Genomic DNA, 55,875 nt, shown 5'->3' with positions numbered 1-55,875 from the left:
TTGTTGGTGTCGGGGTTGCCGAACTTGTTTTTCCAGAACTGGTACTCGACGCCGACCTTGAAGGTGTTCTTGGCCGCGCCGACGGCGCCGCTCATGTCGTACATGACCTGCATGTCGATGTTGGTCTCGCGCGCGGTGTCGCCGCCGAATTCGTTCTTGCCCTTGGTGCCGATGAAGTTGGCGAAGCCCTCGAACGACAGCGGGATGCCGAGGTTGAACGGGATGCCCCAGGCGGCGGTCAGCATCGGGTGGGTCTTGTAGGCGTAGCGCGGCGTGGCGGCGCCGGTGAAGGTGTTGAACGGCGCGTTGCTCTCCCACAGCGCGAACAGGCTGACGTCGAGGAAGCCCGGCACGTCCAGCATCAGCGTCGGGCCGGCGACGACCATGCGCTTCTTGGAGTTGTAGCCGGCGTCGGTCTTGCTGTTGTAGTCAAAACCGGCGGTGGCGCCGACGCCGCGCACCGGACCGAAGGCCCAGTTGCTGCCGGTGACCTTGCCCAGGTCCAGCGTGTGGCGGTACAGCGCGTACGCTTCATGCGCGCCGCTCTTGGCGCCGGCCGACGACGGGTCCACATCCGACGACATCAGCAAGTCGACGCTGAAGAAGTTCTTGCCGTATTTGTAGCCGGAGACGCTGCTCAGGTTGACGATGTTCTTGGTGATGTCCTGGTTGTTGAACGGCTCGGCGAACTTGGTGCCATAGCGGTAGCTGAGCGAGGTGTCGCTCCAGTCGGCGGCGTGCGCGGCGCAGGCGCAGCAGGTGAGGAGGGCGAAGGCGGTGCGGGAGGCGAGACGGGACATCATGAACTCCATTCAGTGAGATAAGTGGACAGCACGGTTTGTAAGAACTTCTTTTGTATCCAATTCGTTGGGATGATTGGATTCAATCTCATCGACTTCTCTAGCAATTCCCGGGCCACGCCGCTAATACCCGGACAGCGCCTCGGCCAGATTCACTTTCTTGTCCTGCTCATTGAGGTGCAGGCGCGCTTCGATTTCCAGCAGGTGGTGCTCGATCAAATGGGTGGCTTCCTTGATCTTGCCCTGTTCGATCAGCGTGGCCAGGTCCTGGTGCTCGTCGTTCTCGCACATGGTGGCGCCGGGCGCTTCGTACAGGGCGATGATCAGCGAGCAGCGCGACACCAGCTCCGCCATGAAGCGTTGCAGCACCTGGTTGCCGGCCAGTTCCGCCAGCAGGATGTGGAATTCTCCGCCGAGCCGTATCCAGCCGGCGCGGTCGCCGGTGCGGCGGGCCTGGTCCTCCGCATGCAGCGCGGCGCGGATCTGCTTGAGCGAGGCGGGGGTGGCATTGCGTATCACCAGCGGCACGATCTCCCTTTCGATGGCGCGGCGGGCGGCGAAGATGTCGCGCGCTTCCTCCGGCGTGGGCGAGGCGATCACCGCGCCGCGATTGGGCCGCAGCTCGATGATGTGGTCGTGCGCCAGCCGTTGCAGCGCCTTGCGCACGGTGGTGCGGCTGACTTGATACAGCTCGCAGAAATCGGCTTCGCCCAGGTGGGTGCCGGGCGGCAGGCGGTGGCTCATGACGGCGTTGACGACCGCGCGGTAGATGCGCAGGTCGACGGCGGTGGTGCCGCGCTTGGTGGCGGCAGGCGCGCCCACGGCGATGGCCGCCGGTGCGGCCTTGCGAGGTTTGCGTTTGCCTGGTGATGGCATCGATCGATTCTCCGTGAGGGTGGTACTCACACTGCATAAAGCAGGAACCATGCTAACTACATCGTGTACATCTGGCGCTGCGGATCTGTCTTGTATTGTGTACGAAAATACTTTGTTTTGTCCTCATTTTTGAGCGTGGCGCACATTTTTGGTGAGGAAGTGTGTCATATTTAGTGCACTCTTCCGCCCAAAACGGAGCGTTCCGGCGGATTTTGACTGGCATGCTAATTGCGTCTGTTTTTGTATTCAATTTGTATACGATGAGGGAAGCGCTGATGACAGAACCGCGCCTGAAGATGCTGGGCATCTCCAAGATTTACCCTTCCGTGGTGGCCAACGCCGCCGTCGACCTGACCGTGATGCCCGGCGAAATCCACGCCGTGCTGGGCGAGAACGGCGCCGGCAAGAGCACGCTGATGAAGATCATTTACGGCGTGACCAAGCCCGATGAAGGTCAGATCATGTGGGAGGGGAAGCAGGTTCACATCCACTCGCCGCACGACGCGCGCAAGCTGGGCATCGGCATGGTGTTCCAGCACTTCGCGCTGTTCGAGACGCTGACCGTGGCCGAGAACATCGCGCTGGCGCTGGACGAGAAGATCGCGCCGGCCGCGCTGGCGCCGCGCATCCGCGCCGTCTCCGAACAATACGGCTTGCCGCTGGACCCGCAACGGCTGGTGCACAGCATGTCGGTGGGTGAGCGGCAGCGGGTGGAGATCGTGCGCTGCCTGCTGCAGTCGCCGCGCCTGCTGATCATGGACGAGCCGACCTCGGTGTTGACGCCGGACGCGGTGCTCAAGCTGTTCGAATCGCTGCGACGCCTGGCCTCCGAAGGCGTCAGCATCCTGTATATCAGCCACAAACTCGATGAGATCCAGTCCCTGTGCGACAAGGCCACCGTGCTGCGCGCGGGGCGCGTATCCGGCACCGCCAATCCGAAAGAGGAAAGCGCCAAGTCGCTGGCGGAGCTGATGATAGGCCGCGAACTGCCCGTGTGCGTACACCAGCCCCGCGTACCGGGCGAAGTGCTGCTGGCGCTCGACAAGCTGAATGTGCGCAGCGACGATCCGTTCGGCACGCGCCTGAAGGACATCAATCTGGCGCTGCGCAGCGGCGAGATCGTCGGCATCGCCGGCATTTCCGGCAACGGCCAGCAGGAGCTGTTGAAGGCCATCTCCGGCGAGCGCGCGCTGGCCGCGGGCAGCGGCACGATCCGCCTGTGCGGGCAGGACGTGGGCAGGCTGGCTGCGGCGCAACGCCGCCAGCTGGGACTGGGCTTCGTGCCCGAGGAGCGGCTGGGACGTGGCGCCGTGCCCGATCTTTCGCTGGCCGATAACGCGCTGCTGACCGGCTATCTGCCGGCGGCCAACACCGGCATGGTCAAGCGCGGCCTGATACAGCGCGGCGCGGTGCGCGAGTTCGCGCGCAAGGTCATCGAACGCTTCAACGTCAAGTGCGGCGGCGAGCAGTCGGCGGCGGCCAGCCTCTCGGGCGGCAACCTGCAGAAATTCATCGTCGGCCGCGAGATCGCGCTGGCGCCCAAGGTGATGGTGTTCGCGCAGCCGACATGGGGCGTGGACATCGGCGCCGCCATGCTGATACGGCAGGCCATCATCGACATGCGCGACCAGGGCGTGGCGGTGCTGGTGTTGTCGGAGGAGCTGGACGAATTGTTCATGATGAGCGACCGCATCGCCGTGCTGGCCGATGGGCGCTTGTCGCAGGTGGTGCCGGCGGCCGGCACCAGCATCAACCAGATCGGCGTGTGGATGAGCGGCGATTTCGACTACCAGGGAGCAGAACATGTCGCGGCTTGAACGACGTCCCGAACCATCGCGTTCGATGATGCTGGCGTCGCCGCTGATCGCGGCGGTGGCCATGCTGGTGACCGGCTCCGTGCTGTTCTTCTTTTTGGGCCAGGAGCCGCTGAACGCTTTCTACGTCTACTTCATCAAGCCGTGGACCACGCTGTACGGCGTCGGCGAGCTGCTGTTGAAGGCGACACCGCTGATCCTGTGCGGCGTGGGCCTGGCGATCGGCTTTCGCGCCAACGTCGCCAACATCGGTGCCGACGGCCAGCTGACGGTGGGCGCGATCGCCGCCGGCGCGGTGGCGCTGTATTTCGACGAAGTGCAGGCGTGGTGGGTGCTGCCGCTGATGCTGCTGGCGGGCGCGCTGGGCGGCATGCTGTGGGCGGCGATCCCTGCGCTGCTGCGCACGCGCTTCAACACCAGCGAGATTCTCGTGAGCCTGATGCTGGTGTACGTGGCGTATCACTTGCTGAGCTATCTGGTGCACGGGCCGATGCGCGATCCGGCCGGCTTCAACTTCCCGCAGTCGAAGATGTTCAGCGACTCGGCCACCTTGCCGCTGCTGGTGGAAGGCTTGCGCCTGAACGCGGCCTTCATCCTGTCGCTGGTCGCGGCGCTGGCGGCCTGGTTCTTCTGCAAGCACACGTTTGCCGGTTACCGCATGCAGGTCAGCGGCATGGCGCCGGCCGCCGCGCTGTACGCCGGCTTCAGCGAACCGCGCAATGTGTGGCTGGCCTTCATGGTCAGCGGCGCCTTGTCCGGCATCGCCGGCGTGGGCGAAGTGGCGGGGCCGCTGGGACAGATGCAGCCGTCGGTGTCGGCCGGCTACGGCTTCGCGGCCATCATCGTCGCCTACGTCGGACGCCTGCATCCGCTGGGCGTGGTGCTGTCGGCGTTGTTGATGTCGCTGCTGTACATCGGTGGCGAGACGGCGCAGATCGAGCTGCAGGTGCCGTCGGCGATCACCGGCATGTTCCAGGGACTGCTGCTGTTTTACCTGCTGGCGGCCGACCTGTTTATTCACTACCGCTTCAAGCCGCGCAAGCGCCACTTGCCCGTCACCGCCGGAGAAACCGCATGATCAGCACCGAACTGTTAATCGCCTTCCTCGCCAGCACGGCGGGCGCCGCCACGCCGCTGGTGGTGGCCTCGATGGGCGAACTGGTGACCGAGCGCTCCGGCGTGCTCAATCTGGGCATGGAGGGCATGATGCTGGTGGGCGCCGTGGTCGGCTTCGGCGTCACCCTGGGCACGGGGCAGATGTGGCTGGGGCTGTTGGCGGCGATCGCGGCCGGCATGCTGATGTCGCTGATCTTCGGCTTCCTGGTGCTGACCCTGCAGACCAACCAGGTGGCCACCGGATTGGCGCTGACCTTGTTCGGCCTCGGGCTGTCGGCCTTCATGGGGCGCGGGCTGGTGGGGCAGACGGTGGAGCCGATGCCGCACCTGCACTTCCCGCTGCTGTCCGATGTGCCGTTTGTCGGGCCGCTGCTGTTCCGCTTTGACGCGATGGTGTACGGCTCGGTGCTGCTGGTGGTGCTGATCGGCTGGATGCTGGCGCGCACCCATATCGGCCTGGTGATACGCGCGGTGGGCGAGTCGCCGCACAGCGCCCATGCGATCGGCTATCCGGTGATCGGCCTGCGCTACGGCACGGTGCTGTTCGGCGGCGCGATGGCCGGCCTGGGCGGCGCCTACCTGTCGCTGGCGCTGACGCCGATGTGGGTCGAGGGCATGACGGCCGGACGCGGCTGGATCGCGCTGGCGCAGGTGGTGTTCGCGACGTGGAAGCCGCGCGGCGTGATGGTGGGCGCCTATCTGTTCGGCGGCGTGACGGTGCTGCAGTTCCACGGGCAGGGCATGGGGCTGGACATTCCGTCGGAGTTCCTGTCGATGCTGCCCTACCTGGCCACTATCGTGGTGCTAGTCATAATCTGCCGGAATCCGCAAACGATCTTGCTGAATAAGCCCATGTCTTTGGGCCAAAACTTCAAGCCGGATTGACGGCTGTTGCGTTCGCACACGGCAAAATTGATCCAGATCAAAAATCGACAATAAAAACCAGCAGTAAAAATTCCTTGCGACAATTGGTGACTTTGTCGCAGGGATATTCCAATTATTCTGGACTCGTTGGCCACTGGCCGATGGCGCTCCCCAAACCCCGGCACGCCCTTTCCCCAAATACAAAAAGGAACGGCCATGCGCATCAACAGTCCAATCACTCAAAACGAATTCCTGATGGAAGACGGCAAGACGATCGTCTCCAGCACGGATTTACAGGGCAACATCAACTACGCGAATCCCTATTTCATCGAAGTCAGCGGCTTCACGGAGCAGGAGTTGATCGGCGCGCCGCAGAACATCGTGCGCCATCCCGACATGCCGGTCGAAGCGTTTGCCGATTTGTGGCAGACCATCCGCGACGGCATGCCGTGGACCGGCCTGGTGAAGAACCGCTGCAAGAACGGCGACTACTATTGGGTGATGGCGAACGTGACGCCGGTGATCGAGCAGGGCAAGCCGGTCGGCTACCTGTCGGTGCGGACCAAGCCCAGTCGCGAGCAGGTGCGCGAGGCGGACGAGTTGTATCGCCAGTTCAAGGCGGGTAATCCGCGCCGGCTGCGCATCGTCAACGGACGCGTGGTGGCGACCGGCATTGTCGCGCGGCTGGCGGGCATGTTGAAGATGTCGCTGGCGCGCCAGATCGCCACGGCCACGCTGCTGACCGGCGGCGTGCTGGCCTTGCTGGCCTTTGCCTTGCTGGGCCTGGACGATGCGGGCATCAGCGCGGCGCGCAGCTGGATGGGAGCGCTGGCGCTGGGCGCCATGCTGGGCATGGTGTGGTTCGGCCGCAGCCTGTATCTGAACGTGGCGCTGCCGCTGCGCGTGGCGACGCGCGCGGCGCGCATGATGGCGGGCGGCGACCTGACGGCGAGTTTCGCCATCCAGTGCGACGACGAAATGGGACAGTTGCTGGCGGCGTTGCGGCAGTCCAATATCAACCTGCACAGCATCATCGGCGACGTGCGCGCCAACTTCGACGAGATCTCGGTGGCGACCGATGAAATCGCCGACGGCAATATGGATTTGTCGGGGCGCACCGAGTCGCAGGCGTCCAGCCTGCAGCAGACCGCGGCCAGCATGGAGCAGCTGACGTCGACCGTCCAGCAGAGCGCCAGCAACGTGGCCAGCGCCAATGAGCTGGCCGAGCGGGCGTCGGCGGTGGCGGCGCAGGGCGGCAGCATCGTGTCGCAGGTGGTGTCGACGATGGTCGACATCAGCGCCTCGTCGAACAAGGTGCTCGACATCATCGGCCTGATCGACGGCATCGCCTTCCAGACCAATATCCTGGCGTTGAACGCGGCGGTGGAGGCGGCGCGCGCCGGTGAACAAGGACGCGGCTTTGCCGTGGTGGCCAGCGAGGTGCGCAACCTGGCGCAGCGCTCGGCAGCGGCGGCCAAGGAAATCAAGCTGTTGATCGACCAGTCGATCCTGAAGGTGCAGGCCGGCACGGCGCTGACCACCAGCGCCGGCGTGACGATGAGCCAGGTGATCGAATCGGTGGACCGCGTGTCGCGCGTGATGGAAGAGATTTCGAACTCGACCCGCGAGCAGAGCGACGGCATCGTCCAGGTCAACCAGGCGGTGATACAGATCGATGACATCACGCAGCAGAACGCGGCGTTGGTGGAGCAGGCCGCCGCCGCCGCCGGCAACCTGGCGCAGCAGACGCGTTGCGTGTCGCAGGCGATGGCGGTGTTCAAATTGCAGGGTGGGCTGGCGGTTCGGCCTCCCGTCGCGGCGCCGGTGAGCCAGTCCAAGCCGAGGCTGAAGCTGCTGGCGTGAGGGTTTATCATGCTGGTTTGACGCGGCAATTCGGGAACCAGCATGGAGCAAGCGGTACGGGTAACACTGGCGGGGCAGGGATGGACTTTCGACGCGCAAGCGCCGGCGACGGTGCTGCAAAGCGCCGAACGCGCCGGCGTGCGCCTGCCCAGCTCCTGCCGCAACGGCACTTGCCGCACCTGCATTTGCCTGAGCACCAGCGGCACGGTGCGCTACCTGATCGAGTGGCCGGGCCTGAGCCTGGACGAAAAGCGCGAAGGCTACATCCTGCCGTGCGTGGCCATCGCCGAAACCGACCTGCTTATCGTGGCGCCGGCCGCCTCCAAATCCGCTTGACCTGACACACGATGTGCTGTGACCGACAGCAACCGCCCCATCTCGGACGTTCGTAAATATGAGCCTCATCACCCGAAAGGGCCCAGCTGCGCAGTCTTGCAAACTTGAACAAAAGTTCCGGTCATCGTTGACCCGTCGAGGCATATTAAACCGTTGGCGCCAAATATAAGGTAAAGAACTCCAACGGCAGATCTGAGACCAATTGCAACCAGCATGAGTGATCTAGCTGGGCTGGTTGTCTTGCACTCAGTCCTAATGATTTTAGGAACTCAAGTAGCAGCCCAGTGAGCCGTTCAGCCTTACGGTCAAGACAGATTTAATGTGCTTCGAACCAAGGAGTGCGGAATCCATTTGTTGTTGCGCTTTGCAACTGAAGAGCTGCCCCCACAGCCACGAGAGCAAGCCCTAGCAGACGCGCCTAGTTGACGCTGGTAAAAGGTCGCTGCCTAACAGCATCGTGTTTGTTTTTGTTCAAAGGGGTGTTTTCCCCTCCGCCGTAAATTTAAGACATTCCCAATTCTTCTTAGGAGGGCCGGAAATGTCTTACGTTTATCCAAAGGCAGCAGAGCTCAAAGACGAACCTGTCGTAGGCAGTCATCAATGCGTCGCACTTGTCCAGGAATACGCGGGGGCACCGACAACGCCTCATTGGCGGCAAGGAGAGGCCGCAGTGGGTAATACGACATTGCGAGCGGGTACCGCCATCGCCACGTTCGAAAAGGGACGCTACGCGAATCGCAGACACGGAAATCACGCTGCCCTGTACATACGACAGGGCGTCAACGGAATCTATGTTGCGGACCAATGGAAGGCACCCGGGAAGACAAAAATATCGGTGCGGCTTCTAACCTTGGCAAAGACAAGAAGGGCAACTTCAAGCATCCCAGCAATAATGCCGATGCATTCTTTGTTATCGAGTAGTGCTCATGAGCCGCCAGAGAAACCAAGATTTCGTCCGCCACGTAGCATTGGCTGCCAGTTGTGCGATAGCCCTCATGCTCGCGGCGCCGTCGACCTCAGTTGCCGCGCCCCCCGTCCTTGAGTGCCCCGCGTCAATTCCAGAGAAATCAGTTCAACTGGTGGATACGCCGACTGGCTGGAAAACCTTTGTGGGCTCACCGCTGTACCTCCATGGTGCGGCACCAATGAGTAGTCCACCTGAAATGCTCGGCGAACTCGTAGAAGATAGCGAGCGGCATGACAAGAAGGGAATCGTCTATGCCTATAAAATCGACGGAAAATTCCCTAATGGGAAATGGCTGGCGTGCACTTACGGCGAGTCCGACCAAGTGACTTTAGCGCGCCAATTGCCGGATGCCACAGATGTCTGCATTATCACCTCCCGCAAAGGAAAATATGTCGGGCAGAACGACATCAAAATCGACTGTAAATGACGACGTGAGAAACGTTTTCGGTACAAAATGCAGAAACGCAGAATCGTACCGAAAACTCTTTGAAATCATAATGTTGAGCCGAAGGATTTTAAGTTTTAGATGGACGTATCGTCGAAAGTGGGCGACTGACCGTCGAGTGTAGACCGTTAGAAGTAACGAGGGCGGCTGGGCTCGGGTGCGTCTAAAATGAGGTCTGAGACGCCTATAAGTGGGTCCAACCAGTCAGCTTTCGCACGCACCCATGTAAGCCAATTAAGAGGTAATTCGATGTCTGCTGCTGGCCGGAAGCGGCCGACTCCACTTGAGTCACTTGGCTTGCTCTGACAGCTGTTACAGAGCACGTAACGATCGTTTTACTTCAAACATCAAACGAGAGCTGCTTTACGTAGTACGTCTTCAGCCCATTGATTGAGGCTCTTCCCATGCGCGGCGGCGGCAACGGCTGCCGCCTCATGAGTCGCAGGCGCAACCCGCAGCGAGAATTTCCCCGAAAAACTCTTTCGTGGTTCCACGCCGTCTTCGGCGCACGCTTCCAGAAAGACATTTAGCGAAATTCTCCCCTCCCGCTGCAAGCCTTTGACATCCTTCGCGTAAAAATCAGCCCCGCCATTCAGACCGAGAAACTCGCCTCGGAACATTTGAATTTCCGGGTCGAATGTGATCACCGCTTGGTGGCCGTCAATCGTCATTGTGTTCTGCATGCTCATGGCTTAACTCCGTGATCTTCGAACCTCATATGGATCCAAGCGCACCTTTGTCCGCCACAGGTTCGGGATGCGGTCGGTGGAACACGCGCCGCTCGAGTGTGCTTTGGTGTTTGCGCTTCATGAGTTTATGGTAGCAGAAAATGGTATCAGCATGAAGCAATCGTGTACGGCTTAGCCGGGCGGATCGTCGTCGCGTTTGCGCAGGCGGCTCAATAGCGCGTCGGTCGATACACTGAGCGGCACGCCGTGGCGCCGCAGCAGCTGGATGTTCAGCACCATGTTTTCCAGCACCAGCTTGGCCGCCACGGCGAGCAGGGTCAGGTGCTTGTCTTCCTCGCTGAAGTTTTCCATCGCTTCGGCCATCTCGCACAAGTGGTTGGAGATCAGGCCGCGCAGATCGTGCTCGTCGAACGGCAGGTCGGCGAAATCGATCGGGTCTTCCTTCTCCACTTCTTCCATCAGTAGTTCCAGCTCTTGCGGTGTGATCGTCATGCAGCGCTCCGTTAGTTGATGCGTTTTCATTTTAGATGATTCGGCATAGAATCTGAATTCCCGTCGACTAAACCAAGCAATAAAACGATGGCGCAACTTGTTTTCACCCAGCAACTGGGCCGCTTCATGACCGTGCCGCAGGTGGAGACCAGCGCGGCCGATCTGCGCAGCGCCCTCGACGCCGCCTTTGCCGACCACCCACGGCTGCGCGGCTACGTGCTCGACGAGCAGGGCTGTCTGCGCGAGAACGTCGTCATCTTCATCGACGGACAACGCAGCCGCGAGCGAAAAATATTGAACGATGCGCTCGCGCCGCATTCCAAAGTCTATATCTTGCAAGCTCTCTCTGGAGGTTGACATGTCCGACCGCGCCTACATCGGCACCCGCAAAGGATTGTTCGAAATCTACCGCACGCACGAGGCGTGGCATATCGACCAGCAGCATTTCCTGGGCGATCCGGTGTCGATGGTGTTGTCGGACCGGCGCGACGGTACTTTGTATGCGGCCCTGAACCTGGGCCACTTCGGCGCCAAGCTGCACCGGCGCGATGCGGGCAGCGACAGCTGGGTCGAGGTGGCGGCGCCGGCCTTCCCCACCAAGCCGGCCGACTCCGCCGATCCGGTCGAGTGGACGGTGAAGCAGATCTGGTCGCTGGCGGCGGGCGGGCCGGACCAGCCGGGCGTGCTGTGGGCGGGCACCCTGCCGGGCGGCCTGTTCCGCTCGAACGACCGGGGCGCGAGCTGGAAGCTGGTGGATGGGCTGTGGAACGTGCCCGAGCGCGCGCAGTGGATGGGCGGCGGCTATGACGTGCCGGGCATCCACAGCATCTGCGTCGATCCGCGCGACAGCCGTGCGCTGCTGGTGGGCGTCTCCTGCGGCGGCGCCTGGCAGACCACCGACGGCGGCGAGAGCTGGTCGCTGCGGGCCAAGGGCATGGTCGCCAACTACATGCCGCCGGACATGGCCGATGTGCAACAGATACAGGACCCGCACCGCATCGTGCGCTGCCCGGGCGAGCCGGACAAGCTGTGGTGCCAGCATCACAACGGCATCTGGCGCTCGGTGGACAACGGCGCCAACTGGACCGAGGTGCACAGCGCGCCGCTGTCGAATTTCGGTTTCGTGACGGCCGTGCATCCCACGGATGGCGAGACGGCCTGGTTCGTGCCGGCCGAGGCGGACAGCAAGCGCATCGCGGCGCACGCGGCGCTGGCGGTCACGCGCACCACCGACGGCGGCAAGACCTTCACCGCCTGGCGCGGCGGCCTGCCGCAGCAGCATTGCTACGACCTGGTCTACCGGCACGGGCTGGCCGTCAGCGATTGCGGCCAGATACTGCTGATGGGCTCGACCACCGGCGGCGCCTGGCTGTCGGAGGATGGCGGCGGCCAGTGGCAGACCATCTCCACCACCTTGCCGCCGATTTACTCGGTCAGCTTCGCCTAGTTGTGGCGACTCGGAGTAACGGAACGGCACGCTGACTTACGGTCAAACCGGATTGAATCAGCGCCCGATTTCCCTCGCTTTCCTGACCGCCCATCTTTGAGTAGTGTCAACGTAGCCGTGCTCCATCCACGCAAGAATGGCCCCTTGAGCGTTGCTCGGGGCATGCGATGGGAACAGGCGATGCGTGGCGCGTGTGGTGCGACCTCAAGCGCAAAGAAGATGAGCTGAAGTGATGCGGAGAGCCGGCCGGCTTTGGTCCCCACTACGACAGCATGGGCCGCCCGGCTGATGCATCTCATTCCGGCTGGGGTTATGAGCAGATGGGACGAGTGGACCGTGTGCGCCGGGCGCTGGCCGACTCCGGACCGTCGGCGCGGCACATGATAGCCAGCAGACTGTCCGGCATCAACCTGTCATCGATCTGGGGCGTTCTCATGTCGGTATGCGAGGACATTGCCTTGTACTACGGCGGGTCGGTGATCGCGGGCGGGTTGATCGGCGGCGTTGGGGGAGCTTTTCTTGGCGGGGTTGGCGCGGTACCAGGTGCGGCGGCCGGGGCCGCGGCAGGCAGCTATGTTGGCGGCATGGTGCTGTCGATGCTAGGCTTGAAGTCGCTGGTATCTGGTGTGTTCCATTCCGTCCCCGAAGCGCTGAAGTACTACGAAATGGGCCTTCGCGAGGCGTGGGGACCGACTCGGCAGGATCGCTTGTCGCATTTTGGCATGACCGCACAAGGCAGTCCGTCGGCGGCGGCGTTTTACCTGGCCCACGGCCATGTCATCATGGTCAGCACCATCCTTGCCGTATTGCTGGCTTACGTCACCAGGGGTAAGGGCGACAAGGCGGCGGCGCTGCAAGAGATTAGCCAGAGTCCGCGCCTGGGGCCGAAAGTGGCGCAATGGGTCGAGCAGAACGAAGGCAAGCTGAGTCACCAGCCACTGCTGCGGCCACGTGGCGGCGGGGGACCGGCCCTCGACGAACTGCCGCTGCCCCCACGTCGACGCGTCCCCGAGAGAGAACTGGTGCGCCCTCGTCCCAGTGGCATGCCGAAGAAGAGCGTGCCATGCTTCAAGACCAATGGCCTGCCTCAAGGGAAGATTCCAGAGTTTGACCGCCAACTTGCAGGCCAGGAGGCGGGTATCAACAACATGACGGTCGAAGAGTATGTCAAAGGGCGTGAGGCATTTAAGTCCGGTGCTTCAGTGCGTGATTCGAATGTGTCGCGAAATGCCCGAGTGGGCTATCAAAATGTACTGGAAGAAAGTTCGTTTGGTAACCTTCGTGAACAAGGAATGTCTTGGCGCGATGCCAAGGAAAAATCCGTTCAAATAGCGGCGGACAAGATGAAGACGTTGGCCGCATTGCATAACCCCGACATGGTAGTAGCAGGCAAGGACAAGATTAGTGGCTTCGGGGATCGTAATGTTAATTCACGCATCGGTGCTCAATGGAATAAGGGGCAACGCTTGGCTGAACTGGATAAAGCGGCAAGAGCAGTCCCAGAAGGCATGCGTAGTAGCAAAATGAATGCAAAACTTGAACGATGCAAATAGAGGACTAAAAAATGGATGAAGACTTCGCTGGTTTCCTGAGCGACTTTGGCCCGGCATTTGACAAACGTTATGTCCCGCCCTCAAGCATTGATCACTACCGGGGGAAATTGCCAGATCAACTGTTAGCCTATTGGGAAGAGCACGGCTGGTGCGGCTATGCCGATGGCCTGTTTTGGACGGTTAATCCGCAGGAGTACGAGCCAGCGTTGGAGGCGTGGATTGGTGATACCCGCTTCATGGAGCAGGACAGCTATCACCTTATCGCCCGAAGTGCATTTGGCGAGCTCTATTTTTGGGGAGAAAAAACAGGTAATTCCCTCAGAGTTTTTGCACCTGGCTCATACTGCATTCCACGAGAATCGAGATTCGTCGGCGAGAAGGCGGATTTTGGAGTGCGACTGTTTTTTGGCGCACTTTCTCGTAAGGTGAATGATTTTGCAGGCATGTTCGATCCTGTATTAAGAAAACTGGGCCGCCTAAAACATGATGAAATGTTTGGCTTCGTGCCGACGCTAGCTCTCGGCGGCGCCGCCACTGTAGATCACATACAAAAGGTGAAGGCCGTCGAGCATCTGGTAATACTGGCGCAGCTCGCGCCGTTGGAGGTAATCACCTCCCCCGTCCCTTTGATTCGCTGATCGGCCTCGATGAAATAAAGGGCTTTACATCTAGCCGGCGTAAGCCAGGAACATATCGACGGTCGCCTCGACCACTTTCTTCTGCATGGCCGCGTCCAGCGGCGGCTGGTTCAAGGTCACTTGCGGCCAGAAGGCGAAGGTCTTCAACTGGCCCGTCAGCATTTGCGGGGCCAGCACCGGGTCGGCCTTGAGCAGCTTGCCGTCGGCCTGGGCGGCGCGCAGCCAGACCACCGCTTCTTCTTCCTTGCGGGTCAGCCGCGACACCATTTCCTGCGCCCGCTCGGGCGAGTGGATGGATTCGGCGATCGCTACCCGCGCCAGGTCGAGGAAGTAGCTGTCCTGCAGCATGGCCATCTTCTTCCACAGCAAAGCCAGCAATTGCTCGCGCAGCGGCGCGGCCGGATCGTAGGGCTGCTGTTGCTGCGCCATCGAACTATTCCACAACTCATGCAATATCTGCGCGAACAGTTCGTCTTTACTGGGGAAATGGTTGTACACCGTGCGCTTGGACACGCCGGCGGTGGCGGCAATCTTGTCCATGCTGGTCGACTCGAAACCGCTGACGCGAAATTCTGCGATGGCGGCTTCGACGATGGCCTGGCGTTTGCGGTCGGTCAATTTGAGGGGCGTGTTCATCCCTTTATTTTACACCGAGTAGTTTACTTTTCAAAAAATAAGAACTACACTGTGTAGTGTACATTCTCAACCCTGGAGTCGCCCATCATGACTTATCAATCCGCCATCGCCGAATCCGACCTCGACGGCCTGTCCGTGCCCAGCGCGCCGCGTAGCCGCGACGGCAAGTTCCGCAATCCGGTCAAGATGCATCAGATGGGTTTCTTCCAGTCGCTGGGCGTGATGTTGCGCTTTGCCTTCGATAAACCCAAGGATACTGTGCCGCGCCAGGCCATCCCCGTTCATGCGATCACGCAGCAGCAGTTATTGGATGCTCCGGATCGCAGCCTGTTCCGCCTCGGCCACTCGACGGTGCTGCTCAAGCTCAACGGCCATTTCTGGCTGACCGATCCGGTGTTTTCGGAGCGCGCGTCGCCGGTGCAGTGGGCCGGGCCGCAGCGTTTCCACCAGGCGCCGATCAGCATCGAGGAGCTGCCGCCGATCAAGGGCATCATCCTGTCGCACGATCATTACGACCACCTGGACTACGCCGCCGTGATCAAGCTGGCCGCCAAGACCGAGCACTTCATCACGCCGCTGGGCGTGGGCGATCGCCTGGTTGCCTGGGGCATACCCGCCGCCAAGGTGCAGCAGCTGAGCTGGTGGCAATCGACCCATGTTGCCGGTGTGAAGCTGGTGGCGACGCCGGCCCAGCACTTTTCCGGCCGCGGCCTGAGCGACCGCAACAAGACGCTGTGGGCGTCGTTTGTCATCGAAGACCGCGACGTGAAGGTGTTTTTCAGCGGCGATAGCGGCTATTTCGACGGTTTCAAGGAAATCGGCCGCCGTCATGGCCCATTCGACCTGACCATGGTGGAAACCGGCGCCTACGATCCGCAGTGGCCGGATGTGCATATGCAGCCGGAGGAATCGCTGCAGGCCCACATCGATCTGCGCGGCAAGGTGATGCTGCCGATTCATAACGGCACCTTCGACCTGTCGCTGCACGCCTGGCACGATCCGTTCGACCGCATCCACGAGCTGGCGGCGGAACGCCGGCTGCCGCTGGCTACGCCTGAAATCGGCAAGGCGCTCGATATCCACCAGCCGCTGGCGGATGGCCGTTGGTGGGACGAGGTGAAGGCATTGGAAGCGGCAATGTCCGCCGGCTAAAACAATGGGGTCAAGTCTGACATTCGGACACGAACTCTGCCGTAGGCGTGCGCCTACGGCAGAGTTCGTGTCCGAATGTCAGACTTGACCCCAGTTAGGCGACGACGTTGATCAGCTTGCCGATGGTCTCGCCCTGGGCGTTGATCCGCGGCTTGGGCGGCGCTTGCAGGTCGGCCGGCAGCACTTGCTCGGCGCGGGACGGTTTTTCTATCGCATTATTCAAATTCACGGCTGGCGCCGCCTTCAACGGCGGCGCGGACGCCTGATCGCTCTCTTGCTGGGTGTCGCTCAGCGTCTGCTTATCCTTGGTCAGCTGCACCCGGCTTTGCTCCAGCCGGCTGGCGTCCTGGTTCACGCGCGACTGGTCCGTTTGCACCTGCCTTTCGGCCTGTGCAATCGATGCTTGCAGCGCGCTGACGGACGTTACGGTAGCCACGATCTAACCCCTAGCAATAATTCCAGGCATGGTAAGGCAGGATCGTATTGAGTACGATCAATTGCAGAGTAGGCCACAAAAACAAAAAAGGCAAGGCTAACCGCGCCTTGCCTGTGAGGGAGGGATCTACAGTTTAGAAGCGGTACAGCAACGACGCTTCCCAGGTACGGCCAAACAGCGGACGTGCGTTGATCGGGCCGGTGCCGCCGGCGGTCAGGCGGGAATTGCCTTCGGTCAGGCCCAGCTCATTGTTGAGATTGGTGCCGGCCAGGCGCACTTCGATCTTCTCACCCAGCGAGAACAGCACGCCGGCATCGATGGTGCGGTAGGACGGCAGATACTGCTGGTTGGCCTGGTCAGCCCAACGCTCGCCGATCGAGGTGTAGGTGCCGTAGATCTTGGCCGAGTTGCCGTCGCCCATGGGAATCCTGTAGGTCGGCGTGAAGCGGAATTGCAGCTTCGGCTGGCGCTGGACGGTTTTGCCTGCGGTGTCCGGATTGTCACGGTATTCCGATTTCTGGTAATCGCCGGTCAGTGCCAGTTGCAGGTTGGCGATAGGACGCACCGCCAGTTCGAATTCCAGGCCGTTACCCTTGGAGCCGCTGATCGAATGCAGTTCGCGGCCGTCGGCCAGGATCTGCGTGAAGGCGATGCCGTCGAATTCCGTGTGGAAGGCGTTGATGTAGGCGCTGTACAGCTGGTTCGCGGTCTTGAAGCCGATTTCGTACTGGCTCACTTTCGGGGTCGGCAGGATGCCGCGGTCGTTGACTGCCTTCTGGTTGCCGGCGCCGCGCAGGTCGTCGAAGGAGATGAAGGTGTGGCCGCGGTTGGCGCGCACGAACACCGCCGTATCCTTGGCCAGCTTGTAGTTGCCGCCGATGGTGAAGGAGTTGGCGCTGTCGGTGCGGCTCAGGTAGGTGTTGGAACCGTCCGGCATCGAGGTGCCGTTGTTGTACACGGTCAGCGGATTGTTGTCGGTGTCGCCCGAGGTCAGGTTGGAGATCGTGCCGCTGATCTTCTGCTGCTCATGGCGCATGCCGAAGTCGACCTTGATGCGGTCGTTGACTTTCCACTCGTCCGAGATGAAGCCGGCGGTGTTGCGGCCGTCATACGAGGCGACCGGCGCGTAGAACACATTGCCGTCGGTGCCGTTCTTCGACACGACCACGCCGTTGTTCAGGGTGACGTTGATCAGGCTGGCCTGCGGCACGGCCGACATCAGGTGGCTGTTGCCCAGGTACCAGACATCGCGCGACGAGTAGTCGGCGAAGTAGCCGCCCACAGTCACCGTGTGGTCCTTGACGACTTCCTTGCTGACGCGCAGTTCGTCGGTGAACGAGGTCAGTTTCTTCTCCACCGACCACAGTCCGGCCTGCACCACTTGCTGGTTGCCATCGACCGCGCCGCCGTGCACATAGGTGGCGGTGCCGGCCGTGGCCAGCTTGCCGCCGGCCGCCGCGACCGTCGCCGCGTTGCCGTTGGCCGAGGAGATGGCCGCCTTCAGATAGTCGTTCATCGACAGCGGGTTGTTACCGGTGAACATGGCGTTGGTGTTCAGGTCGCCGTCGAAGCGGTTGAACTTGTTCGATACGCTCCACTCGCCGATTTTCTGGTCGAAGTCGGCGCCGAACACGGTGGCCTTGAGGCCGCGGCCGTCGGCCAGGTCGCGGTTCAGCGTCTTGCCGGGCGCCGCTTCGATGGTGAAGTTGCGCATTTCGCCGCTCATCAGGGTGCCGGTCAGCGGATTGAAGCCCGGGAATTCCGAGATCGTGTGGCCGTTGTTGCTGGAGATCAGCGGCACGCCGGTGTAGAAGGCGTTCTTGTCGTCGGTGTTACGCACGTACATGGTCAGCTTGCCGTCGTCGAGCTTGCGGGTCAAGGTGGCGGTCAGCTGGTGGCCGTCGTCGGCCGGGAAGCCGGCGTCGCGCACGCCGTCGGTCTTGCGGTAGAAGCCGCCGACCGAGCCGTACCAGCCGTCGCTGATCTTGCCGCCGTAGTACATGTCGACGCGGCGCAGGCTGCCGGTGCCGGTGGTGAAGCGCACCGAACCTTCAGGCGTGTCGCTGCCTTCTTTCAGGATGAAGTTCATCGTCGCGCCGGGCTGGGCGTTGGACCAGATGGTGGACGGGCCGCCGCGCAGCACTTCCACCCGCTCGACCGTGTCATCCAGGCGGAAGGCCGACGAGCCTTCGAAGAACGACAAGGTCGGCGGCGGGAAGATCGGGCTGCCCATCAGCTGCACCGAGACGAACGGCGAATCGCTGCCGGACGGGAAGCCGCGCACTTCGATGTTGGCGCCGGACTGGCCGCCGGTCGATTCCGCATACACGCCCGGCACCAGTTTCATGATGTCGGCAGTGCTGCTGGGCGAGGCTTGTTTCAGTTGTTCTTCGGTGGCGGTGGTGATCGAGAAGGCCGAGTCGACCTTGCGCACGCCGCGCGCCGAGGCCACGCCGGTGACGACCACTTGCTGGACTTCGGCGGTCACTTCCTTGGAGGTGCCCTGTTCAGTCGGGGCGGCGCTCTGGGCTTGCGCGGCGGTCTGGTTGACGAGCGTGAGGACGGCAGCCGTGACTGCGGATAACAAGAACGGATTCTGGCTTTTCATGTGGTCTATGCTTTCTTATGGTGTAAATCGTCTCCTGGACGGCGCGCCACCAGCCAAAACAGCCTCCGGTAGTTCCATCCCCATCTTCCACGATTCGTGAAGATGGGTCATTGAAACAAGAAATGATATCGATGTCAATCGAAATGTTATCGATGTCATTTTCCGCGACAAATTAAAAATTTCTGTCATAATGCGTGCGCACCCCCTGTTTTCAACCTATGAGCGATCAATGCCTTCGAATAAGTCTGTAGCCCGCAAAGCCGAAACAGCATTGACGATGGAAGACCTGGCCAAGCTGGCCGGCGTCTCCAAGATCACCGTTTCCCGCGCGCTGCGCGATAGTCCGCTGGTGACCGCGGAAACGCGCGAGAAGATCCGCATCCTGGCAAGCGAGCAGGGCTACCGTTTCAATGTGAGCGCGCGCAATCTGCGCATGGGCCGCAGTTATTCGGTGGCGGTTGTGGTGGAAATGACACCCGTGCGCGGCCGGCCGATGTCCGATCCGTATCCGCTGGAGCTGTTGGGCGGCATCACGCAGGAACTGACGACCGCCGGCTACAGCGTGGTGCTGACGTCCAAGCAGTTGATGAACACGGCGCCGGTGCAGGGCGCCGACGGCTTGATCCTGCTGGGCCAGGGCTCGCACGGCGAGGCGGTGCGCACCTTGCAGCAGACCGGCATGCCGCTGGTGGTGTGGGGCGCGCCGGAAGCCGACACCGACTACATCGTGGTCGGTTCGGACAACCGGAAGGGCGGCATCAGCGCCGCCGAACGCTTCATCTCGCAGGGCCGGCAAAAGCTGGTGTTCCTGGGCGACGTCGACCACGCCGAGGTGCAGGAACGCTGCGCCGGCTTCATCGACGCGATGGGCGGGCGGGCGACGGTGCATATCATCCGTCCCAAGGCCTTCACCTTCGAGGCGGGCTTCGACAGCATCTCGGCGCTGTTGAAAAAGAAGGGCGCCAATTTCGACGGCGTGTTCGCCGCCAGTGACTTGCTGGCCATGGGCGCGATCCGCGCGCTGGCCGAGAAGAATTTGCGGGTGCCGGAGAATGTCTCCGTCATCGGCTACGACGATACGCCCGGCGCAGCCAGTTTCGTGCCGCCGCTGACCAGCGTGCACCAGTATCTGCGCGACGGCGGCGTGTTGCTGGCCAAGAAGATGTTGGGCCTAATCGAAGGCCAACCGGTCGCATCCGAAATGCTGCCGACCACCCTGATGGTACGCCAGACCTAGTTTTTCCCGCTTTTCCTGTTTATCCCTTGAATAAAGCCAAAAACGTCCAAAAACCGGCTTTTTTCAAAATTCAAACCGCTTTGAATCGCATTTTTAAGGAATACGCTGTGCAACAACACACCTATCCCCTCGAAGCCTGGTGCATCCGCGAGACCAGTTTCGATACCGACTCCCACTTTCTCGACGAGACCCTGTTCGCGCTGGGCAACGGCTACATCGGCCTGCGCGGCACCGGCGAGGAGGGCTACAGCGGCCCGGCCGGCACCTCGCTCGACGGCACCTACCTGAACGGTTTCTACGAATCGGAGCCCATCCAGTACCCGGAGGCGGCCTATGGCCTGGCGAAGGTGAACCAGTTCATGCTGAACGTGCCGAATGCGAAGGGCGTCGAGCTGTGGCTGGAGGACGAGCGCTTCGATTTGTTGAGCGGCTCGGTGCAGTCGTATGAGCGGGTGCTGGACTTCCGCACCGGCGTGCTGACGCGCACTGTGGAGTGGACCTCGCCGCAGGGCCGCAGCGTGCAGCTGCGCAGCCGCCGCCTGGTGTGCTTCGAGAACAAGCATCTGTTCGCGATCGAGTTTGAGGTGACGTCGCTGAACTTCAACGGCCGCATGCGGCTGGTGTCGGCGCTCGACGGCGCGGTGAAGAACCAGGAAGCCGGCGACGATCCGCGCGTGGGTTCGGCGGTGTCCGGCCAGTCGCTGCACATGGTGGGCCACGAACAGAACGTCGGCTTCGCGGCGCTGGTGCAGCGCACGCACAACAGCGGCTTCATGCTGGTCAGCACCACCGATACCGAACTGACGGGTGCCGATGCGACCATCGAGATCGCCCAGGTGGAACAGCGCCTGACGCAGACCTATGAGCTGCAAGCGCAGACCGGCCAGACCGTCACGCTGAACAAGTACGGCAGCTATTTCTCGTCGCGCGACCACGCCGAGGCGGAGCTGATGTGGCGCAGCAAAGACACGCTGGCCACCGCCAAGGCGGCCGGCTTCGACGATCTGCGCCTGGCGCAGGAGCAGTACCTGGCCGATTTCTGGCAGCAGGCCGACGTGCAGATCGCCGGTGACGACGCGCTCCAGCAAGGCATCCACTTCAACCAGTTCCACCTGCTGCAATCGGTGGGCCGCGACGGCAAGACCAACATCTCCGCCAAGGGCGTGACGGGCGAGGGCTACGAGGGACACTATTTCTGGGACACGGAAATCTACATCTTCCCGTTCTTCCTGTACTCGAAGCCGGAGATCGCCCGCAAGCTGCTGGAGTACCGCTACGCCGGTCTGCCGAAGGCGCGCGAGCGCGCACGCCAGATGTCGCATGCGACCGGCGCGCTGTACCCATGGCGCACCATCGCCGGCGACGAATGCTCGGCCTACTTCCCGGCGGGGACGGCGCAGTACCACATCAACGCCGACATCGCCTATTCCATCAAGCTGTACATGGAAGCGACGAACGACCAGGAATACCTGGTCAGGCACGGCGCGGAAATCGTCATGGAGACGGCGCGCATCTGGATGGGCATCGGCAGCTACGACCGTGAAGGGCGCTTCTGCATCAACCAGGTGACGGGTCCGGACGAGTACACGGCGCTGGTCAACAACAACTACTACACCAACGCGATGGCGCAGATGCACCTGAACTTCGCGGCCTCGATCGCGGAGCAGTTGCAGGCGCGCGAGCCGGCGGAGTTTGCCCGCATCGCCGCCGCCACTGTGCTGGAGGCGAACGAGCCGGCCGCATGGCGCCGCGCCGCATCGCTGATGAACCTTCCCTACGACGCAGCGCTGCAAATCCACGCGCAGGACGACAGCTTCCTGTCCAAGAAAGTGTGGGATTTCGCCAACACGCCGAAAGAGAACTACCCGCTGCTGCTGAACTACCACCCGATGGTGATCTACCGCCATCAGGTGTGCAAGCAGGCGGACGTGGTGCTGGCGTTGCTGCTGCTGTCCGACCAGTTCACGCTGGAAGACAAGCGCCGCGACTTCGATTACTACGAGGCGGTGACGACGCACGATTCGTCGCTGTCCTCCTGCATCTTCAGCATCATCGCGGCGGAGGTGGGTTATCAGGACAAGGCCTACGACTACTTCATGGAGACCGCGCGCCTCGACCTGGACGACACCCATGGCAACACGCACTACGGTGTGCACACGGCGGCGATGGCCGGCACCTGGATGGGCGTGGCGTATGGCTTCGCGGGCATGCGCGTGGTGGGCGGCGAGCTGCATTTCGCGCCGTCGGTGCCGAAGCAGTGGCAGCACTACACGTTCAAGATTCATTTCAAGGGTGCGCTGCTGGAAGTGCACGTGGAGCCGGGCCGCGCGGACTACCGCCTGCTGCAAGGCGAGGCCCTGAACTTTACCCATGGCGGCGAACCTGTCGCACTGACGCTGTCGCAACCGACGCAATCGAGGAGTTTTGCATGAGCCGCTTTAAAGCCGTTATCTTTGACCTGGATGGCGTCATTACCGACACCGCTCACTATCACTACCTGGCGTGGAAGCGCCTGGCGGAATCGCAGGGCGTGCATTTCGACCACGCCTTCAACGAGAACCTGAAGGGCATCGACCGTTTGGGATCGCTGGACTTGATCCTGGCGTCGTCCAAGCGGGCGTACACTAGAGAGGAAAAGCTGGCGCTGGCCGACGAGAAGAACCTGCACTACCAGGAGCTGATCGCCACCATGTCCGCAGCCGATCTGCTGCCGGGCGCGGTGCGGGCGCTCGACACGGTGCGCGCGCGGGGCTTGCGCATCGGCCTGGCATCGGTCAGCAAGAACGCCTTTACGGTATTGGGCCGCCTGGGCATCACCGATAAATTCGACTATGTGGTCGATGCGGCCACCATCGCGCGCGGCAAGCCGGACCCGGAGATCTTCCTCAAGGCGGCGCGGGAGCTTGGCGTGGCGCCGGAAGACTGCCTCGGCGTGGAGGATGCGGTGGCCGGCGTGGCCTCGATCAAGTCGGCCGGCATGTTCGCACTGGGGATAGGCCATCCCTTTGTGCTCACTCAGGCCGACGTGGTCATCACGAGCCTGAGCGACTTCAATCTCGAATCATACTAAATTATATAAATAATAAAAATTCGGAGACAGTATGAAGAACAATCGCATTCTATTTGCGCTATTTCTGATTTACTTTGTATTTGCGATCCTGCTCAATAGCGTGGGCACGGTCATCCTTCAGGTCATCAACAACTACGGCATCACCAAGTCCAGCGCCAGTGTGCTGGAAGGGTTCAAGGATTTGCCGATTGCCGCGGTGTCGTTCCTGATCGCGTCCTTCCTGCCGCGGTTGGGCTACAAGAAGGCCATGCTGGCCGGGTTGGCCATCGTCACCGCCGCCTGCGTGGCGATGCCGGTGCTGCCGTCATTCGCCACCACCAAGCTGTTGTTCTTCTGCGTCGGCGTATCGTTCGCGCTGGTGAAGGTGTCGGTGTATTCGACGCTGGGCCTGATCGCTGCCGACCGCAAGCAGCACGCCAGCATCATGAACCTGCTGGAAGGCTTCTTCATGGTCGGTGTGCTGAGCGCCTACTGGGTGTTCGGCTACTTCATCGATTCGGCCGATCCGCTGTCGCACAGCTGGTTGCAGGTCTACTGGGTGCTGGCGGTGTTGTGCGCGTTGACGTTTGTGCTGCTGCTGACCACTCCCTTCAACGAGGACATGGCGGCGCTGCCGCAAGGCCGCAGCATCGCACAGGATTTCGCCGCCATGCTCAAGCTGTTCTTCAAGCCGCTGGTGTGCGTGTTCGTCATCACGGCGTTCCTGTATGTGCTGATCGAGCAAAGCGTGGGCACCTGGCTGCCGACGTTTAACAACGAGATCCTGAAACTGCCGGCGGCAATGAGCGTGCAGGTGACCAGCATCTTCGCCGCTTGCCTGGCGATCGGACGCTTGTCGGCCGGCGTGTTGATGCGCAAGTTGAACTGGTATCCGGTGATGAACGCCTGCGTGATCGGCATGGCGGCGATGGTGTTGCTGGCGTTGCCGTTGACGCACGATGTGGTGGCCGATCCGAACATCAGCTGGTCCAGCGCGCCGCTGGCGACCTTCCTGTTTCCGCTGATCGGCTTGTTCATGGCGCCGATCTACCCTGGTATTAATTCGGTGATGCTCAGCTCCCTGCCAAAGAACCAACATTCGGCCATGACCGGTTTGCTGGTGATTTTTTCGGCACTGGGCGGCACCACCGGCTCGCTGATCACCGGCTACGTGTTCGGCAACTTCAGCGGCCACTTCGCCTTCTACCTGACCCTGGTGCCCATTTCTATCGTCTTGATTATGTTGTATTTTTTCAAAAAAGCAGTAGATGAAGGTGGTAGTGGTTTCGACCCGTCCGCTATAATCAGCGGTCAACATTGAGCAACTGTCTATGAACCTGGAGCGCCTCGCGAACTTACTCGGCATGTCGAAAACCACGGTGAGCCGGGCGTTAAACGGTTACCCCGAAGTCAACGGCCGGACCCGCGAGCGCGTGCTGAAGGCGGCCAAGGAGAACGGCTACCAGGCCAATCCGATGGCGCGCTCGCTGGCGCTGGGGCGCACCAATGTGTTCGGCATCATCTACCCGCTGCTGCCGGCGGACCTGGGCGATCCGATGTTCCTCGACGTGGTGGCCGGCATGTCGGCCGCGCTGGAGGCGGTCAGCAAGAACCTGATCATCGCGCCGGTGTCGCCGGCGGCGGAGCAGCCGTCGTACCAGCAGATAGTGCGTGGACGGCGTGTGGATGGCCTGGTGGTCAGCCGCACGCTGGTGCGCGACGAGCGCATCGCCTTCCTGAGCAAAGCCAAGTTCCCCTTCGTCGCGCATGGCCGCACCCAGCTTGACGCGCCGTATGCGTGGTTCGACTATGACAACGCGGCGGGCATTCGCATGGCGATGGAGCGCTTGCTGGGATTGGGCCATCAGCGCGTGGCGCTGGTCAGCGCGCCGCTGGAATTGAACTTCGCCCGCCAGCGCAAGGACGCCTTTGTGGCGGCAATGGCGTCGGCCGGGCTGGAAGTGGATACGCGCTACCTGATCGACAACACGCTGGACCGCCGCAGCGGCTACCAGGCGATGCAGCAATTGCTGGCCTGCTCGCCGCGTCCCACCGCCGTCATCGTCGACAATCACCTGTCCGGCGTAGGCGCAGTGCGAGCCCTGCTCGATGCGGGCATCGACATCGGCCGCGAGATATCGGTGATCGTCTGGGGCAGCATGGCCGACACGCTGGCCGGCGTCGACGTCACCACCATCGACCAGCCCGATGCCCACAAAGCCGGCGCCCGCATGGTCGACATGCTGCTGGCGCTGGTGGACGGCAAGCCGGCCGGCGAACTGCAAGAGCTGTGGCAGCCGGTGCTGCTGGCTGGATCAACGGTTGGGCTTGCTCAACCGGGATAGCTCTTGATGTGCGCTTCCTTTTTTGTTGATGTATGATGAAATCGATGATCTTGGGGAGACCGCAATGGCCACCAATCTAATTGTGCGAAATGTCGATGACGACGTCGCGCTGGCGCTCAAGCAAAGAGCGGCCGCTCATGGCCGCAGTCCCGAAGCTGAACATCTGGAAATTCTAAAAGAAGCACTGCAACGCCCTCAGCGGCGTTCGTTTGCCGACGTGCTGGCAAGCATGCCCAATGTGGGTGAAGACGACGATTTCAATGTTCGCAAGAATTAGTGTGCGATGCATCTATGTATCTGATCGATACCAACGTCATTAGTGAAGCACGCAAGGGAAGGCAGGCGAACCCCAGTGTCATGAGGTTCTTCCTTACGAATCGGCCCAGCGACCGCTATCTTTGCGTGCAGACTATTGGAGAAATCAGGCGTGGTATCGAAAACGTCCGCAAGCACGGCGACCCAAACAAAGTAGTGCGGCTCGAAACCTGGCTGGATCTGGTTATTCGTGAGTATGCGGATCGCATATTGAATTTTGACGTGGACTGCGCTCAGGTGTGGGGCGGTTTAATGTCACCACAGGCGGTCCACCCAGTTGACAAGCAAATTGCGGCAATTGCGCTCGTTCATGGACTTGAGGTTGTGACCCGCAATGTCCATGACTTTGCCGCGACGGGAGCCGTTTTATTGAATCCGTTTGTTTAAATGACGGCGGTGGCTTCGATTTCGAACAGCATGCCATCGAGTGCCAGACGGGGCACAGGGATCAGCGTGCAGGCTGGGGCGGGGTGGTCGCCCCACATGGCGCGCAGCGCGCTGCTGAATATTCCCAGACGCGCTTCGTTGTGATCGACGATCAGTGCCGTGACCTTGGCGACGTCGGTCAGCTTGGCGTCCGCCGCGGCCAGCGCGGTTTGCAAGTTGGCCAGCGCCTGCTGGACCTGCGCTTCGAAACTTTCCGATAGCACGCCGTCGATACTCTCGCCGCCCTGGCCGGCGATGTAGATGATGCGCGCCGGCGCTTCGGCGACGACGACGTGGCTGTAACCGTTGGGACGTGGGTCGTACAGACCGGGTGGGTTGATGAATTTCATGGCGTCCTTCAGGCAGTGAATGTGCAGACACTATAAAATCTCAACTTAACTTGAGGTCAAGGATTTTATATGGCATCTCCTTCGAAAGAACTCGGCGTCGGCGAGTTGGCCGAACGCGCGGGCGTCGCGGTATCGGCGCTGCATTTTTATGAAGCCAAGGGATTGATCCACTCGGTCCGCTCCAGCGGCAACCAGCGGCGCTATGCGCGCTCGGTGCTGCGGCGGCTGGCGGTGATCAAGGTGGCGCAGCGTGTCGGCCTGCCGCTGGCGGCGATCGCGCGGGCATTGGATGCGCTGCCGTCGGGACGAACGCCCACTGTCGCAGACTGGCGCCGTCTCTCCGCTACGTGGAAACTGGAACTGGAAGAACGGATCAAGACGCTGACGCAATTGCGCGATCAACTCGACGGCTGCATCGGCTGCGGATGCCTGTCGCTGAGGGCCTGCCCGCTGCGCAACGCGCAGGACGCGCTGGCGCAGGAGGGCGCTGGACCGCACTTCGAGCCCCGTTGAAAGCTTGTTGCATATTTTTTTCTGACAGATTAGTATTAATTCAATTGATGCCGGTGTGAGTCCTCGGCCGGCTTCGATCCTTGACCTGCGCGACCTCGGCTCCCAGCCCTCGTCGCAACGGCGACAGGTACGCAAGGTGCCTGTTTCAGTCATCGCAGTCAGATGCTGAATGTTTATCCAGCCCCACCCAGTTGGCATATATCGACCCTGACTCGCTCCGGCGCGCTAGGCACCAACACGTGGGTACGAATCGTCACTTGCTTTGCCAGTTACTTTCAAAAAAATGGAGACAACCTTGAAATATTCACTCATCGCCGCCGGCATTCTGCTGGCATCGGCCGCGCAGGCCGCAACGATAGACGCCAAGACCCTGGTCGGCGCCAGCACCCCTCTGCAAACGGCCCAATACGGCGTGCGCAATTACTCGGCGCCGGTGCTGGTCAACGGCCTGCACGATCCCGCCAACTACATGGCCGCGCCCAAGCTGCCGGCATGGCAGTTCGCCTCGGCCGATCCGACCGGCGGCGTGCTGACCTTCGAGCGCAATAGCGCGCCTGCCACCGGATGGCATGCCCGCACGCGCAAGACGCCGGTGCTGGTGACGGGCGGCGGTTCGGCCACCGCCAATCGCATCTACACCGTGTACAACGGCCAGCAGCTGGTCGCCGCCATCAACGAAGCCGGCAACGAGCCGAAGATCATCCGCGTGATCGGCCACATCGATCTGCGCTGGAGCCAGAACAACACGGTCTTCAAGGAGTACACCAGCTATTCGGACCAGAAGCTGGGCGGCTCGATCAACCTGCCGTCGAACACCACGCTGGTCGGCATCAACGATGCCCAGGGCCGCGCGGCCCGCATCACCGGCACGGCGTTGCTGATCGGCGGAGAGCTGGCGTTGGCGCCCGGTGGCGATCCCGAAGCGGACTTCAAGAAGTGGATCGCCGACGGCAAGGACGGCGACGATTATCCGACCTGGACCCGCAACGTCATCGTGCGCAACCTGGTGCTCGATACGCCGTGGGACGTCAATCCCGAGGACTCGGCCAATGCCTACGCCGACGGCCTGACGGTATCGCGCGGCCAGAATATCTACCTCGATCATTTGACCATTAGCGACGGCGACACGCCGGATTCGCTGGCCATCGCCCCTTACACCACGCGGCATGATGGCGCGCTCGATGTGGTGCGCGGCAGCGACTACGTCACCATCTCCAACAGCTACTTCGGCAAGCACCACAAGACCACGCTGGTGGGCAACGGCGACTCCGGCCGCGCATGGAGCGACGAGGGTCGCATGCACGTGACCTTCAGCGGCAACTGGTGGGACGGTGCGACCACGCGCTTGCCGTTGAATCGCTATGGCCAGGTTCATATGTTCAACAACCTCGTCACCGGCAGCGTCTCCACCAAGGACGTGGATGTCAAGTTCGAAAGCGGTACCGATGCGCGCTATCGCTCGAACATGCTGATTGAAAACCACTACTACAACATCACGGGTCTCAAGCTGACTGAGTTCTGCGGCAAAGCCATCAAGGGCAAGGACTACATCGGCTTCCGTTCGTCCGGTCACGTCTTCGTCAGCGACAAGTCGGGCACCAACCTGGTCGACGGTCAGTGCGGTCTCGCCTTGCCAAGCACCGCCAACCTGTGGACGCCGCCGTATCTGTACGCGCTGCAGACCGCGACAGCCACGCAGACCTCTGTGCCGGCCAACGCCGGCGCCGGCAAACTGAAGTAATCGCATCCACATCTGAAAGGCGGAGACACATGTTTTTCAAACGATTGAGTTTCATTTTCGCGCTGTGCCTGGCGGCCGGGGCGGCCCAAGCCGCGTTGGTGGTCGACACGGGAACGCCGTCGAATGCTGTCGGCAGCGGCTGGGCGTTCAACAGCAACCATAGCTACGCCGGCCAGTTCTCGGTGACGGGCGAGCTGACGATAGACAGCATCGCCGGCTATTTCAGCACCGATGCCGGCACGGTGGGCGTCAGCCTGTTCAGCAACGGCGCAGACGGCGACGGCGGCTTCATACCGGGCGGCGTGCTGCAATCGGCCAGTGTCGCCACCAGTGCCGGAGCGCTGGCCTGGAATGGCGTGTCGGCGCTGGACTGGAAGGTGGGGCCTGGTACTTACTGGGTGGTGTTCACGTCGAACTATGGCGCGGGCAGTCAAAGCAGCATGCCGGGCATGGCGCCGCAAGCGTTGGGCGGCTATGCGCTGATGCAGGGCGGCCAGTGGTATGACGCGACCTTCCTGGGACTGGGGCAGGGACTACAAGTGGATGGTGTTGTGGTGTCCAGCGTGCCCGAGCCGGGCGGCATGACGATGTTGATCGTTGGCCTGGCCGGCATCGGTGCGCTGGCTCGCCGCCGCAAGCAATAATGAATACGGATGTAGCCACTATTCATTACATGACGTAACTACTTTTTGTCAGTTGGCCGTATTTATCTGCCTCCACCTCCGGCGTACAGTGGTTTCATCCGATCGTTAGAGGTCGGATGAAACCGACCACTTACTTGGAGAGCATCATGAGGCAGCAACAACAAAAAACCATCATCGTCACCGGCGCGTCGCAAGGCATGCGAGGCCAATCATGAAGTTGCTCTATGTTGGTGACCCCATGTGCTCGTGGTGCTATGGCTTCGGCAAGGAAATGACGGCGCTGTCAGAACGCCACCCGGAGCTGCCGGTGGAAATCCTGGTCGGCGGCTTGCGCGCCGGCGCCACCGATGTGCTGGACGACAGCGGCAAGCAGTTTCGCCTCGCGCACTGGGCGCGGGTCGAGGAAAGCAGCGGTTTGCCTTTCAATCGCAAGGCCTTGATGGCGCGCGAGAACTTCGTCTACGACACCGAGCCGATATGCCGCGCGGTCGTGACGGCGCGCCGCGTGGCGCCAGGCGCCGACCAATTGGCGGTGTTCCGCGCGCTGCAAAGGGCGTTCTATGTGGACGGCCTAGACACCACCGACGGCGCGGTGCTGGCCCGGGCCGCCGTCGCCGAACTTCATGGGCAGGGCGTTGCGATGGAGGTCGCCGCTTTTCTGGCGGCGTGGTCGCATCCCGCGACGATAGCCGACACGCTGGCCGAATTCGCCAAGGTGCGGGCGATGGGCATCCGCAGCTTCCCGGCGCTGCTGCTCGAAGCCGGTGGCCGGCGGATCGGCATTAGTGCCGGATATGCCAACGTGGATCAACTGGAGCGCCAGCTTGGCGAAGCGCTGCGAACGTTGGCGGAGGCGGCGTGAGATAGAAGCAAACAAGGGGGCAGCGAGCCGCCCCCTTTCTGCGGCCTTACATATTGCGGCGGTACTGGCCGCCGACTTCGAACAGCGCCGTCGTGATCTGGCCCAGCGAGCAGACGCGCACGGCGTCCATCAGCTTTTCAAACACGTTGGCGTTGTCGATGGCTGCTTGCTGCAAGGCCGCCAGCGCTGCCGGCGCCGCGTCCGCATTGCGGGCGTGGAAGTCGTCCAGGCGCGTGAGCTGCGACTGCTTCTCGTCGTCGGTGGAACGCGCCAGTTCGATCTTCTGCGGCTCGCCGGTCGCCTTCGGATTGCGGAAGGTGTTGACGCCGATGATAGGCAGCGTGCCGTCGTGCTTCTGGTGCTCGTACAGCATCGACTCTTCCTGGATCTTGCCGCGCTGGTAGCCGGTTTCCATCGCACCCAGCACGCCACCACGTTCGGCGATGCGTTCGAACTCCTGCAGCACCGCTTCTTCCACCAGGTCGGTCAGCTCTTCCATGATGAACGAGCCCTGGTTCGGGTTCTCGTTCTTGGCCAGGCCCCATTCGCGATTGATGATCAGCTGGATCGCCAGCGCGCGGCGCACCGATTCGTCGGTCGGCGTGGTGATCGCTTCGTCGTAGGCGTTGGTGTGCAGCGAGTTGCAGTTGTCGTAGATCGCGATCAGCGCCTGCAGCGTGGTGCGGATATCGTTGAAGTCGATCTCCTGCGCGTGCAGCGAACGGCCCGAGGTCTGCACGTGGTACTTGAGCTTCTGCGAACGGTCGTTGGCGCCGTACTTGTCGCGCATCGCCACCGCCCACAGGCGGCGCGCCACGCGGCCCAGTACCGTGTATTCCGGGTCCATGCCGTTCGAGAAGAAGAACGACAGGTTCGGTGCGAAGTCGTCGATATGCATGCCGCGCGCCAGGTAGGCTTCCACAAAGGTGAAGCCGTTCGACAGCGTGAACGCCAGCTGCGAGATCGGGTTCGCGCCCGCTTCGGCGATGTGGTAGCCCGAGATCGACACCGAGTAGAAGTTGCGCACCTGGTGGTGGACGAAGTATTCCTGGATGTCGCCCATCACCTTCAGCGAGAACTCGGTCGAGAAGATGCAGGTGTTCTGGCCCTGGTCTTCCTTCAGGATGTCGGCCTGCACGGTGCCGCGCACGTTTTGCAGTACCCAGTCCTTGATCTTGGCCGCTTCGTCGGCGCTAGGCTGGCGCTTGTTCTCTTCGACGAATTTTTCAACCTGCTGGTCGATGGCGGTGTTCATGAACATCGCCAGGATGGTTGGTGCAGGGCCGTTGATGGTCATCGAGACCGAGGTGCTCGGGCTGCACAGGTTGAAGCCGTCGTACAGCACCTTCATGTCGTCCAGCGTAGCGATCGATACGCCGGAGTTGCCGACCTTGCCGTAGATGTCAGGACGCAGCGCGGGATCGGCGCCGTACAGGGTCACGGAGTCGAACGCGGTCGACAGACGCTTGGCGTCCATGCCGGTGGAGACCAGCTTGAAGCGCCGGTTGGTGCGGAAGGCGTCGCCTTCGCCGGCGAACATGCGGGTCGGGTCTTCGCCTTCGCGCTTGAAGGCGAACACACCGGCCGTGAACGGGAAGGAGCCCGGCACGTTTTCCAGCATCAGGAAGCGCAGCACTTCGCCGTGGTCTTCATAACGCGGCAGGGCGACCTTGCGGATCTTGGTGCCGGACAGTGTGTGCTGGATCAGGCGGGTGCGGATTTCCTTGTCGCGGATTTTGACGACGTAATCGTCGCCCGCGTAGGCGGCCTGCATGTCCGGCCACTGGGCCAGCAGCTTCTTGGCGCCGCCGTCCATCTCGGCATCGCGTTCGGCGATCAGGTCGTCAAAGTCGGCGGTCTTGTGGGCGATGGCCAGCATACGTTTCGATTCGGTCAGCTGCTGGCGTTCGCGCGCCAGCGTCACCTGCTTGCGGGTGAAGCGGTGGTAGCCGCGCACGGTGTCGGCGATCTCCGCCAGGTAGCGCGCGCGTGCCGGCGGCACGATCACGTGTTTGCCGCTGGAGAAGCGCACATCCACCGGCGCCAGCTTGCCCGGCTTGGCCTTCAGGCCGAATTGCTCCAGCTTGGGCAGCAGACCTTGATACAGCGCGGTGACGCCGTCGTCGTTGAAGCGCGACGCCTGGGTGCCGTAGACCGGCATTTCTTCCGGACGCTTGCTCCACATTTCGCGATTGCGCTGGTACTGCTTGGCGACGTCGCGCAGCGCGTCCTGCGAACCTTTGCGGTCGAATTTATTGATGGCGATGAAGTCGGCGAAATCGAGCATGTCGATTTTTTCCAGCTGCGAGGCGGCGCCGAATTCCGGCGTCATCACGTACATCGACACGTCGACGTGCGGCACGATGGCGGCGTCGCCCTGGCCGATGCCGGAGGTTTCAACGATCACCAGGTCGAAGCCCGCCACTTTGCAGGCGGCGATCACGTCGGGCAGGGCCTGCGAGATTTCGGAGCCCGCTTCGCGCGTGGCCAGCGAGCGCATGAAGACGCGCGTTTGGCCATTCCACGGATTGATCGCGTTCATGCGGATACGGTCGCCCAGCAGCGCGCCGCCGGATTTGCGGCGCGACGGGTCGATCGAGATGATGGCGATGTTGACGGCATCGCCCTGGTCGAGGCGGATGCGGCGTATCAGTTCATCGGTCAGCGAGGATTTGCCGGCGCCGCCGGTGCCGGTGATGCCCAGCGTCGGCACGGCCAGGCCTTCGGCGGCGGCCAGCAGTTCGGCGCGCAGGGCAGGGGAGGCTTTGTCGTTTTCCAGCGCGGTGATCAGCTGGGCCAGCGGACGGTGGCGGGCGGCGATCTCGCCTTCGCGCAGCGGCGCCAGCGAAGTTGGCGAGTAGCTGGACAGGTCGATGTCGCACTGCTGCACCATCCACTGGATCATGCCGACGAGGCCCATGCGCTGGCCGTCTTCCGGGCTGAAGATCTTGGTGACGCCGTAGGCATGCAGGTCGGCGATTTCGTCAGGGACAATAACGCCGCCGCCGCCGCCGAACACCTTGATGTGGGCGCCGCCCCGCGCGCGCAGCAGGTCGATCATGTATTTGAAGTATTCGACGTGGCCGCCCTGGTAGCTGGAGATGGCGATGCCTTGCACGTCTTCGGCCAGCGCCGCGGTGACGACTTCGTCGACCGAGCGGTTGTGGCCCAGGTGGACCACTTCGACGCCGTTCGATTGCAGGATGCGGCGCATGATGTTGATCGAGGCGTCGTGGCCGTCGAACAGCGAGGCGGCGGTGACGAAACGGACTTTATTGTTCAGGCGCGGTTGATCCGGCACGGCTACAACTTTCGGAGCGGAGAGGTCGTTCATGGTGTCCCTTGGGATTTTGTGCTGTGTTTGGTTCATTATATGACGTTTACGTTAACGTCAATCAAATCGAACCCCGTACTGCGGCAAACAGGGGGCAGACCCCGCATGGGGTCTGACCCCGCGTCCGGGTTGCGGGGTCAGGTCTCAATCAAGCGGCGCGCTGCTGGGCCAATTGCGCCAGCAGGCGTGCCTTCTCGGTACGGAAGGTGGCGACAGCCTTTTCCTTCACGTGGCCGAAGCCGCGCACTTTTTCCGGCAGGCCGGCCAGTTCCACGGCGGTGGCGTGGTTTTCCGGCGACAGCTGGTCCATCAGCGAATTGACCAGATCGCGGTATTCGACGATCAGCGCGCGTTCCATCTTGCGCTCCTCGGTGTAGCCGAAGATGTCGAAGGCGCCGCCGCGCAGCCCTTTGAACTTGGCCAGCAGCTTGAACGCGCTCCACATCCACGAACCGAATTCCGCCTTGACCAGATGGCCCTTGGCGTCCTTCTTGGCGAACATCGGCGGCGCCAGGTTGAACTTGACCGAGAAGTCGCCCTCGAACTGCTGCTTGAGCTGCTCGACGAAACGGCCGTCGGTGTACAGGCGCGCCACTTCGTATTCGTCCTTGTAGGCCATCAGCTTGAAGGCGTACTTGGCGACGGCGGTGGACAGCTTGTTGCCCAGACCCAGAGCGGTTTCCTTCGCGCGCACCTGCGACACCAGCTGCTCGTAGCTCGAAGCGTAGGCGGCGTTCTGGTAAGCGGTCAGGAACTCGACGCGCTTGTTGATGACGTTCTCCAGGCTTTGCGGCATCTGCATCACGATCGCCTGCGTCGGCATGGCCACGCGTTCGACGCGCTTCAGGTCCACGGCGGCGCGACGGCCCCACAGGAAGCTCTTCTTGTTGGACGCGATGCCGACGCCGTTCAACTCAATCGCGCGCAGCAGCGATGCCTCGTTGAGCGGAATGCGGCCCTTCTGCCATGCATAACCGAGCATGAACAGGTTGGCGGCGATGGAGTCGCCCATCAGCGCGGTGGCCAGCTTGGTGGCGTCGATGAAATCGGCGGCGCCGGCACCGACCGATTCCTCGATCAGCGCGCGCACTTCGGCCACCGGATACTGCCAGTCGGCGTTCTGCGCGAAGGTACCTGGCGGCTGCTCGTGCAGGTTGACGATGGCCAGCGTGCGGCCCGGACGCATCTTCGATACCGCATCGGCGGCGCCGGCGGTCAGCATGTCGCAGCCCAGGATCACGTCCGCTTCGCCGGTGGCGATGCGTTGCGCGCGCAGGTGGGCCGGGGTCTTCGCGACTTTGACGTGCGAGGTGACCGAACCGTTTTTCTGCGACATGCCGGTCATGTCCAGCACCGATGCGCCTTTGCCTTCCAGGTGCGCGGCCATGCCCATCAGCGCGCCGACGGTGATCACGCCGGTGCCGCCGATGCCGTTGATCAGGATGTTGTACGGCTGCTCGCACGATGGCAGCACCGGTTCCGGCAGGGCGCCGAAGCCGTCGTCGGCGTTGTCCTTGGTGACGCCGGTCTTGGTCTTCTTCAGCGATCCGCCTTCAACCGTGACGAAGCTCGGGCAGAAGCCCTTCACGCACGAGTAGTCCTTGTTGCAGGACGACTGGTCGATGGTGCGCTTGCGGCCGAACTCCGTTTCCTTCGGCAGGATGGAGGTGCAGTTGGACTGGATGCCGCAGTCGCCGCAGCCTTCGCACACGGCTTCGTTGATGACCATGCGCTTGGCAGGGTCGGGGTATTCGCCCTTCTTCCGGCGGCGGCGCTTCTCGGCCGCGCAGGTCTGGTCGTAGATCAGCACCGATACGCCGCCCACTTCGCGCAGCTCGCGCTGCACCGCGTCCATGTCCTTGCGGTCGTGCAGGCTGACGATCGATGGCAGCGCGCTGCGGTCGGTGTAGCGGCTCAGGTCTTCGGTGACCAGCGCGATGCGTTTGACGCCTTCGGCGGCCATCTGCTGCGCGATCATCGGCACCGAGGTGATGCCGTCGACCGGCTGGCCGCCCGTCATCGCCACCGCGTCGTTGTAGAGGATCTTGTAGGTCATGTTGACCTTGGCCGCCACGGCCGCGCGGATCGCCAGGTAGCCGGAGTGGAAGTAGGTGCCGTCGCCCAGATTCTGGAACACGTGCGGGATCTTCGAGAACGCGGCCTGGCCGATCCACGGCGCGCCTTCGCCGCCCATGTGCGTGGTCAGCTTGTTGAACTCGGGGTAGATCGAGGTCGCCATCACGTGGCAGCCGATGCCGGCCAGCGCCAGGCTGCCTTCAGGGACCTTGGTCGAGGTGTTGTGCGGGCATCCGGAGCAGTAGAACGCGGGGCGGAACGGGGTGTTGATGGCTTTCTTCAGCACCGCGTCTTTGGCGTCGAGGAAGGTCAGGCGGGCCTTGATGTGGTCGCAGGTGACCGGGTCCGAGATCAGGCGCTTGACGCGCGAGGCGATCACGCGCGCCACTTGCGACACCGAGAAGTCGGCCTTGGAGGTCAGCAGCCATTCGCCGCGCGGGGCGACCCATTCGCCTTTTTCATCGAACTTGCCGATCACGCGCGGACGTACGTCGTCGCGCCAGTTGTACAGCTGTTCCTTCAATTGGTACTCGACGATCTGGCGCTTCTCTTCGACCACCAGGATCTCGTCCAGGCCCTGCGCGAATTCGCGCACGCTGTCCGGTTCCAGCGGCCATGGCATCGCGACCTTGAACAGGCGCAGGCCGACGTCGGCCGCCATCTTCTCGTCGATGCCCAGTTCTTCCAGCGCTTCCAGCACGTCCAGGTAGGATTTGCCGGAGGCGATGATGCCCAGCTTGGCGTTCGGGCTGGTGATGGTGGTGTGATTGAGCTTGTTCTCGCGCGCATAGGCCAGCGCGGCGTAGATTTTGTAGTCCTGCATCAGCGCTTCCTGATTGCGCGCCTGCTGACCCAGCGGGATGCTGGACAGGCGCGCGTTCAGGCCGCCTTCCGGCATGACGAAGTCGTGCGGGATCTTGACTTCGACGCGGAACGGATCGGCATCGACCGAGGCCGACGATTCGACCGTGTCGGCCAATGCCTTGAAGGCCACCGTGCAGCCGGAGAAGCGCGACATGGCCCAGCCGTGGATGCCCAGGTCCAGGTATTCCTGCACATTGCATGGATACAGCAGCGGGATCATCGAGGCGGAGAACAGGTGGTCCGACTGGTGCGGCAGCGTCGACGAGTAGGCGCCGTGGTCGTCGCCGGCCACCAGCAGCACGCCGCCATGCTTGGAGGTGCCGGCATGGTTCATGTGCTTGAAGACGTCGCCGCAGCGGTCCACGCCAGGGCCCTTGCCGTACCACATGGCGAATACGCCGTCGTACTTGGCTTCGCCGATCAGGTCGACCTGCTGCGAACCCCAGACGGCGGTCGCGGCCAGATCCTCGTTCACGCCCGGCACGAATTGCACATGGTGCGCTTGCAGATGCGGCTGGGCTTTCCACAGGTTCTCGTCCAGGCCGCCCAGCGGCGAGCCGCGGTAGCCGGAGATGAAGCCGGCGGTGTTCAGGCCGGCCGCCTGGTCGCGCACGCGCTGCATCATCGGCAGGCGCACCAGCGCCTGGATGCCGGACAGGAAGATGTCGCCTTTGATCGCGGTGTATTTGTCGTCGAGGCTGACGGTGGTGAGGCGGGATGGGGCGGCGTCTCTGGTGGACGTTGCTGGGCCGTGTGCCGTGGTATCGGGCATGGTGGTGTCTCCGGTTTTGTGTCAGATCGCGCCCAAACTTGGTGGCGCCGGGTAGGCGCGCCAGGATCAGGCCATGGGCCGCATGGTTAGCGGCGTTGCAGGTATTTTAGGCTTAAAAAACCCGCTTTGTAGCAGAGTATGGGCGCTAGTTGACGTATACGGAAATACGGATTGCCGATGGGGGTATAAGAAAAAGTGATGACTAAGGGAGAGGGCTCAGCCGATGGCGGTCGCGCCCGGCCAGGTGTCGCCGGCGCACAACTGCGCGCTCACTTGCTGCACCAGCCGGCTGACCGCCGCCGCAGCGTTGGTCAGCGGAATATTCTTGGAGGCGCACAACACCACCGTGCGTGAAATCGACGGGCTGTGGATGCGGTGGGAGCGCATGGCGCCGCGCTCCAGCTCGTCCAGGACGGGCGCGGACGGCAGGATGGTGGCGCCCATGTCGGCCAGGATGGCGGATTTGAGGATGGCGATGGAATTGATCTCGATGACGTTGCCCAGCGTCAGTCCGGCCTCGCGCGCCACGCTTTCGATGCGCGGCCGCACGCCATGTTGCAGGCCGGGCAGGATCAGCGTGGTTTTCAGCGTTTGCGTCAAGGTGAGTGCCTGCTCACCGTGCGCATAAGTCGCATCGGCGCGACAGATGAAGCGCAGCTCTTCCTCGACCAGCAGCGTGGTGGCGAACTGGGCCAGCTGGCCGTCGTCGAACAGCACGGCCAGGTTGACGCGGCCGGACTTGAGCTGCTCGCTCAGGTTGCCGGTCAGTTCTTCCGTCAGTTGCAGGGTGATTTCGGGATATTGGGCGCGCGTTGCCGTCAACAGCGGCAGCGCCAGTGCGCCGGATATGCTGTGCGGCAGTCCCAGCGTGACCGCGCCGCTGGGGCGTTCGGCCGACTGCGCCACGGCCGAGCGGGCGTCCGCCACCTGCTTGAGGATGGCCTGGGCGTGTTCGTAGAAGATCTTGCCGGCATCCGTGCTGAGCACGCCTTGTGCCGAGCGGTGCAGCAATTGCACGCCCAGTTCCTCTTCCAGTTGCCTTAACTGTTGCGTGAGTGCCGGTTGCGCAACATGCAGCACCACGGCCGCCCGCGACAGCGAACCGTGGTCTGCTATAGCTACAAAGTAACGAAGTTGGCGTAATTCCATGGCGTGAGGAGACTGTTAACCTAGACAAACAAATGGTAGCACCTGTAAATCTAATCCTGATAGGAAACTATTTGCTATACTGGCATCAGCACTTTCCGCTGTCTCCAGCCATTTAAAAGTGGGTACCAGTATGTTAAAGAAAGTCGACTCTTCGCAGCTAAAAGTGGGCATGTACATACATGACCTGAGCTGCGACTGGATGACCCATCCGTTCGTCCGCAACCGTTTTTTGATCTCCAGCGAAGACGAAATCCGCAAGATCATCAATGCCGGCATCCATGACGTTGTCATAGACAACAACAAAGGGCTGGACGTGCAGGACGCGCCGTCGCTCGACGAGGCACAGGCGGCGACCGAACGCGAAATCGTGGAAATCGTCGCCAAGGCGCCGGTCATCACCCGCGTTTCGCTGGGCGAGGAAATGAAGCGCGCGGTGCAGATCCGCCACCAGGCATCGACCTTGGTGCGCACCGTGATGCAGGATGCGCGCCTGGGCAAAGCCATCGAACTCGATCAAGTCCAGCCGGTGGTGCAGAATATCACCGAATCCATCTTGCGCAACCCAGGTGCGCTGGTTGGTTTGCTGCGCATCAAGAACAAAGACGATTACACCTTTTTGCACTCGGTTAGCGTCTGTACGCTGCTGGTGGCATTTTGCCGTTCGCGCGGCTTCGACCCCGAGAGGACCCACCAGGCCGGCCTGGGCGGGCTGCTGCACGACACCGGCAAGGCGCTGGTGCCGGACGCCATCCTGAACAAGCCCGGTCCGCTGACGGACGAGGAATTCGCCATCATCAAGCGTCATCCCCAGGATGGCTACAACATCTTGCTGCAATCGCCGGAAATCGGTCCGATACCGCTGGACATCACGCTGCACCATCATGAACGGCGCGACGGCAGCGGCTATCCGAACAAACAGGCGGGCGACGGCATCAGCGAATTGGCGCAGATGGCGGCGATTGTCGACGTGTACGACGCCATTACGGCGGATCGCTGCTATCACAAGGGCATGTCGGCGGCGGCGGCCTTGCGCAAGATTTATGAATGGAGCAAGTTCCACTTCAATCCGCAGTACGCGCAGGAATTTATGCGCTGCGTAGGGATTTATCCGGTTGGCACCATGGTGATGCTGGAGTCCGGACGCCTGGGTGTGGTGATTGAGCCACACGAGACCAATTTGCTGGCGCCCAAGGTCAATGTTTTCTTCAACACCAAGCAAAATCTCTACATCAAGCCGGAAACCGTCGATTTGTCGCGGGGACTGGGCTTTGGCGGCGGCGACAAGATCGTCGGCCACGAATCGCCCAGCAAGTGGAATGTCGATCCCATGCGCTTCCTGACCCTCGCTTGAGGGCCGGGGTTTAGAAGAACTCGGCGGTATCGTTGGATTCAATCGCCTGCAGCATGCCGCCATCGACCAGCTCGTCGTAATGGCAGGCCAGGTTGCGGCCGTGGCTTTTCGCGTAGTACAGCGCCTGATCGGCGTGTCCCAGGATGATCACCGGCGCCTCCAGCGCGCTGATGCTGACAAACCCCACACTGACCGTCACCTTGCCCACTTGCGGGAAATCATGCGAGGCCACGTTCATGCGGAAGCGGTCGATGATCTTCTTGGCGTTGTCCAGGGTGGTCGAGCGCAGCAGCACGACGAATTCCTCGCCGCCAAAACGGAACACGCGGTCTTGCGCGCGGAACGAGGAGGTGAGCAGGTTGGCGATCAGGATCAGGACCTCATCGCCGTATAAATGGCCGAAACGGTCGTTAACGTGCTTGAAATGGTCGACATCGACCACGGCCAGCCATTGTTTTTCCTGCTCGTGGTGGCTGCGGCGCTCCGGCTCGCCCGGCAGCGTGAGGGCATCCTGTTCGGTGCTGGCGGCCAGCATCTTGGCCAGCTGGTCGTCGAAGGTCTTGCGGTTGAGCAGGCCGGTCAGCGAATCGCGTTCGCTGTAGTCCAGCAGGTTCTGGAAATTGCGGTAGACGCTGACGATGCCGCCGATGACGTGGATGGTGTCGCTGGTGTACGGCGTCGGATTGACGATTTCCAGGCAGGTGTCGGCCTTGTCGCCCAGCCAGATCGGCAGCCACAGCGTGTGCTCGCCCGCCTCGTTGGCGACGTCGGCGCCCGATTCGTGGTTGGCGAGGCACTCGGCCAGGGCCGGGATGTTTTCGATGGGTTCGCCGGGATTGTGCAGGTCCGTGGTGTCGACCATGCGCGCCGCTTCGCCGGCGCAAATGATGGTGCGCGGGCGGACAAAGGTCTTGCCCCTGACTGTGGCCAGCGTCAGAACGCGGACCTGGCTGGCGCGTGCAAGCTCCTGCACCGCCGAGATCACGGAGATGTCGAGCATCGTGTGATCGCGGTGGCCGGTCATGTCCACCATGTGTTTCAGTAGGGAATCCATTTTCTTCTCTGGAAAATAATCACACAACCTTGTGTCTAGCCACGTTTCGTTCACGCCTATCAAGCCAATCTCTTTGATAGTCAGGCGCACGGTGAAGCTGCAACACGGGGCCTTTCCAAAGAACAGCTAAGCAGGATAATAGCTTTTTGCAATCAAGGCAATTCATGTGTGCGAAAAAAAACATTCCATGCAACTGTATGCGACCTTTTTCCGACAGCTGGAGTACCCGTTCCAGCTTACCGGCCAGGAAACTGATGCAGTTTGACATAAGCCAGCCATGAAGTGTGTTCCGTGCGCACATTTTCATCAAACCCATGAAAATAATGCCACATGGAAAGCTTGCGTCAAGTCAACTCTCGGAAAACTCCGATCCGTATAGTAAGCCTTAATGGCGCGGCACTGGCGATTTGGAAGTCAGCCAATTGCGCCAGGGGTACTTTTTTTGACTTAATCCAGGAGTAAATCATGAACTCGCTTATTGCAGCTGCAAAGGTGTTCGCACACGACGAAGACGGGATCACCGCCATTGAATACGGCCTGATCGCGGCGACCATGGCGACGGCGATCATTGCCGTCTTCTCTTTGTTGAACACAGGGCTGAACACTGCCTTCACCAACCTCGCCGCGAAGATCACCGGCGCGTAACCACCCGGCTTTCCAGCCGCAGTCTGGCTGGAAAGCCTTACGCCGGAGAGGCCGTCATGTTGAACCCGATCGAAGTGATCTTGATCTGCCTGGTTGCGCAAGCGGCCGTGACGGATCTGGCCCTGCGCAAGATCCCGAATGTGCTGATCCTCAGCGGCCTGCTGCTGGCGCTGATGCTGCACATGCTGGGCGGCCTGCACTGGGCGCCGCTGACGCAGTGGGCGGCCGGCAGCGTGGCCGGCCTTTTTTTATTCCTACCCCTGTATCTGCTGCGCGGCATGGCCGCCGGCGACGTCAAGCTGATGGCCATGGTCGGCAGCTTCGTCGGCCCGCTGATGGCCTTGAAGGTGGCGGTGCTGGCCACGCTCATCGGCGGCCTGATGGGTCTGCTGATGCTGTTGTTTAACGGCCGCTGGCGCGAAGGCTGGCGCAACGTGGTGGCGATCAGCAAACCGCTGCTGCTGCGCAGCCTGGGCATGCCTCTGCAAGCGGTGCCGCTGGCGCCAGGCGCCAGCGTCGGCGGCATGCCCTACGGCCTGGCGATCGCGCTGGCCACGATAGCGGTGGTGGCGCTGGCGCATCGCTGACCGACCGCTAGCCACGAATTTGCTGCGCGTCAATATCCACAAAGCACGGACCGATAGACTTGATTCCTCAACGTAACTAATTTCACCGCTGGAGATCGTCATGCTCGCCGTAGAATCGCCTTCCTCCGCCCTCCATGCCGATCCCGCCGAGCTGCTGCCGGCCCAACCGAAGACGGTGCGCGACAGCGGCTTGCCGCAACAGCTGATCGTCGAACTGATCGCCAAGACCATCTTCATCACCGGGAAAATCCACTTGCCGGTGCTGACCACGCGGCTGCACCTGTCGATCAATGTGCTGCGCGAAGCGCTGGAGTTCATGGTGGCCGAGCACGTGGTTGAAGTGGCATGGCGCGGCGATTCGGACATCGACGTGCAGTACCAGCTGACCTCGGCCGGCCGCCTGCGCGCCGGCGCCTGGATGGACCGCTGCGCCTACGTCGGCCCGGCGCCGGTGACGCTGGACGCCTACCGCGCCATGGTCGAACGCCAGGCCGCCCAGGCGCCGCAGCTGTGCGCCGACGAACTGGCCGCCGAATTCGCCGACGACTTCCTCAGTCCCGCCGTGCAGCGCATGCTGGGCGCGGCCATGCACGCCGGCCGCACGGTGCTGCTGCATGGGCCGTCGGGCAGCGGCAAGTCGATGCTGGCGCACCGCCTGGGCGCCCTGCTGCAAGGCGTGATCGCGGTGCCGCACGCGCTGGTGGTGGGGCAGGAGATCGTCCAGGTCTACGATGCGCTGCTGCACCGCGCGCCGGCGCCGCAGCATTTGCGCCAGCTGCGGCAGGCGCAGGAGCGCCGCAGCGGCGATCCGCGCTGGGTGCTGTGCGCGCGGCCCGTGGTGGCGCTGGACGCCGACCTGAGCGCCGACATGCTGGAGCTGCAGGCGGACAGCCATAGCGGCTGCTATCGCGCGCCGCCGCAGCTGAAGGCCAACAACGGCTTGCTGATCGTCGATGACCTGGGCCGGCAGCGCATGGCCGCCGCCGATCTGCTGAACCGCTTCTCGCAGGCGCGGGAACTGGAGCGCAGCCAGCTGGCGCTGGCCGGCGGCTGTCACTTCAGCGTGCCATGCCGCATGCAGCTGGTGTTCGCCACCAGCCTGGCGCCGGAGGCGCTGCTGGACGCAGCGGCCTTGCGCCGGGTCGGCTACAAGATCCCGGTCGGGCCGCTGGAGTCGGCCAAGTACCGCACCCTGTTTCGCCAGCAGTGCGTCGCCGCCGGCGTGGCGCTTGACGAGGCGGCGCTGGGCTACCTGATCGAAGAGCTGCATGCCGGCAGTGGCCTGCCGCTGCTGGCCTGCTACCCGCGCGAGATTATAGGTCGCGTCAATGACTTCGCAGGCTTCCTGGGCGAGCCCGCGCGCGTCAGCCTGGAGACGCTGGAGCAAGCCTGGATCAGCATGTTCGCCACCGGCGTTGCGGCGCCGGCCGACGCCATCGACCAACTGCAACGGCGCATAGCATGAACAACCGGCGCGCACTGATGATGATGGCGCTGGCCATCGTACTGGGACTGGTGGCGGTGGTGCTGGCCTCGCGCTGGCTGCTGCGCCAGACGCCGACGTCGGCCAACAAGATCATCGTCGCCGCCACCGATGTGAACCTCGGCCAGCGCCTGACGCCGGAGATGCTGAAGGCGATCGACTGGCCGGCCGACAGCCTGCCGCGCGGCGCCATCCGCGACGGCTCCAAGCTGGTGGGACGCGTGCTGAAAACCAGCGTGCTGCGCGACGAGCCTTTGAGCGAGGCCAAGCTGGCGCCGGCCGGCACGCTGGGCGGCCTGTCGGCGCTGATCTCGGAGGGCAAGCGGGCCATCACGGTGCGCGTCAATGACGTGGTGGGCGTGGCCGGTTTTGCGCTGCCGGGGAATTTTGTCGACATCCTCGTCAACACGCAGGCCGCCGCCACCGGCAACGAGAACGCGATTTCCAAGATCGTGCTGGAACGGATACTGGTGCTGGCCGTGGCGCAGGAAGTGGGGCGCGACGAAACCAAGCCGCGCGTGGTCAACGCCGTCACGCTGGAGGTGACGCCGGCGCAGGCAGAGAACATCGACCTGGCGCGCAGCGTCGGCACGCTGTCGCTGGTGCTGCGCAACCAGGTCGATCCACGCCCCGGCGTGACGGACGGCGCCACCAAAACCAGTTTGCTCGGCATCGCCAGGGCGCCGGCGGAGCCACCGGTGGCGACGTCCGCAGCCGCTGCCCAGCCACGCCCGCAACTGGCGCATGCCGCACCGCGTGCCCGCGCCTGCGTCGGCGTGATCGCCGGCGTGCAGCGCACGCAGGAATGTCTGTGAGCCGGCCATGACGACGCTACGATACGCGACGCTGTTGTTGGCGATGGCTGGCCTGGAGCCAACGGCCGCCGCCGCGAACGCCGCCGCGACCCTACCGGCCACCGTCCCCGGCGCCGGACGCTCTGCGCCGGACGCGTCGCAGGGCCGCGACGCCGTCAGCCTGCGGTGCAGCGGCCAGGCGGCCACGCCGGGCAACCTGACGCTCGCGCTGGGCAAGTCGACGCTGATGCGCATGCCGGAAGCGGTGCTGGCGCGCAGCGTCGGCAATCCCGCCGTGCTGCAAGCGATACTGGTGGCGCCGGACACGCTGTATGTGGTCGGCGTCGACATCGGCAGCAGCAATATGATCGTGCAGGGACGCAGCGGCATGTGTAACGTGATCGAGGTGGTGGTCGGCATCGATCCCACCGCACTGCAGAATGCCCTGGCCGCGCTGATGCCGGAGCAGAAGGACATCCACGTCAGCGCGGCCGGCGACACGCTGGTCATCAGCGGCACGGTCGATGATGCGCCGACGGCGGCGCGCGTGCTGGAACTGGCCTCCGCGTTCGTGCGGCGTCCGGCGCAGGCGCTGGAGGCGGCCAAGGGCGACAAGGGGGGCGCGGCCGGTGGCGCCGCGCCTGCGGCACCGGCCGCGCCGCAGGCGGCAGCCGCCGCTGCGGGCGCCACGCGCATCGTCAACTTCCTCAATGTCGGCGCGCCGCAGCAGGTGATGCTGGAGGTGAAAATCGCCGAGGTCTCCAAGACGCTGCTGGACAAGCTGGAGACCGGGCTGTCACTGAGCTTTGGCGGCGGCAGCTGGAGCACCACGCTGGCCTCGAACTTCATCAGCGGCACGCTGAAAGGGCTGCTTAGCGGCGGCAAGGCCACGGGCAACCACGTCGGCATCGCCGCCGACAAGCAGGATGGCCTGGTGCGCATCCTGGCAGAACCGACGGTGATGGCGATCAGCGGCCAGGAAGGCAGCTTTCTGGCGGGCGGCAAGATCTTCGTGCCGGTCGCGCAGGACAACAACAAGATCACGCTGGAGGAAAAGGAGTTCGGCATCGGCCTGCACTTCACGCCCACCGTGCTGGCCGGCGGCCGCATCAACCTGCGGGTCGCGCCGGAGGTGTCGGAGCTGTCGCGCGAAGGCATCGGCATCTCGGCGGCCGGCTTCTCGGGCGGCGCCATCCTGCCCTTGATTACCACGCGCCGCGCCGCCACCACGGTCGAACTGTTCGACGGCCAGAGCTTCGCCATCGGTGGCCTGATCAGCAACAACCAGACCACCAACATCCGCGGCCTGCCGGTGCTGGGCGAGCTGCCGGTGCTGGGGGCGCTGTTCCGCAGCACCGACTTCCAGCAGGACCGCACCGAGCTGCTGTTCGTGGTGACGCCGCACCTGGTCAAGCCGCTGCCGCCGAACTACAAGCTGCCGACCGACAGTGTCACTACACCGAGCCGCGCCCAGCTCTTCCTCGAAGGGCGCATGGAAGGGCCGCAGGCCCAGAGCACCGACCACAAATAAACAGGATACGACGATGCGATACTTACTTAGCCTGCCACTGGCATGCACGCTGGCCTCCTGCGCCCTGCCGCTCACGCCCACCACGCCGCAATGGGACCGCCACTTCGGCGAGATCGCCCGCGTGACGCTGGCGCAGCAGGTGATCGACACGGACGCCGGCCGCAACGGCGACCCGGTGGCCGGCATGGATGGCCGCGCCGCGCACGCCGCGTTTGAGCGCTACCAGAAGGCCAGCAGCGATCCCGCGCCGCAGCCGTCCGCATTTACCATCGGCGTCAGCGGCGCCAAGTGAGGAGTGACCATGAAAGCACTGATGATCAGCAGGGACAGCCTGCTGCACGCCGAAGTCGCCGCCCAGGGCTCCGCGCGCTTGCCCGCCATGCAGCTGGTGGCGTCGCGCAACGGTCTGCGCGACGCGGTCGAACGCCAGTTGCCGGAGACGCCGGAGCTGGTGATTGTCGACGCCAGCGATGTGGGCGCGGACGAGGCAGAACTGGTCGAGCGCCTCAGCAAGCTGTATCCATCGTCCTCCTTCATGCTGCTGACGCGCGAGCCGCAGCAGGACCTGCTGATCCGCGCCATGCGCGCCGGCATCCGCGAGGTGCTGCAACTGCCGCTGGTGCACAGCGCCTTCCATGAAACGATGAGCCGCATCGAAGTGGCGGCCGGTGTCAGCCAGACGCGCGAGGGCAAGGTGCTGGCCTTCATCTCCTGCAAGGGCGGCAGCGGCGCGACCTTCTTGTCGACCAACTTCGGCTACGCGCTGGCCGCTCTGGCCGACAAGAAGGTGCTGCTGATCGACCTGCACGGCCAGTTCGGCGACGCCACGCTGTATGTGTCGGACCAGAAGCCGGCGATGACGCTGTCCGACATCTGCGCGCAGATCGGCCGCATGGACGGCTCCTTCCTCGATTCCTGCCTGGTGCACGTGGCGTCCAACTTCGGCGTGCTGGCGGCGGCCGATGATCCCAACCACGCGGTCGACATGAAGCCGGAGCACATGGACACCATCCTGCGCGTGGCGCGCCAGCACTACGACTTCATCGTGCTCGATGTCGGACGCCAGATCGACGCCATCTCGCTGCGCGCGCTGGACCAGGCGGACACCATCCACCCGGTGCTGCAACTGGCGCTGCCGGACATCCGCGACGGCCGCCGCCTGCTGGACATCTTCCGCTCGCTGGGCTACCCGAGCGAGCGCACGCGCCTGATCGTCAACCGCTACGAAAAGGGCGGCAAGTTGCGCCTGATGGACCTGGAGCAGGCGCTGGGCGCGGAGGTGGTGCACACGGTGCCGAACGACTATCTGTCGGCCACCGATTCGGTCAACCAGGGCATCCCGGTGCTGCAGCTGTCGCGCAGCAGCGCGGTGGCGCGCAGCCTCGCCGAGCTGGTGGAGCAGGTGACGGCGCGCCGGGTGGCCGAAAGCAAAGGCCTGTTCGACCGCCTGTTCGGTCGCAACGACAACGGAGAATGACATGAGCCTACGTGAACGACTGGCGACTGCGGACGACAGCCGCCAAAGCCTGATTATCGGCGGCCTGCCGGGACTGGCGGCATCGGCCTACCAGGAGCTGAAAAAGAGCATGCACCAGACGATACTCGACCGTATCGACCTGGAACGCCTGAAGCGGCTGACGCCCGAGCAGTTCAAGCACGAGCTGGCGCTGCTGGTCCAGCGCATCATCGAGGAAGAGCGCATCGTGCTCAATCAGCACGAGCGGCATAGCCTGGTGCTCGACATCCAGCACGAGATGCTGGGCTTCGGGCCGCTGGAGCCGCTGCTGGCCGATCCCGGTGTGTCCGACATCCTGGTCAACACCTGCGCCAAGGTCTACGTCGAACGCGCCGGCCGGCTGGAGCTGACCGACGTGACCTTCAACGACAACGCCCACCTGATGAAGATCATCGAGAAGATCGTCTCGCGCGTGGGCCGTCGCGTGGACGAATCGAGCCCGATGGTCGATGCGCGGCTGCCGGACGGCTCGCGCGTGAACGCCATCATTCCGCCGCTGGCGATCGATGGCCCCATCCTGTCGATACGCCGCTTCTCGGTCAATCCGCTGACGGTGCAGAACCTGCTCGATTACCGCAGCCTGACGCCGCCGATGATGGAGGTGCTGAAGGCGCTGGGCCAGGCCAAGGTCAACATCCTGATCTCCGGCGGCACCGGTAGCGGCAAGACCACCATGTTGAACCTGCTGTCCGGCTTTATACCGGCGGTGGAGCGCATCGTCACCATCGAGGACGCGGCGGAGCTGCAGATGCGCCAGCCTCATGTGGTGCGGCTGGAGACGCGGCCGCCCAACATCGAAGGCAAGGGCGAGGTCAATCAGCGCTCGCTGGTGCGCAACGCGCTGCGCATGCGGCCGGACCGCATCATCCTCGGCGAGGTGCGCGGGCCGGAGGCGCTGGACATGCTGCAGGCGATGAACACCGGCCATGAAGGCTCGCTGGCCACCATCCACTCGAACACCCCGCGCGACGCCTTGTCGCGGCTGGAGAACATGGTCGGCATGACAGGCTTGAACCTGACCCCGCGCGCCACGCGGCAGCAGATCTGCTCCGCCGTGACGGTGGTGATGCAGGTGTCGCGGCTGACCGACGGCACGCGCAAGCTGGTCAGCCTGCAGGAGATCACCGGCATGGAGGGCGACGTGATCGCCATGCACGAGATCTTCCGCTACGAGCAAAAGGGCGTGGATGCGAACGGCAAGGTGCTGGGCCGCTTCTCCGCCACCGGCGTGCGGCCGCGCTTCGCCGACCGCCTGCGCATGTTCGGCGTGCCGGTGGCCGATTCGGTGTTCGATCCCGACAAGATCTACGAGTAGCGGCATGGATGCGATCTTCTCCGCCTTTGCGGTGCTGCTGTTCGCGGCCGTGATCCTGATGATCGAAGGCGCCTGGCTGTGGTGGTCGGGCGCGCACGGCAGCGGCGCGCAGCGCATCTCCAAGCGCCTGCGGCTGATGGCGGCGCGCGGAGAGCGCGGCGGCGAGCGGATCGATATCCTCAAGCAGCGCAGCTACAGCCGCCATCCGGCGCTGGACAAAATCCTGCGCCGCTTCAAGCATCTGGCTTTGCTGGATCGACTGCTGCTGCAAGCGGGCGTGCGCTGGTCGGTGGCGCAGTTCCTCGGCAGCGTGCTGGCGTTGCTGGCGCCGGCGCTGCTGTTGCCGGCCATGCTGGAGTTGCCCACGCTGGCGGCGAGCGGCATGCTGGCGATGATACTGTCGCTGCCCTGGGCGCTGCTGATGCGCACCCGGCGCGCGCGCCTGGTCAAGCTGGAGGAACAGCTGCCGGAGGCCGCGGATTTTCTCGGCAGGGCGCTGCGCGCCGGCCACTCCTTCGCCAACGTGATGCAGATGGTGGGCGAGGAAATGCCGGAGCCGATCGCCGGCGAATTCAAGTTCGCCTACGAAGAGATCAACTACGGCGTGCCGATGAACGAAGCCTTGCACAACCTGGCGATGCGCGTGCCGCTGACCGACCTGCGCTACCTGGTGATCGCGGTGCTGATACAGCGCGAATCCGGCGGCAACCTGGCCGAAGTCCTGGGCAACATCAGCCGCCTGATACGCGCCCGCCTGCGGCTGCTTGCGCAGGTGCGCGTGATGTCGGCCGAGGGCCGGATGTCGGCGTGGATACTGGGCCTGCTGCCGTTGGGCGTGCTGGCGCTGATGATGTTGTCCAATCCCGCTTACGTCAAGGTGCTGTGGACCGATCCGGCCGGAGTGACGCTGACGTGGTACGCGCTGACGATGGCCGCTGGTGGCGTTATATGGATGCGCAAAGTGATACACATACGGGTGTGAGGAGCGCGGCATGGATATCCGGCAGATAGGTTTTCTCGTTATCGTGTTCGCGGTGGTGGTGGGCGTGGCGCTGGTGGCGTTTCTCGGTTTTTCATCGGTGCCGATACGTGAGCGGCTAGGTGATTTTATCGGCAAGTCGGAATCGTCGGTGCCGATAGAGGGCGGCTGGATAGAAAAGGTCGCGCAGGCGGCGCAACCGTTTTCGCGGCTGTCGCTGCCGGAGGAGGGCTGGGAGCGCTCGCCGCTGCGCACCCGTTTCATGAACGCGGGCTGGCGCAGCGCGTCGGCGCCGTCGCTGTACTTCGCCGCCAAGACGCTGCTGGCGCTGGGGCTCCCGGCCCTGCTGGCGGGGCTGGGCGCCGCCGCGCTGGAGCATACGCTGAACCAGGGTTTCATCTACCTGCTGTTGATGACGGCGGCCACCGGCTACTACATACCGAACGTCATCTTGTCGCGCAGGGCGGCCGGCCGTTGCCGCGAGATTTTCGAAAACTTCCCCGACGCGCTGGACCTGTTGACGGTCTGCGTGGAAGCTGGGCTGAGCCTGGACCGCGCCATGGCCAAGGTGGCCGGTGAGATCCACATCAAGAGCGTGGCGCTGGCGCAGGAGTTGCAACTGGCGTTGATGGAGATGCGCGCGGGTTTCAGCAAGGAGAAGGCGCTGCGCAACCTGGCCTTGCGCAGCGGCGTCGATGATGTCGATACGCTGGTGGCGATGCTGATACAGTCGGAACGTTTCGGCACCAGCATGGGGGAATCCCTGCGGGTCCACTCGGATAATCTGCGCGCCAAGCGTAGCCTGATCGCCGAGGAAGTCGCCGCCAAGATCGCGTTGAAGCTGCTGTTCCCGCTGATCTTCTGTATTTTTCCGACCTTGATGCTGGTGCTGATCGGCCCCGCCGGCATACAGATTTACCGCATGCTGCCGAGCATGTTGGGAAAATAGGAGGCGATGATGAAACGTACACTGGGCGCCGCATGCACCGGCGCGTTGCTGATGGCGTGCAGCGGCATGGCCCCGGCGCCCGCGCCGGAGACGGACCGGCAAGCCGGCACCGTCACCGCGCTGGAGCAGGCCTGCCTGCAGGAGCCGACCGAGGCATCGCGCTGGGAGCAGCTGGGCGCCGCGCTGGAGGCGGGCGGCGAGCGCGAACGGGCGGCGACCATGTTCAGGCAAGCCGCCACCTTGCGTGCGCATGACGTGCAGCGCGACTACGCGCTGTTGAAGGAAGGCGCAGCGCAGGCCGGGGCGGCCGTCGTCGACGCCTCGATGCCGCGCACGGAAGTGAGGAAGATCGGCGCGGCGCTGGTGGAAGTGCTGCGCGTGGCCGCCGGCGCTGAAGCGGCGCCGGTGGCGCAAGGCGTCAAGCTGGAGATCAGCAACGGCAACGGCGTTGCCGGCGCGGCCGCGCGGCTGGCGCGCACGCTGGACGCGGAAGGCATCAAGGCCACGCGCCTGACCAATCTGAAGCCGTTCGTGGTGCCGGTCAGCCGCATTGAGTACCAGCGCGACCAGCAGCTTCTGGCGCAAACACTGGCGCAGCGATTGGGCCTGCCGCTGCAAGCGCAGAACGGCAAGTCGGTCTACGCCGACATGCGCATCGTGCTGGGGCGCGATGCCGTGCAGGCCCGCTATCTGAAGTAAAAAAAAACCGTCCGGGAGGAGTGAGCCTCTCGGACGGTAAAAACACACCCATGTGTTTCCTGCTGCGGACTACCGCATTCCTTACTGCCAGCTGATGCTGCCCATGCCGCGGGCGCTGGCGCTACGATTGGCCGGGTTGCCGTACACCTTGGCCGAACCCATGCCCGATAACTTCATATTCGCGCTGGTCTTCGCGTACACCGACGCGCTCCCCAGTCCTGACATCGTGACTTCCACCGTGTCGGCGCGCAGCTGCTCCGCATCGAGGCCGCCGACGCCGCCAAGGCTGGCGTGCAGCTGCTTGGTCTGGCCGGTGATTTCGATGTGGCCGGTGCCGCGCAAATTCAGGTCGACGTTGTCGCTGTTGCCGGCGTTGACGGTCATGCTGCCAACGCCGCCCAGCTTCACATCGACGTTGCGGTACTGGGCGTTGACCTTGACCGAGCCGGCGCCGTCCAACGCCAGGCGCAGGTTGTCGCCGCTGAAGCCATACACTTCGGTGGAACCGACGCCGCCCGACACCACCTGGTGCAGATTTGGCAGCGTCAGTTCCGCCCGCAGGTCTTGCTTTCTTCCGAAGCCGAAAGTGAAGCCGCTGCGGGCCTTGCTGGTGCCGATGTGCAGGGTGTCACCCGTCTGCTCCACCGTCACTTTTTTCAGCGCGTCAGCCTCTCCGTATAGAGTCAGCGACGCGACTGGACCTTGCTTGACCTTGAGGCTGATGACGCCATCAAGATCGATGTTGACGGCGCGCGCATCGACGCTGCGGGTTTCGCTGGTCACATCGGCGGCCAGCGCGGCGCTGGCGCCGCTGCTCAGTACCGTGGCCAGCATCGCAGCCTTCAGATATTTTTTCATCATGCGCTCCGTCGTTCAGCGTGAATTAGTCGTCGATTACAGTGCGGCTTTTTCGGCGGCGGTCAGGCGCTTGGCGCTGACGGTGACCACTTGCATTTTCGTGGTGTCGGCCTTGGCGGCGACTGCTGCCACTGGGGCTGCGCTGTGCATGGCCGGTACGGCGGCGGTGGCGAACGAGGTAGCGCTGGCGACGACGATTGCGGCGACGAAGATGGCTTCCATGTTTTTAGCGATGTTCATTTTGAGCTCCTTGGGTGCTTAGTTTCACTGCGTTTTGTCTTGCGTTGAGTGAACTATAGACAAGGGCCCCCTGTACATCCACCGGGATGTGACGAACTGCTAAAACGAGGGGTCAGAATGCGGATTAGCGGTGTGAAAGCGCGCCGCACAGCAGGTCCTGGCTGCCGGCGTAGAGCTGGGACAGCCAGGCGGAGACGGTTTTGAAGCGGGCGATGGAGCCGGCGTCGCGATGGCTGAGCAGCCAGATGTCGCGCTGTACCTCGACGCCGCCGCCGATGCGCTCCAGTCCCTCCTGCCGTCCCACGATGCAGGGCAGCAGCGCCATGCCGACGCCGGCGCGGCAGGCGCGCACCATCGTGCTCAGGCTGTTCACCTTGAGCACGATGCGCGGTTGCGGGTCCATCTGCGCCAGCCAGCGCATCTCGCCGGTGGCGGCCAGGGCGTCGTCGTAGGCGATCCACGGCTGGGTGCCCCAGCAGGCGCGCGGCGTGTCGGCGAAGCGGGCGTGGCCGTAGACGGCGAAGCCCAGGTCGCCCAGCTTGCGCATCACCAGCGCCGCGTCCTCGCCCGGCTTGCCCAGGCGCAGGGCGAAGTCGGCCTCGCGGCGGGTGAAGGACAGGTTCTGGTTTTCCGCCTGCAGCGTCAGTTGCAGCTGCGGATGCTGGGCGTGCAGGGCGGGAACGTGTTCCAGCAGCCAGTAGTCGAACAGGAAGTCGATGGAGGTGATGTTGACCGGGCCGGCGGTGGCGTCGGCCTCCTGCGACGAGGCCTGCAACATGCTCTGGACGTTGCCGTACACCGCTTCGCCGTGCTGGACGAAGACCTGGCCGGCGTCGGTCAGCTGGTAGCCGGTGTTATCGCGGATGAACAGGCGCAGCTTGAGCGACTTTTCGGTCGCGGCGATGCGGCGGCTGATGGTCGAGGCGTCCACGCCCAGCTGGCGGCCGGTGGCGCTCATGCTGCCGCTGCGGGCCAGCGCCAGGATCAGCGGGATGTCGTTCCAGTCGAAGTCGGTACTTGGGGGCATGGGCGGTGTCGGGTTGGGGGCCTGCGTTTTTGCAAAGTGGGCTTGCAGGGCTGTCTGTTCCGCAAACGCGCCGGCAGGCCTAAGATTCATTCCATCGCAAGGCCAAACGTGCCGGGAACTTTAGCACAACACTTGTTATCCACACATCGACTAAAAGGAAGAAGATCATGAACAACGCTACCCAAACGACCAACAGCACCATCACCACCCGCGACGGCGTCGAGATCTACTACAAGGATTGGGGCCCACGCAGCGGCCAGCCGGTGGTGCTGAGCCATGGCTGGCCGCTGAACGCCGACAGCTGGGAGTCGGCAGCCTTCCACCTGGCCAACAATGGTTTCCGCGTCATCACCCACGACCGCCGCGGCCACGGCCGCTCCAGCCAGCCCTGGGACGGCAACGACATGGACCACTACGCCGACGACCTGGCGCAGCTGATCGAAGCGCTGGACTTGAACAACATCATCCTGGCCGGCTTTTCGACCGGCGGCGGCGAGGTGGCGCGTTATGTGGGCCGCCACGGCACCGGGCGCGTCGCCAAGCTGGGCCTGATCTCGGCGGTGCCGCCGCTGATGCTGAAAACCGAGACCAATCCGGGCGGCCTGCCGATGGAAGTGTTCGACGGCATCCGCGCCGGCTCGGTGGCCAACCGGGCGCAGCTGTACCTGGATATCGCCTCGGGTCCGTTCTACGGCTACAACCGTCCGGGCGCCAAGCCGTCGCAGGGCATCATCCAGGCCTGGTATGCGCAAGGCATGCAGGCCGGCCACAAGAATACCTATGACTCGATCAAGGCCTTCTCGGAAACCGACTTCCGCGACGATTTGAAGAAATTCGACAAGCCGACGCTGATCATCCACGGCGACGACGACCAGATCGTGCCGATAGCCGCCGCCGGCAAGGCCTCGGCCGCCATCGTCCAGCATGCCAAGCTGATCGTCTACGCCGGCGCGCCGCACGGGTTGACCGACACCCACAAGGACCAGTTCAACGCCGACTTCCTGGCCTTCGCCCAGTCCTAAAACGAAGAAAGGGCCCCGCGGGGCCCTTTGCGGCGGCAAGGTTGGGACGGGCTTAAATCGGACCGTGCTGTGGCGTGCTATATTTCAAGTATGAAAAAGTTCCTGACGGCACTGGCGATGCTGTGCTTGGGCGTGCTCCACGGAGCGGCGCAGGGGGAGGTCGTCAACGTCTACACCAGCGCCCGTGTCGCGCCGCTGATGGTCGGCGACAGCAGCGGCCTCTATCCCGACCTGGTCGATTACCTGAATCGCAAAAAACTCGGCCCGCTGAGTTTCAAGTTGATCTATCTGCCGCGCAAGCGCTTGCAGCTGCAAGTCGAGCGAGGCGAACTGGATGGCATCGTCATCGGCATGATGCCGCACTGGTTCAACGACGTCGACCAGAAAAAATACCTGTGGACCGTGCCGTTCGATATCGACCGTTATGTGATCGTGCTGCCTGCTGGGCAGGCATTCAGCGTGTCCAAGCCGGGGGCGCTGAGCGGCCGCACGGTGGGCATGGTGCTGGGCTACAGCTATCCCGACCTGGAAGCGTGGATGCACCAGCAGGGGCTGGTCCGCAGCGACGCCATCAGCGACGACAATAATCTGGAGAAGCTGCGGTTCGGACGGGTGGACAGCGTCACCGCCGCCGAGTCGGTCGTGCGCTACTACCTGAAGGTGCACGCGGTGGAGGCCGACAAATTCCAGCTGCACGAGCTGCCGTCGCGCGCCACCGAGCGGCGCTTCCTGGTGCCGCACGCCAAGGCGGCGATCTATGAAAAGATCGCCCCGGTGATCCGCCAGCTCAAGGACGATCCCGAGTGGCAGCGGCTGGCGGCCAAATACGAGTAACGGGGCGGGTCAGGCCAGCCGTGCGCGGAACAAGTCGGCGCGCGCCTTGGGCTGGTCCAGCTTGCCGTCCAGCGCCTAGCGGCGGGCGAGGTCTTTGGCATGCAGAGAGTTGGATGTGGAGAAGGCAATTCCTGTTCAAGCTTATATGGAGAAATCCTGATTTTACTCACACAATGTAACATTGTAAAAAAATAAATATAATGTTTCGATAACAATTATTGCGTACCATGCTAATTTCCATTTACCCAAGGATAAAGCATGTTTAAATCGACTCGACGCTCCGGCCCCCTTCTGCTAGCCAGCTTGCTGGCCGCGCTGACCCTCTCGCAATCGGCTCACGCCGAAATCAAATACGGCGTCACCACGATTGCCGCTACCGATTACTATGCCGGCTACCGACTCGCCGGCAACGGTGACATCGTGGGGGGGGCCGCAACGGGCGGCTCTTTTTTTTATGTGCGCCCGGCAGGGCGCACTCACTTGGAGGTGAAAGTCCTCTACTCGCCCGGCGAGGGGAAGAGTTAGCTGAACGGCAAGGGTGTCGCGGGCGACCGCGAATCTGGAGGAAGCCGAAGGCAAAGC

The 55,875-nt window shown here is 63.0% G+C and carries 53 protein-coding genes (1 of these 53 only partly in view); 38 read left to right on the top strand and 15 right to left on the bottom strand.

Annotated features, from left to right (window positions below):
• Both KVP70_RS06160 and KVP70_RS06155 read right to left on the bottom strand, forming a co-directional pair.
• Positions 1–800, bottom strand: the 5' portion of a protein-coding gene (locus KVP70_RS06160) for an outer envelope protein (protein ID WP_229224677.1). Its footprint begins 52 nt before the window's first position; 800 of the gene's 852 nt are visible here — the first part of the coding sequence; its start codon is at positions 798–800; its stop codon lies beyond the left edge, outside the window.
• 123 nt (positions 801–923) lie between these two features.
• The gene (locus KVP70_RS06155) at positions 924–1,676 is read right to left on the bottom strand and encodes a GntR family transcriptional regulator (RefSeq protein ID WP_217941253.1); all 753 of its coding nucleotides are present in this window, start codon (positions 1,674–1,676) and stop codon (positions 924–926) included.
• 275 nt (positions 1,677–1,951) lie between these two features.
• Here KVP70_RS06155 and KVP70_RS06150 point away from each other — a divergent pair, with 275 nt between their 5' ends.
• The 7 genes from KVP70_RS06150 to KVP70_RS06120 all read left to right on the top strand — a co-directional run bounded on the left by KVP70_RS06150 (position 1,952) and on the right by KVP70_RS06120 (position 9,063).
• Positions 1,952–3,493, top strand: a complete 1,542-nt coding sequence (locus KVP70_RS06150) for an ABC transporter ATP-binding protein (RefSeq protein WP_217941251.1) — start codon at positions 1,952–1,954, stop codon at positions 3,491–3,493.
• Positions 3,480–4,568 (top strand): ABC transporter permease, encoded by a 1,089-nt coding sequence (locus KVP70_RS06145; protein WP_229224647.1) that lies wholly within the window; start codon positions 3,480–3,482, stop codon positions 4,566–4,568. The genes KVP70_RS06150 and KVP70_RS06145 overlap by 14 nt, the downstream gene beginning before the upstream one ends.
• A complete protein-coding gene (locus tag KVP70_RS06140) occupies positions 4,565–5,491 on the top strand; it encodes an ABC transporter permease (protein WP_217941249.1) in 927 nt (308 codons plus the stop codon). The genes KVP70_RS06145 and KVP70_RS06140 overlap by 4 nt, the downstream gene beginning before the upstream one ends.
• A 195-nt stretch (positions 5,492–5,686) precedes the next feature.
• Positions 5,687–7,333 carry a methyl-accepting chemotaxis protein gene (locus KVP70_RS06135; protein ID WP_217941248.1) on the top strand — a complete coding sequence of 549 codons (1,647 nt, stop codon included), beginning with the start codon at positions 5,687–5,689 and terminating at the stop codon, positions 7,331–7,333.
• 42 nt (positions 7,334–7,375) lie between these two features.
• Positions 7,376–7,669 (top strand): 2Fe-2S iron-sulfur cluster-binding protein, encoded by a 294-nt coding sequence (locus tag KVP70_RS06130; RefSeq protein WP_217941246.1) that lies wholly within the window; start codon positions 7,376–7,378, stop codon positions 7,667–7,669.
• Positions 7,670–8,207: 538 nt separating this feature from the next.
• Entirely contained in the window at positions 8,208–8,711 is a 504-nt protein-coding gene (locus tag KVP70_RS06125) for a BPSL0067 family protein (RefSeq protein WP_229224646.1), read from the top strand.
• Positions 8,596–9,063 (top strand): STY0301 family protein, encoded by a 468-nt coding sequence (locus KVP70_RS06120; protein ID WP_217941245.1) that lies wholly within the window; start codon positions 8,596–8,598, stop codon positions 9,061–9,063. The genes KVP70_RS06125 and KVP70_RS06120 overlap by 116 nt, the downstream gene beginning before the upstream one ends.
• A 365-nt stretch (positions 9,064–9,428) precedes the next feature.
• Here the strand turns inward: KVP70_RS06120 and KVP70_RS06115 are convergent, their stop codons facing one another.
• Both KVP70_RS06115 and KVP70_RS06110 read right to left on the bottom strand, forming a co-directional pair.
• Positions 9,429–9,764 (bottom strand): type II toxin-antitoxin system HicB family antitoxin, encoded by a 336-nt coding sequence (locus tag KVP70_RS06115; RefSeq protein ID WP_217941686.1) that lies wholly within the window; start codon positions 9,762–9,764, stop codon positions 9,429–9,431.
• A gap of 177 nt (positions 9,765–9,941) precedes the next feature.
• The gene (locus KVP70_RS06110) at positions 9,942–10,262 is read right to left on the bottom strand and encodes a hypothetical protein (RefSeq protein ID WP_217941244.1); all 321 of its coding nucleotides are present in this window, start codon (positions 10,260–10,262) and stop codon (positions 9,942–9,944) included.
• A gap of 87 nt (positions 10,263–10,349) precedes the next feature.
• Between KVP70_RS06110 and KVP70_RS06105 the strand changes: the two genes are divergently transcribed.
• The 4 genes from KVP70_RS06105 (at position 10,350) to KVP70_RS06090 (ending at position 13,900) form a co-directional block, all read left to right on the top strand.
• Positions 10,350–10,619 carry a ubiquitin family protein gene (locus KVP70_RS06105; protein ID WP_217941243.1) on the top strand — a complete coding sequence of 90 codons (270 nt, stop codon included), beginning with the start codon at positions 10,350–10,352 and terminating at the stop codon, positions 10,617–10,619.
• Between the two features lies 1 nt (position 10,620).
• On the top strand, positions 10,621–11,709 hold the full coding sequence (locus tag KVP70_RS06100) for a WD40/YVTN/BNR-like repeat-containing protein (protein ID WP_217941241.1): 1,089 nt from the start codon (positions 10,621–10,623) through the stop codon (positions 11,707–11,709).
• A 272-nt stretch (positions 11,710–11,981) separates the two neighbouring features.
• Positions 11,982–13,262, top strand: a complete 1,281-nt coding sequence (locus KVP70_RS06095; protein WP_332844198.1) for a DUF6861 domain-containing protein — start codon at positions 11,982–11,984, stop codon at positions 13,260–13,262.
• 11 nt (positions 13,263–13,273) lie between these two features.
• Positions 13,274–13,900 (top strand): GAD-like domain-containing protein, encoded by a 627-nt coding sequence (locus KVP70_RS06090; RefSeq protein WP_217941238.1) that lies wholly within the window; start codon positions 13,274–13,276, stop codon positions 13,898–13,900.
• Between the two features lie 30 nt (positions 13,901–13,930).
• Here KVP70_RS06090 and KVP70_RS06085 read toward each other — a convergent pair whose 3' ends face one another.
• The gene (locus KVP70_RS06085; RefSeq protein ID WP_217941237.1) at positions 13,931–14,536 is read right to left on the bottom strand and encodes a TetR/AcrR family transcriptional regulator; all 606 of its coding nucleotides are present in this window, start codon (positions 14,534–14,536) and stop codon (positions 13,931–13,933) included.
• Between the two features lie 87 nt (positions 14,537–14,623).
• On the opposite strand from KVP70_RS06085, the gene KVP70_RS06080 reads away from it, so the two are divergent.
• Positions 14,624–15,688 (top strand): MBL fold metallo-hydrolase, encoded by a 1,065-nt coding sequence (locus KVP70_RS06080; RefSeq protein ID WP_217941236.1) that lies wholly within the window; start codon positions 14,624–14,626, stop codon positions 15,686–15,688.
• A 94-nt stretch (positions 15,689–15,782) separates the two neighbouring features.
• On the opposite strand, the gene KVP70_RS06075 is transcribed toward KVP70_RS06080, so the two are convergent.
• Positions 15,783–16,124 (bottom strand): hypothetical protein, encoded by a 342-nt coding sequence (locus tag KVP70_RS06075; RefSeq protein ID WP_262311732.1) that lies wholly within the window; start codon positions 16,122–16,124, stop codon positions 15,783–15,785.
• 133 nt (positions 16,125–16,257) lie between these two features.
• A complete protein-coding gene (locus tag KVP70_RS06070) occupies positions 16,258–18,732 on the bottom strand; it encodes a TonB-dependent receptor (RefSeq protein WP_217941234.1) in 2,475 nt (824 codons plus the stop codon).
• 229 nt (positions 18,733–18,961) lie between these two features.
• On the opposite strand from KVP70_RS06070, the gene KVP70_RS06065 reads away from it, so the two are divergent.
• The 7 genes from KVP70_RS06065 (at position 18,962) to KVP70_RS06035 (ending at position 26,065) form a co-directional block, all read left to right on the top strand.
• Positions 18,962–19,969, top strand: coding sequence for a LacI family DNA-binding transcriptional regulator (locus KVP70_RS06065; protein ID WP_217941232.1), 1,008 nt, complete (start codon positions 18,962–18,964; stop codon positions 19,967–19,969).
• 107 nt (positions 19,970–20,076) lie between these two features.
• Positions 20,077–22,401 carry a glycoside hydrolase family 65 protein gene (locus tag KVP70_RS06060; RefSeq protein ID WP_262311733.1) on the top strand — a complete coding sequence of 775 codons (2,325 nt, stop codon included), beginning with the start codon at positions 20,077–20,079 and terminating at the stop codon, positions 22,399–22,401.
• Positions 22,398–23,039: a beta-phosphoglucomutase gene (pgmB, locus tag KVP70_RS06055; protein ID WP_217941229.1), complete on the top strand. Its 642-nt coding sequence runs from the start codon at positions 22,398–22,400 to the stop codon at positions 23,037–23,039. Before KVP70_RS06060 ends, pgmB begins: the two co-directional genes overlap by 4 nt.
• 31 nt (positions 23,040–23,070) lie before the next feature.
• The gene (locus KVP70_RS06050) at positions 23,071–24,339 is read left to right on the top strand and encodes an MFS transporter (protein ID WP_217941227.1); all 1,269 of its coding nucleotides are present in this window, start codon (positions 23,071–23,073) and stop codon (positions 24,337–24,339) included.
• Positions 24,340–24,349: 10 nt separating this feature from the next.
• A complete protein-coding gene (locus KVP70_RS06045) occupies positions 24,350–25,363 on the top strand; it encodes a substrate-binding domain-containing protein (RefSeq protein ID WP_217941225.1) in 1,014 nt (337 codons plus the stop codon).
• Positions 25,364–25,427: 64 nt separating this feature from the next.
• Positions 25,428–25,640, top strand: a complete 213-nt coding sequence (locus KVP70_RS06040; RefSeq protein WP_217941223.1) for a FitA-like ribbon-helix-helix domain-containing protein — start codon at positions 25,428–25,430, stop codon at positions 25,638–25,640.
• A 14-nt stretch (positions 25,641–25,654) separates the two neighbouring features.
• On the top strand, positions 25,655–26,065 hold the full coding sequence (locus KVP70_RS06035) for a type II toxin-antitoxin system VapC family toxin (protein WP_217941222.1): 411 nt from the start codon (positions 25,655–25,657) through the stop codon (positions 26,063–26,065).
• On the opposite strand, the gene KVP70_RS06030 is transcribed toward KVP70_RS06035, so the two are convergent.
• Positions 26,062–26,454, bottom strand: coding sequence for a RidA family protein (locus tag KVP70_RS06030; protein ID WP_217941221.1), 393 nt, complete (start codon positions 26,452–26,454; stop codon positions 26,062–26,064). The two genes, KVP70_RS06035 and KVP70_RS06030, sit on opposite strands and share 4 nt — an antisense overlap.
• Before the next feature lie 69 nt (positions 26,455–26,523).
• Here KVP70_RS06030 and soxR point away from each other — a divergent pair, with 69 nt between their 5' ends.
• The 4 genes from soxR (at position 26,524) to KVP70_RS06010 (ending at position 30,214) form a co-directional block, all read left to right on the top strand.
• Positions 26,524–26,967 (top strand): redox-sensitive transcriptional activator SoxR, encoded by a 444-nt coding sequence (gene soxR / locus KVP70_RS06025; protein ID WP_217941220.1) that lies wholly within the window; start codon positions 26,524–26,526, stop codon positions 26,965–26,967.
• Between the two features lie 295 nt (positions 26,968–27,262).
• Positions 27,263–28,708, top strand: coding sequence for a pectate lyase family protein (locus KVP70_RS06020; RefSeq protein ID WP_229224645.1), 1,446 nt, complete (start codon positions 27,263–27,265; stop codon positions 28,706–28,708).
• Between the two features lie 29 nt (positions 28,709–28,737).
• Positions 28,738–29,352, top strand: a complete 615-nt coding sequence (locus tag KVP70_RS06015; RefSeq protein ID WP_217941218.1) for a PEP-CTERM sorting domain-containing protein — start codon at positions 28,738–28,740, stop codon at positions 29,350–29,352.
• A 211-nt stretch (positions 29,353–29,563) separates the two neighbouring features.
• Complete coding sequence (locus KVP70_RS06010; protein ID WP_217941217.1) at positions 29,564–30,214, top strand: DsbA family protein; 651 nt, start codon at positions 29,564–29,566, stop codon at positions 30,212–30,214.
• A 46-nt stretch (positions 30,215–30,260) separates the two neighbouring features.
• On the opposite strand, the gene icmF is transcribed toward KVP70_RS06010, so the two are convergent.
• From icmF to KVP70_RS05995, 3 genes are all read right to left on the bottom strand, one after another.
• Complete coding sequence (gene icmF / locus KVP70_RS06005) at positions 30,261–33,548, bottom strand: fused isobutyryl-CoA mutase/GTPase IcmF (RefSeq protein ID WP_217941216.1); 3,288 nt, start codon at positions 33,546–33,548, stop codon at positions 30,261–30,263.
• 148 nt (positions 33,549–33,696) lie between these two features.
• Positions 33,697–37,260 (bottom strand): indolepyruvate ferredoxin oxidoreductase family protein, encoded by a 3,564-nt coding sequence (locus KVP70_RS06000; protein WP_217941214.1) that lies wholly within the window; start codon positions 37,258–37,260, stop codon positions 33,697–33,699.
• A 216-nt stretch (positions 37,261–37,476) separates the two neighbouring features.
• Positions 37,477–38,409, bottom strand: coding sequence for a LysR substrate-binding domain-containing protein (locus KVP70_RS05995; protein ID WP_217941212.1), 933 nt, complete (start codon positions 38,407–38,409; stop codon positions 37,477–37,479).
• A 130-nt stretch (positions 38,410–38,539) separates the two neighbouring features.
• Between KVP70_RS05995 and KVP70_RS05990 the strand changes: the two genes are divergently transcribed.
• On the top strand, positions 38,540–39,760 hold the full coding sequence (locus tag KVP70_RS05990) for an HD-GYP domain-containing protein (protein ID WP_217941211.1): 1,221 nt from the start codon (positions 38,540–38,542) through the stop codon (positions 39,758–39,760).
• Between the two features lie 10 nt (positions 39,761–39,770).
• On the opposite strand, the gene KVP70_RS05985 is transcribed toward KVP70_RS05990, so the two are convergent.
• Positions 39,771–40,814: a GGDEF domain-containing protein gene (locus KVP70_RS05985; RefSeq protein ID WP_217941209.1), complete on the bottom strand. Its 1,044-nt coding sequence runs from the start codon at positions 40,812–40,814 to the stop codon at positions 39,771–39,773.
• Between the two features lie 465 nt (positions 40,815–41,279).
• Between KVP70_RS05985 and KVP70_RS05980 the strand changes: the two genes are divergently transcribed.
• From KVP70_RS05980 to KVP70_RS05930, 11 genes are all read left to right on the top strand, one after another.
• The gene (locus tag KVP70_RS05980; protein ID WP_026334821.1) at positions 41,280–41,459 is read left to right on the top strand and encodes a Flp family type IVb pilin; all 180 of its coding nucleotides are present in this window, start codon (positions 41,280–41,282) and stop codon (positions 41,457–41,459) included.
• A 56-nt stretch (positions 41,460–41,515) separates the two neighbouring features.
• The gene (locus KVP70_RS05975) at positions 41,516–42,046 is read left to right on the top strand and encodes a prepilin peptidase (protein ID WP_217941208.1); all 531 of its coding nucleotides are present in this window, start codon (positions 41,516–41,518) and stop codon (positions 42,044–42,046) included.
• A 100-nt stretch (positions 42,047–42,146) separates the two neighbouring features.
• Positions 42,147–43,511: an ATP-binding protein gene (locus KVP70_RS05970; RefSeq protein WP_217941207.1), complete on the top strand. Its 1,365-nt coding sequence runs from the start codon at positions 42,147–42,149 to the stop codon at positions 43,509–43,511.
• On the top strand, positions 43,508–44,344 hold the full coding sequence (gene cpaB, locus KVP70_RS05965) for a Flp pilus assembly protein CpaB (RefSeq protein ID WP_217941205.1): 837 nt from the start codon (positions 43,508–43,510) through the stop codon (positions 44,342–44,344). The genes KVP70_RS05970 and cpaB overlap by 4 nt, the downstream gene beginning before the upstream one ends.
• Before the next feature lie 7 nt (positions 44,345–44,351).
• A complete protein-coding gene (locus tag KVP70_RS05960; protein WP_217941204.1) occupies positions 44,352–45,854 on the top strand; it encodes a type II and III secretion system protein family protein in 1,503 nt (500 codons plus the stop codon).
• A gap of 13 nt (positions 45,855–45,867) precedes the next feature.
• A complete protein-coding gene (locus KVP70_RS05955) occupies positions 45,868–46,146 on the top strand; it encodes a hypothetical protein (RefSeq protein ID WP_217941202.1) in 279 nt (92 codons plus the stop codon).
• A gap of 9 nt (positions 46,147–46,155) precedes the next feature.
• The gene (locus KVP70_RS05950) at positions 46,156–47,331 is read left to right on the top strand and encodes a CpaE/TadZ family protein (protein WP_217941201.1); all 1,176 of its coding nucleotides are present in this window, start codon (positions 46,156–46,158) and stop codon (positions 47,329–47,331) included.
• 1 nt (position 47,332) lies between these two features.
• A complete protein-coding gene (locus KVP70_RS05945) occupies positions 47,333–48,685 on the top strand; it encodes a TadA family conjugal transfer-associated ATPase (protein ID WP_217941200.1) in 1,353 nt (450 codons plus the stop codon).
• Between the two features lie 4 nt (positions 48,686–48,689).
• Positions 48,690–49,667 (top strand): type II secretion system F family protein, encoded by a 978-nt coding sequence (locus KVP70_RS05940; protein WP_217941199.1) that lies wholly within the window; start codon positions 48,690–48,692, stop codon positions 49,665–49,667.
• Positions 49,668–49,677: 10 nt separating this feature from the next.
• Positions 49,678–50,613: a type II secretion system F family protein gene (locus KVP70_RS05935; protein ID WP_217941198.1), complete on the top strand. Its 936-nt coding sequence runs from the start codon at positions 49,678–49,680 to the stop codon at positions 50,611–50,613.
• Positions 50,614–50,622: 9 nt separating this feature from the next.
• Positions 50,623–51,312: a LytR C-terminal domain-containing protein gene (locus tag KVP70_RS05930; protein ID WP_217941196.1), complete on the top strand. Its 690-nt coding sequence runs from the start codon at positions 50,623–50,625 to the stop codon at positions 51,310–51,312.
• An 81-nt stretch (positions 51,313–51,393) separates the two neighbouring features.
• Here the strand turns inward: KVP70_RS05930 and KVP70_RS05925 are convergent, their stop codons facing one another.
• The 3 genes from KVP70_RS05925 to KVP70_RS05915 form a co-directional block, all read right to left on the bottom strand.
• Positions 51,394–52,170, bottom strand: a complete 777-nt coding sequence (locus KVP70_RS05925; RefSeq protein ID WP_217941194.1) for a GIN domain-containing protein — start codon at positions 52,168–52,170, stop codon at positions 51,394–51,396.
• Between the two features lie 36 nt (positions 52,171–52,206).
• Positions 52,207–52,410 carry a hypothetical protein gene (locus KVP70_RS05920; RefSeq protein WP_116991086.1) on the bottom strand — a complete coding sequence of 68 codons (204 nt, stop codon included), beginning with the start codon at positions 52,408–52,410 and terminating at the stop codon, positions 52,207–52,209.
• Positions 52,411–52,534: 124 nt separating this feature from the next.
• Positions 52,535–53,437, bottom strand: a complete 903-nt coding sequence (locus KVP70_RS05915; RefSeq protein WP_217941193.1) for a LysR family transcriptional regulator — start codon at positions 53,435–53,437, stop codon at positions 52,535–52,537.
• 167 nt (positions 53,438–53,604) lie between these two features.
• Between KVP70_RS05915 and KVP70_RS05910 the strand changes: the two genes are divergently transcribed.
• From KVP70_RS05910 to KVP70_RS05900, 3 genes are all read left to right on the top strand, one after another.
• Positions 53,605–54,459 (top strand): alpha/beta fold hydrolase, encoded by an 855-nt coding sequence (locus tag KVP70_RS05910; protein ID WP_217941191.1) that lies wholly within the window; start codon positions 53,605–53,607, stop codon positions 54,457–54,459.
• Between the two features lie 90 nt (positions 54,460–54,549).
• Positions 54,550–55,293: a substrate-binding periplasmic protein gene (locus KVP70_RS05905; protein ID WP_217941190.1), complete on the top strand. Its 744-nt coding sequence runs from the start codon at positions 54,550–54,552 to the stop codon at positions 55,291–55,293.
• A 258-nt stretch (positions 55,294–55,551) separates the two neighbouring features.
• The gene (locus KVP70_RS05900) at positions 55,552–55,818 is read left to right on the top strand and encodes a hypothetical protein (RefSeq protein ID WP_217941188.1); all 267 of its coding nucleotides are present in this window, start codon (positions 55,552–55,554) and stop codon (positions 55,816–55,818) included.
• Positions 55,819–55,875: the final 57 nt, after the last annotated feature.

Source organism: Duganella violaceipulchra (assembly GCF_019166075.1).
Classification (GTDB): Bacteria; Pseudomonadota; Gammaproteobacteria; order Burkholderiales; family Burkholderiaceae_D; genus Rugamonas; species Rugamonas violaceipulchra.
This window is presented reverse-complemented; position numbering and strand designations above follow the sequence as displayed.

Excerpts from the sequence above, each read along its gene's own strand:
- KVP70_RS05980 (WP_026334821.1), top strand. The coding sequence starts at position 41,280 with ATGAACTCGCTTATTGCAGCTGCAAAGGTGTTCGCACACGACGAAGAC.
- KVP70_RS05930 (WP_217941196.1), top strand. The coding sequence starts at position 50,623 with ATGAAACGTACACTGGGCGCCGCATGCACCGGCGCGTTGCTGATGGCG.
- KVP70_RS06090 (WP_217941238.1), top strand. The coding sequence starts at position 13,274 with ATGGATGAAGACTTCGCTGGTTTCCTGAGCGACTTTGGCCCGGCATTT.
- KVP70_RS06125 (WP_229224646.1), top strand. The coding sequence starts at position 8,208 with ATGTCTTACGTTTATCCAAAGGCAGCAGAGCTCAAAGACGAACCTGTC.
- KVP70_RS06040 (WP_217941223.1), top strand. The coding sequence starts at position 25,428 with ATGGCCACCAATCTAATTGTGCGAAATGTCGATGACGACGTCGCGCTG.
- KVP70_RS06115 (WP_217941686.1), bottom strand. The coding sequence starts at position 9,764 with ATGCAGAACACAATGACGATTGACGGCCACCAAGCGGTGATCACATTC.
- KVP70_RS06120 (WP_217941245.1), top strand. The coding sequence starts at position 8,596 with ATGAGCCGCCAGAGAAACCAAGATTTCGTCCGCCACGTAGCATTGGCT.
- KVP70_RS06050 (WP_217941227.1), top strand. The coding sequence starts at position 23,071 with ATGAAGAACAATCGCATTCTATTTGCGCTATTTCTGATTTACTTTGTA.
- cpaB (WP_217941205.1), top strand. The coding sequence starts at position 43,508 with ATGAACAACCGGCGCGCACTGATGATGATGGCGCTGGCCATCGTACTG.
- KVP70_RS05935 (WP_217941198.1), top strand. The coding sequence starts at position 49,678 with ATGGATATCCGGCAGATAGGTTTTCTCGTTATCGTGTTCGCGGTGGTG.
- KVP70_RS05905 (WP_217941190.1), top strand. The coding sequence starts at position 54,550 with ATGAAAAAGTTCCTGACGGCACTGGCGATGCTGTGCTTGGGCGTGCTC.
- KVP70_RS05985 (WP_217941209.1), bottom strand. The coding sequence starts at position 40,814 with ATGGATTCCCTACTGAAACACATGGTGGACATGACCGGCCACCGCGAT.
- KVP70_RS06080 (WP_217941236.1), top strand. The coding sequence starts at position 14,624 with ATGACTTATCAATCCGCCATCGCCGAATCCGACCTCGACGGCCTGTCC.
- KVP70_RS06155 (WP_217941253.1), bottom strand. The coding sequence starts at position 1,676 with ATGCCATCACCAGGCAAACGCAAACCTCGCAAGGCCGCACCGGCGGCC.
- KVP70_RS06010 (WP_217941217.1), top strand. The coding sequence starts at position 29,564 with ATGAAGTTGCTCTATGTTGGTGACCCCATGTGCTCGTGGTGCTATGGC.
- KVP70_RS05925 (WP_217941194.1), bottom strand. The coding sequence starts at position 52,170 with ATGAAAAAATATCTGAAGGCTGCGATGCTGGCCACGGTACTGAGCAGC.
- KVP70_RS05915 (WP_217941193.1), bottom strand. The coding sequence starts at position 53,437 with ATGCCCCCAAGTACCGACTTCGACTGGAACGACATCCCGCTGATCCTG.
- KVP70_RS06065 (WP_217941232.1), top strand. The coding sequence starts at position 18,962 with ATGCCTTCGAATAAGTCTGTAGCCCGCAAAGCCGAAACAGCATTGACG.
- KVP70_RS06150 (WP_217941251.1), top strand. The coding sequence starts at position 1,952 with ATGACAGAACCGCGCCTGAAGATGCTGGGCATCTCCAAGATTTACCCT.
- KVP70_RS06110 (WP_217941244.1), bottom strand. The coding sequence starts at position 10,262 with ATGACGATCACACCGCAAGAGCTGGAACTACTGATGGAAGAAGTGGAG.
- KVP70_RS05910 (WP_217941191.1), top strand. The coding sequence starts at position 53,605 with ATGAACAACGCTACCCAAACGACCAACAGCACCATCACCACCCGCGAC.
- KVP70_RS05940 (WP_217941199.1), top strand. The coding sequence starts at position 48,690 with ATGGATGCGATCTTCTCCGCCTTTGCGGTGCTGCTGTTCGCGGCCGTG.
- KVP70_RS05975 (WP_217941208.1), top strand. The coding sequence starts at position 41,516 with ATGTTGAACCCGATCGAAGTGATCTTGATCTGCCTGGTTGCGCAAGCG.
- icmF (WP_217941216.1), bottom strand. The coding sequence starts at position 33,548 with ATGAACGACCTCTCCGCTCCGAAAGTTGTAGCCGTGCCGGATCAACCG.
- KVP70_RS06030 (WP_217941221.1), bottom strand. The coding sequence starts at position 26,454 with ATGAAATTCATCAACCCACCCGGTCTGTACGACCCACGTCCCAACGGT.
- KVP70_RS06130 (WP_217941246.1), top strand. The coding sequence starts at position 7,376 with ATGGAGCAAGCGGTACGGGTAACACTGGCGGGGCAGGGATGGACTTTC.
- KVP70_RS05955 (WP_217941202.1), top strand. The coding sequence starts at position 45,868 with ATGCGATACTTACTTAGCCTGCCACTGGCATGCACGCTGGCCTCCTGC.
- KVP70_RS05920 (WP_116991086.1), bottom strand. The coding sequence starts at position 52,410 with ATGAACATCGCTAAAAACATGGAAGCCATCTTCGTCGCCGCAATCGTC.
- KVP70_RS05995 (WP_217941212.1), bottom strand. The coding sequence starts at position 38,409 with ATGGAATTACGCCAACTTCGTTACTTTGTAGCTATAGCAGACCACGGT.
- KVP70_RS06135 (WP_217941248.1), top strand. The coding sequence starts at position 5,687 with ATGCGCATCAACAGTCCAATCACTCAAAACGAATTCCTGATGGAAGAC.
- KVP70_RS06085 (WP_217941237.1), bottom strand. The coding sequence starts at position 14,536 with ATGAACACGCCCCTCAAATTGACCGACCGCAAACGCCAGGCCATCGTC.
- KVP70_RS06100 (WP_217941241.1), top strand. The coding sequence starts at position 10,621 with ATGTCCGACCGCGCCTACATCGGCACCCGCAAAGGATTGTTCGAAATC.
- KVP70_RS06095 (WP_332844198.1), top strand. The coding sequence starts at position 11,982 with ATGGGCCGCCCGGCTGATGCATCTCATTCCGGCTGGGGTTATGAGCAG.
- KVP70_RS05900 (WP_217941188.1), top strand. The coding sequence starts at position 55,552 with ATGTTTAAATCGACTCGACGCTCCGGCCCCCTTCTGCTAGCCAGCTTG.
- KVP70_RS06045 (WP_217941225.1), top strand. The coding sequence starts at position 24,350 with ATGAACCTGGAGCGCCTCGCGAACTTACTCGGCATGTCGAAAACCACG.
- KVP70_RS06000 (WP_217941214.1), bottom strand. The coding sequence starts at position 37,260 with ATGCCCGATACCACGGCACACGGCCCAGCAACGTCCACCAGAGACGCC.
- KVP70_RS06070 (WP_217941234.1), bottom strand. The coding sequence starts at position 18,732 with ATGAAAAGCCAGAATCCGTTCTTGTTATCCGCAGTCACGGCTGCCGTC.
- KVP70_RS05990 (WP_217941211.1), top strand. The coding sequence starts at position 38,540 with ATGTTAAAGAAAGTCGACTCTTCGCAGCTAAAAGTGGGCATGTACATA.
- KVP70_RS06145 (WP_229224647.1), top strand. The coding sequence starts at position 3,480 with ATGTCGCGGCTTGAACGACGTCCCGAACCATCGCGTTCGATGATGCTG.
- KVP70_RS05945 (WP_217941200.1), top strand. The coding sequence starts at position 47,333 with ATGAGCCTACGTGAACGACTGGCGACTGCGGACGACAGCCGCCAAAGC.
- soxR (WP_217941220.1), top strand. The coding sequence starts at position 26,524 with ATGGCATCTCCTTCGAAAGAACTCGGCGTCGGCGAGTTGGCCGAACGC.
- KVP70_RS05960 (WP_217941204.1), top strand. The coding sequence starts at position 44,352 with ATGACGACGCTACGATACGCGACGCTGTTGTTGGCGATGGCTGGCCTG.
- KVP70_RS06015 (WP_217941218.1), top strand. The coding sequence starts at position 28,738 with ATGTTTTTCAAACGATTGAGTTTCATTTTCGCGCTGTGCCTGGCGGCC.
- KVP70_RS05970 (WP_217941207.1), top strand. The coding sequence starts at position 42,147 with ATGCTCGCCGTAGAATCGCCTTCCTCCGCCCTCCATGCCGATCCCGCC.
- KVP70_RS06035 (WP_217941222.1), top strand. The coding sequence starts at position 25,655 with ATGTATCTGATCGATACCAACGTCATTAGTGAAGCACGCAAGGGAAGG.
- pgmB (WP_217941229.1), top strand. The coding sequence starts at position 22,398 with ATGAGCCGCTTTAAAGCCGTTATCTTTGACCTGGATGGCGTCATTACC.
- KVP70_RS06105 (WP_217941243.1), top strand. The coding sequence starts at position 10,350 with ATGGCGCAACTTGTTTTCACCCAGCAACTGGGCCGCTTCATGACCGTG.
- KVP70_RS06140 (WP_217941249.1), top strand. The coding sequence starts at position 4,565 with ATGATCAGCACCGAACTGTTAATCGCCTTCCTCGCCAGCACGGCGGGC.
- KVP70_RS05950 (WP_217941201.1), top strand. The coding sequence starts at position 46,156 with ATGAAAGCACTGATGATCAGCAGGGACAGCCTGCTGCACGCCGAAGTC.